Raw genomic sequence first — 55,165 nt, 5'->3', positions numbered from 1 at the left:
GTCCGGCTCCAGGTCAACCTGTGGCCGCCGCTGGCCTTCGCCGGCATCAGGATCACCTCCATCAGCGCCGACTTCCTGCGGATCACGGTCCGGCTGCGGGAGCACTGGTGGAACCGCAACGTGGCGGGTGTGCATTTCGGCGGCTCGCTGTTCGCCATGACGGACCCGTTCTGGATGATGCTGGTGATGCGCCATCTCGGTGACCGGCACGTCGTCTGGGACCGCGCGGCCGAAATCGAGTTCCTCAAGCCCGGGCGCGGGGACGTCAGCGCCACCTTTGCCATCACCGAGGAGCAACTGGAGGTCCTCCGCACCGCGGCCGCCGACGGCAGCAAGGTGCTCGAATGGTTTGAGGTGGACGTCACCGACGCGGACGGCGACGTCGTGGCACGGGTCCGCAAACAGGTGTACGTGCGCCGTAAGCGGCACGCGGCTGCCCTGGTTCCCCGCAGCAGCTAGTCCTGCGGCACGGGCACGCCCGCCGGCCAGGGCGCCAGCCCGGGCAGCGAAGCGGGGCCATCCTCCGAGCGGGCTGTCACGGTCCCCAGCGGCGCCCGGCCCGCCATCCAGGTCGCCAAGGAGGTGAGCGTCCCGGCCAGATGGACGGTGCGGGCACCGCTTCCCAGGTGCAGCACAGGGCCCCCGTCGGGCTCGAGCACGAAGGTCTCGGCCTCCGGCACCCTGGGTTCGAGGAAGCCCAGCAGGTGCCGGCAAAACTCGGGCGTCCACTGGGCGGGGGTGTTCCCGGCCTTCAGGTCGGAAGTGTGGATGACCAGCTCCCGCCACAGGGCGAAGACGCCGTCGCGCACCACACCGGAACGGAAGCTGATGCCGCGCTCCCAGTCCTCAGGGGCCAGGCCGGCGAGCGTGTCGACCGCGGTCGTCAGCGCCGTGCCGAGACGCTCCCGCTGTTCGGCGGCGGGCCGTGCAGCGCCCTCCTCGATGCGGCGCGTGCGGCCCTCGTAGCCTCCGTCGTACAGTTCGACGGAGGCGCCCCGGCGCGCATGCTCGAACTGGCGCGTCATCGCTTCGCTGATCCCCCACACGTGGGCGATCACGTGCCCGCGAGTCCAGTCCGGCAGCCCGGACGGGGCCCGGAGCTCATCGTCGCTGAGGGCAGCGACCACCCGCAGACATTCGGAGGCCGCGGCCGCGACCTGGGCGGTGAGGTGGGCGTCGGCGGCCCGGGCGCTGTTGTTCGCTGCAGTCATGAGCACAGCCTACTGTCCGCGGTCATTCCTCGCGGCCTGGACGTCCCTTGCGCCAGCGGCCGCCATCGGCGACATACCGGAGCCGGAGGTGCCTCCGGTCGTGGCTGCCCTGCCAGAACTCAACTTCCGCCGGCCGGAGGGCGTACAGCTGCCACTCGGGGTTCGGGCTCCCGTCTGCCCCGGGCCGGTCCTGCCAGTCACGCTCCGATGCTTCGGCGGAGAGCGGCGTGACCGCTCCGGCCACCCTCACCTGGCGGCCAAGGTCGGCCCAGAAGAAGTTCATCGCGGCACGCGGCTGCTGGTCGAGTTCGGAGGCCTTGCGCGAGGTCCGGCTGGTGGCGAAGTGCCAGCCGTCGGCGTCGAGGTCCTTGAGGATCAGCATCCGCGAGGACACGCGGCCTGCGGCGTCCGTGGTCGCCAGGCTCATCGCGTGCGGCTGCCGCAGCCCGGCGGCGATTGCCTCGTCCAGCCAGCGCAGGAACAGCGGGCCCGGTTCCTCCGGCGCCTGGTCCGGCTCGAACGACGGCAGGTTCTCGGGGAAGTCCGGCAGCGCGCGGAGCTGCTCGCGGAGGGTCTGTGCCATGCCGCCAGCATAGCGACCGCCCGGCATGCCCACTGCCGGAAAGCCAACAGCAGGGAAAGCCAACAGCCGGGAAAGCCAACAGCCGGGAAAACCGACGGCGCCCGTCCCGGATGGGGGCGGACGCCGTCGGTTGCCTGCAGGCCCGGGGGCTAGGACGCCCCGGCGGATTCCTGTCCGGCGTAGGCCGCGACCGAAGCCAGTTCGCGCTCCAGCGCCTCGAGCTGCCGCTCCACGGCGGCGGGCGCCGTGCCGCCCTGTGCGTTGCGGCTGTTGAGGGAGCCTTCCACTGTGAGGACCTCCCGCACCGCGGGAGTCAGGTGCCCGGAGATGGCGGCGTATTCCTCGTCCGTCAGGTCCCACAGCTCGACGCCGCGCGCCTCCGCGGTGCGGACGGCGGCGCCGGAGAGCTCGTGGGCCTCGCGGAACGGCACGCCTTGGCGCACCAGCCATTCGGCGATGTCGGTGGCCAGGGCGAAGCCCTGCGGCGCGAGGGATTCGAGCCGCTCGGTGTTGAAGGTCAGCGTGGCGATCATGCCGGACACCGCCGGCAGGAGCACCTCGAGCGTGTCCGTCGCGTCGAACACCGGCTCCTTGTCCTCCTGCAGGTCCCGGTTGTACGCCAGCGGCAGGCCCTTAAGTGTGGCCAGCAGTCCGGTCAGGTCGCCGATCAGCCGGCCGGCCTTGCCGCGGGCCAGCTCGGCCACATCCGGGTTCTTCTTCTGCGGCATGATGGATGAGCCGGTGGAGAATGCGTCGTCGAGCGTCACGAAGGAGAACTCCTTGGTGGCCCAGAGGATGACTTCCTCGCTGATCCGGGACAGGTCGACGCCGATCATGGCCGCGACCCACGCGAACTCGGCAAAGACATCGCGGGAGGCGGTGCCGTCGATTGAGTTGTGCACCGCGGAGGCGAAGCCCAGGTCCGCGGCCACTGCTTCCGGGTCCAGGCCGAGCGAGGATCCGGCGAGGGCCCCGGACCCGTAGGGCGAGACCGCCGCGCGCTTATCCCAGTCGGCCAGCCGCTGCACGTCGCGCAGCAGCGCCCAGGCGTGGGCGAGCAGGTGGTGGCTGAGCAGCACCGGCTGGGCGTGCTGCAGGTGGGTCCGGCCCGGCATGGCCACCCCGGCGTGCGCCTTCGCCTGCTCCACGAGTGCCCGCACCGTCTCGAGCACGCCGCGCGAGATGATGCGCGCGTGGTCGCGCAGGTACATGCGGCCCAGCGTGGCAATCTGGTCGTTGCGGGACCGGCCGGCCCGCAGCTTGCCGCCCAGCTGCACGCCGGCACGCTCAATCAGGCCGCGCTCGAGGGAGCCGTGCACGTCCTCGTCCGATTCGGCCGCCGTGTAGGCGCCGGAGCGGACGTCCGCCTCAAGCCGGTTGAGGGCGTCGAGCATGCCGGCCAGCTCGGCGTCATCGAGCAGCCCGGCCTTGTGCAGCACGCGGGCGTGCGCCTTGGACCCGGCAATGTCGTACAGCGCCAGCCGCCAGTCGAACTGGGTGGACTTGCTCAGCGCGGCCAGCGCGTCCGCGGGGCCGCCGGCGAACCGGCCGCCCCACAGCGCGCCTTCGTTCGTGCCGCTGGTCATTGTCCGGCGCGCTGGTCGCGGCCGGAGGCGACCTTGGAGGAGAGGCCGTAGATTTCAATGAAGCCCTTGGCCATGGACTGGTCGAACGTGTCGCCGGTGTCGTAGGTGGCGAGGTTGAAGTCGTACAGCGCGGTTCCGGAGCGGCGTCCCGTGACGGTGGCGCGGCCGCCGTGCAGTTCCATCCGGATCTCGCCGGAGACGTACTTCTGGGTGTCATCGAGGAACACGTCGAGGGAGCGCTTGAGCGGGGAGAACCACTGGCCGTCGTAGACCAGCTCGGTCCAGCGCTGGCCGACGGTCTTCTTGAACCGGGCCTGCTCGCGCTCGACGGTGACGTTTTCGAGTTCCTTGTGCGCGGCGATCAGCGCCATGGCGCCGGGGGCCTCGTAGATCTCGCGGCTCTTGATGCCCACCAGACGGTCCTCGACGATGTCGATCCGGCCCACACCCTGGGCACCGGCGCGGCGGTTCATTTCCTGGATGGCCTGCAGCGGGGTGACGGCGACGCCGTCGATGGCCACCGGCACGCCCTCCTTGAACGTGATGACGACCTCGTCCGCGGCCGGCGGGAACTCCGGGGAGGCGGTGTAGTCGTAGATGTCCTTGGTCGGGCCGTTCCAGATGTCCTCGAGGAAGCCTGTCTCCACCGCACGGCCCCAGACGTTCTGGTCGATCGAGAACGGGTTCTTCTTCGTGGTCTCGATCGGCAGGTTCTTCTCCTCGGCGAAGGCGATGGCCTTGTCGCGGGTGAGCGCCAGGTCGCGGACCGGGGCGATGCACTTCAGGTCCGGGCCCAGGGTCTGGATGCCGACCTCGAAGCGGACCTGGTCGTTGCCCTTGCCGGTGCAGCCGTGCGCGACGGTGGTGGCGCCGAACTGGCGGGCGGCGGCGACCAGGTGCTTGACGATCACGGGCCGGGAGAGCGCGGAAACCAGCGGGTAGGCGTCCATGTAGAGCGAGTTCGCCTTCAGCGCGGGCATGCAGTATTCGGCGGCGAATTCGTCGCGGGCATCGGCCACGTAGGCCTCGACGGCCCCGCAGTCCAGGGCGCGCTGGCGCACGGTCTCCAGCGATTCGCCGCCCTGCCCGACGTCGACGGCGACGGCGATGACTTCGGCGCCCGTGGCTTCGCCGATCCAGCCGATGGCTACGGAAGTGTCAAGGCCACCGGAGTAGGCCAAAACGATGCGGTCAGTCACGAAAAGCTCCTTGGATTGAGGTGGGGTGGTTTGTAGTCAGAATATCGGGTGCGCGGTGCCGGCCGGTCAGCCGGACCCTTCGTCGGCCATGCGCAGGAACCGGGCGGCGACGTCGGCTCCCCCGGCCGGGTCGCGGGTGACCAGCAGCACGGTGTCGTCCCCGGCGATGGTGCCCAGGATCGAGGGCATCACCGAGTGGTCGATGGCCAGGGCCAGGAAGTTCGCGGCGCCGGGCGGGGTTCGCAGCACCACGATGTTGCCGGAGGCTTCGGCCGTGACGAGCAGTTCCCCGCACAGCTTCACCAGCCGGCTGTCCAGCAGCTCCTGGCTCATGCCGCTCTGCGGCGCCTTCCCGCCGCCTTCGGCCGGCACCGCGTACACGAGGCCTCCGTCGGCGCCCCGGACGCGCACGGCGCGCAGCTCGACCAGGTCCCGGGAGAGGGTCGCCTGGCCGACCTGGACGCCCTCATCGGCCAGCAGCGCGGCGAGCTCGGCCTGCGAGCGGACGGCACGGCCGGTGAGGATAGTGGTGATCCTCGCCTGCCGGGCGGTCTTCGTGGCGGGGCTGAGCGGCCGCATTCAGTCCAGGCCCTGGACCGTGGCGAGCGAGGAACGGTGCATCAGCCAGGCCATCAGCGCCTTCTGGGCGTGCAGCCGGTTCTCGGCCTCGTCCCAGACCACGGACTGCGGCCCGTCGATGACGCCGGCACTGATTTCGTAGCCGCGGTAGGCGGGCAGGCAGTGCAGCACGATGGCATCGTCCGCGGCGCGGGCCAGGGCGGCCTCGTCGACGCTGTACGGGCGGAAGATCTCCGTGCGCGCAGCCTTCTCGTCTTCCTGCCCCATCGACACCCAGGTGTCCGTGGCGACGACGTCTGCCCCGTCCAGGGCGGCAGCCGGGTCGGTGGTCACGAGCACGGACCCTCCGGTTTCCGCGGCGCGCACCTCGGCGGCGGCGACCACGTCCGGAGAGGGCAGGTAGCCCTCCGGACCGGTGATCCGCACGTGCATCCCGGCCGTGACCCCGGCCAGCAGGTAGGAGTTGGCCATGTTGTTCGCCGCGTCGCCCAGGTAGACCATGGTCAGGCCCTGGAGCGTGCCCTTGTGCTCGCGCACCGTCAGCAGGTCCGCGAGCAGCTGGCAGGGGTGGTAGTCGTCGGAGAGGGCGTTGATCACCGGCACCCGGGAGTGCGCGGCCATCTCTTCGAGGCCGGACTGGGCGTAGGTCCGCCAGACGATGGTGTCGACCATGCGCTCGAGGACCTTGGCGGTGTCGGCCACCGACTCCTTGTGGCCCAGCTGCGACTCGCCGGAGCCGATGATCAGCGGCACCCCGCCGAGGTCGGCGACGCCGGCGGCGAAGGAGACCCTGGTACGGGTGGAGGTCTTGTCGAAGATCACCGCGACCGTCTTGCGTCCGGTGTCCGAACCGGCGTACGGGCTGTAGCCGTAGCGGTCCTTTTTCATGGCCGCGGCGAGGTCCAGGACCTCGGCCTGCTCGGCCGGGCTGAGGTCGGTGTCGACGAGGAAATGGCGGGTCATTCGATGGCTCCAATCGCGGTGGCGAGGATGTTCGGCAGCGCCTGGACGAATTGGTCCGCCTGGGCGCTGGTGAGGATCAGCGGCGGGGCGAGCCGGATGGTGCGCGGCCCCGGCGCATTGATGATGAACCCGGCGTCAAGGGCAGCGTTGACCGCCGCGGGCGCCATGTCGGCGTCGAGGTCGAAGCCGATCAGCAGGCCTTCGCCGCGCACCTCGGTCACGTGGTCCACGGCGGCGAGGGCGGTGCGCAGCTGTTCGCCGACGCGGCGTGCGTTCTCCATCACGCCCTGGGACTCGATCGCATGCAGTGTGGCCAGCGCCGCCGCGGTGGCCACCGGGTTGCCGCCGAAGGTCGTGCCGTGCTGGCCGGCAGTGAGCAGGTGCGAGGTCTGCTCGCCGTAGGTGATCAGCGCGCCGATCGGGAAGCCGCCGCCCAGACCCTTGGCCAGGGTCACCGCGTCGGGGACGATGCCGGCGTCGGCGGAGGCCAGCCACTTGCCTGTGCGGCCGATGCCGGTCTGGACTTCGTCCAGGATCAGCAGCGCACCGGCGGCCGTCGTCGCCTCCCGGGCCGCCCGCAGATAGCCCTCGGGCAGCGGCCGGACGCCCGCCTCGCCCTGGATCGGTTCCAGGAAGACGGCTGCGACTGTGTCGTCGACCGCGGCGCGGAGGGCCTCGACGTCGCCGAACGGGATGTGCACGACGCCGCCGGGCAGCGGTTCGAACGGCGTCCGGTAGGCCTCCTTGGCCGTCAGGGCGAGCGCGCCCATGGTCCGGCCGTGGAAGGCGCCCTCAAGCGCAATGATCCTGGTGCGGCCCGGTCCGGAGTTGCGCCGCGCCAGCTTGAACGCGGCCTCGTTCGCCTCGGTGCCCGAGTTCGCGAAGAACACCTTGGATCCCGCCGGAGCGCCCGCCAGCTGCAGGAGCTTCTCGGCGAGGGCGATCTGGGTGGGGCTGGTGAAGAAGTTGGAGACGTGGCCGAGCGTCGCCAGCTGGCTGGAGATGACCGAGGTGACAAACGGGTGGGCGTGGCCCAGCGCGTTCACGGCGATCCCGCCGAGCAGGTCCAGGTACTCCTTCCCGTCCGCGTCCCAGACGAGGCACCCGGCCCCGCGCACCAGCACGCGCTGGGGAGTGCCGAACACTCCCATCAGCGACGAAGAGTACCGCTGCAGCCACTGCGCGCCGCTGGCCTCCCCCACATGGGCCAGCTCCGCCGCCGTGGCCGCGCCAGGCGTCTCTGCCGGAGCAGGCTTTGGCTGCCCGGGGTCGGTGGGCATCTTCGCCGGAGCAGCAGCCGGTTGCCCGGGGTCGGCGGGCATCTTGGGGCAGGCAACCGGCTGCTGCGTAGGCAGCGTGCTATCCGCGTTCCCGGTCATACGTCATCCTCCTCGTCAGGCACCACCTGGGTGCCGATCCCGGCATCGGTGAAAATTTCCAGCAGCATGGAGTGTGCGCTGCGCCCGTCCACGATCGCCGCGCGCGCCACGCCCTCGTCGACGGCCTTCAGGCAGGCGGCCATCTTCGGGATCATCCCCGACTGCAGTCCCGGCAGCAGCTCGCGCAGCTCCCCCGCTTTGATCGAGGAGATCAGCGAGGACTTGTCCGGCCAGCTGCGGTACAGGCCCTCGACGTCGGTCAGGATCACCAGGCGGGAGGCGTTCAGCGCCACCGCCACGGCCGCCGCGGCGGTGTCAGCGTTGACGTTGAGCACCGAGGACGCGTCCCCGAGCTCCGGCGCCACCGTCGAGATCACCGGGATCCGGCCGGCGTCCAGGATGTCGAGGATGGCCGACGGATTCACACCCACCACTTCGCCCACCTGGCCCAGGTCCACTTCCTCGCCGTCGACGACGGTCCCCGTGCGCTGGGCCTGCAGCAGTGCGCCGTCCTCGCCGGACAGGCCCACCGCGTAGGGGCCGTGCGAGTTGATCAGGCCGACCAGCTCCCGGCCGACCTGCCCGGTGAGCACCATCCGGACCACATCCATGGCCTCCGGCGTCGTCACCCGCAGGCCGCCCTTGAACTCGGATTCGATGCCGAGCCGGTCCAGCATGGCGTTGATCTGCGGGCCGCCTCCGTGGACCACGACCGGCCGGATGCCGACGTGGTGCAGGAACACCATGTCCTCGGCGAAGGCCCGGCGGAGCTCGTCGCTGACCATCGCGTTGCCGCCGTACTTGACCACCATGACGCTGCCGGAGAAGCGCTGGATCCACGGCAGCGCCTCGATCAGGGTGACCGCCTTGTCCTGCGCGGTTTCCACGGAGTCGCTCATCGTCCTCTTCCCTAGCTCGAGTAGGCGCTGTTCTCGTGCACGTACTCGTGCGTGAGGTCGTTGGTCCAGATCGTCGCGGACGCGCCGCCGGCCTGCAGATCGATCTCCACGGTGACCTCGCGGCCGCTCAGGTCCACCAGGTCGCGGGGGTCGCCGATACCGCCGTTGCGGCAGATCTGCACCCCGTTGATCGACACATTCAGCTGGTCCGGCTCGAACACGGCGTCCGTGGTGCCGACGGCGGAGAGCACGCGGCCCCAGTTGGGGTCGTTGCCGAAAATGGCGGTCTTGAAGAGGTTGGACCGCGCCACCGCCCGGCTGGCGACCTCGGCGTCGCGCTCGCTCGCGGCATTGACGGTCGTGATGGCGATGTCGTGGCTGGCACCCTCGGCGTCGCGGATCAGCTGGCGGGCGAGGTCGGCGCAGACCTGCTGCAGGCCGACGGTGAACTCCACGTGGTCAGGGGTGACGCCGGAGGCGCCGGAAGCCAGCAGCACCACCGTGTCATTGGTGGACATGCAGCCGTCCGAATCCGTCCGGTCGAACGTCACGCGGGTGGCGTCGCGCAGCGCGACCTGCAGGCCCTCGGGGGCCATTTCGGCGTCGGTGGTGATGACGACGAGCATCGTGGCCAGGCCAGGGGCGAGCATGCCGGCACCCTTGGCCATGCCGCCGATGGTGTACCCGGCGCCGTCGTCGGCGCCGGTGCCCCGGTACACGGCCTGCTTGGCCACCGTGTCGGTGGTCATGATCGCCTCCGCCGCGCCGGACCCGCCGTCGGCGTCGAGGGCTGCCGCGGCTGCGTCCACGCCGGGCAACAGCTTGTCCATCGGCAGCTGCTCGCCGATCAGGCCCGTGGAGCAGACGACGACGTCGCCGGCCGAGACGCCCAGCACCGCCGCCACTCTTTCCGCGGTGGCATGCGTGTTCTGGAAGCCCTGCGCCCCGGTGCAGGCATTCGCACCGCCGGAATTGAGCACGACAGCGTCGACGCGTCCGTCTGTGACGACCTGGCGGGACCAGTGCACGGGAGCGGCGGCCACCCGGTTGGAGGTGAAGACGGCCGCGGCGCTCTTGGAGGGCCCGTCGTTGACGACGAGGGCCAGGTCCGGCTTGCCGGACGCCTTCAGTCCGGCGGTGACGCCTGCTGCGCGGAATCCCTGGGGTGCGGTGATGCTCACGGTGCCACTCCTTGCTGGTTCAGGCCGGCCGTCTCGTCGAAGCCCAGCGCGATGTTCATGGACTGCACGGCGCCGCCGGCGGTCCCCTTGGTCAGGTTGTCGATAGCGCAGCTGACAATCACCCGGCCCACATGCGAGTCGTAGGCCAACTGCAGCGCCACATGGTTGGACCCCTGCACGGATTTGGTCGAGGGCCACTGACCCTCCGGCAGCAGGTGAATGAACGGCTCGTCCTCGTAGGCATCCGCCCAAGCCTGCCGAAGCTCCTGGACGTCGAGCCCCTTGGCGACCTGCGGCGCCACCTTGGCGGTCGCCGTCGTGAGAATGCCGCGGCTCATCGGGGCCAGGGTCGGGGTGAAGGACACCGACACGGGCTCACCTGCCGCGTTGGAGAGGCCCTGTTCGATTTCCGGGGTGTGCCGGTGCCCGCCGCCGACGCCGTAGGGACTCATCGAGCCCATGACCTCGGAGCCGATGAGGTTCACCTTCGCGGCTTTCCCCGCGCCGGAGGTACCCGACGCCGAGACGATCACGACGTCGTCCGCCAGCAGCAGCCCGCGGGCGAACCCGGGGGCGAGGGCGAGCAGCGCGCTGGTCGGGTAGCAGCCCGGGACGGCGATCCGCCTGGCGCCGCGGAGCTTCTCCCGCTGGCCCGGCAGTTCGGGCAGCCCGTAGGGCCAGGTGCCGGCGTGCGCGGAGCCGTAGAACTTCTCCCAGGCCTGCGCGTCTTCGAGCCGGTGGTCCGCACCCGCGTCGATGACCAGGGTGCCTTCCGGCAGCTCGGCGGCGATCGCCGCGGAGGCTCCGTGCGGCAGGGCCAGGAAGACGACGTCGTGCCCGGCCAGGTTCTGCACGGAGGTTTCTTCGAGCAGCCGATCGGAGAGGGAGTGCAAATGCGGCTGCAACTCCCCTAGTCTGGAACCGGCATTGCTGTGCGCCGTAATGGCGCCGATCGTGACCTGCGGATGGTTGGCGAGCAGCCGCAGGACTTCGCCGCCTGCATAGCCGCTCGCGCCGGACACGGCAACGGAAATCGTCATGGCCCCACTATACAGCAAAACTATTCATTTCGCCCGATAATTATGCAGAAACCTCCGGCCCGGTTCCCCGTCCGCCGGTGCGCTTGCCGGTGACGGCCGACCCGGCGTGCCACGGCAGCGCCAGGGAGTCGGCGGTGCTCAGCAGCATCAGCACCGCCAGCGTCAGGAACGCCCCGCGGAACGGCCCTGCGGCTGCGTGGACACCGGTCCCGAAAAGGCGCAGCGACAGCGCGCCGACCGCAATTCCGGTGCCGGCGGCCAGCTGCACCAGCGTGGCCGAAAGCACGTTCGCGGAGGGCATCCGGGCGCCGTCGACATCGGCGTACTGCACCGAGGCATAGGCGGAGAAGCCGATCGACCGGAACGCTCCGCTGGCTGCGAGCAGCACGAAAACAAGCGGCTCGGGAGTGGCCGCAGTGAGGAAAGCACACGCGGCGAAGGTTCCGGCCGAGGCCAGGGAGGCCAACACCAGCACGGGTTTGAAGCCCCAGCGCACGATGATCGGAGTGGTGGCCGGCTTGATGGCGATGTTGCCCAGAAACAGCGCCGCGACCATCGCCCCGGCGTGCAGGGGGTTCCAGCCGAAGCCCGTCTGGAACAGCAGCGGCAGCAGGAACGGCACCGCGCTGATGGTGAGCCGGTACACGAAGCCGCCGGTCGACGTCGCCCGGAAGGTGCGCGCGCCGAACACGTCCAGGTCGAACAGCGGCTCGGCGGTCCGGCGCATGCTCCGGACCGCGGCTGCCAGCGCGGCCGCGCCGCCGACCAGCAGCAGGGCGCTCAGCCCGGGGGCCGACGGACCGGCCGCCAGCTCCAGGCCGATCACGATCGCACCGACGCCCGTCATGGTCAGCAGCAGCCCCCGCCAGTCGAGCCGCCGGGCACCGTCCCCGCCCCCGGCCGGAACCAGCCGCAGGGACGCCGCGAAAGCGACGGCGCCAAGCGGAAGGTTGATGAGGAAGATCCAGTGCCAGGACAGGTAGGTGGTGAACACTCCGCCCACCACCGGGGCGAGGACGGGAGCCAGCAGTCCCGGCCAGACCAGGAAGGCGGTGGCGCGCAGCAGATCCTGCTTGGGGGTGCCGCGCAGCACCGCCAGCGTGCCGACCGGAACCATCATGGCGCCGCCGGCCCCCTGCAGCACCCGGGCCGCCGTCAGCAGCGGCAGGGACGGGCTGAGCGCGCAGAGCAGGGAAGCTGTGGTGAAGACGGCCACGGCCAGGCTGAAGATCCGGCGGGCACCGAAGCGCTGCGCCAGCCATCCGCTCACCGGGATCCCGACGGCGACGGTGACCACGTAGGCGGTCATCGTGATGCCGACGTCCGCGGCAGCGCTGCCGAAGTCGGCGGCGATGCTGGGGATCGCCGTCACCAGCACCGTTCCGTCCAGGAACTCCATGAAGAAGGCAGCCGCCACCAGCAGGGCCAGCCGTGGATCGAAACGGGCGGCTGCCGGGGCGCTGCTCATGCGCGCGGAAGGGAGGTGGTCATCGCCCCATTGTGACCTGCGGGCCGCCCGCGCCGAAACGGCGTCCCGCGGTCCGTACAGGAAGCACGCTTACGATGGAGGGCGAGTGCAACGAAACGACAGGAGGCCACATCATGACCAAAGCCATTGTCGCCCGCGAGGCGGGCGGTCCCGAAGTCCTGGAACTTGCCGAGGTTGACCAGCCCGTTGCCGGTCCCGGCGAACTGCTGATCAAGGTCGCCGCCGCGGGCGTGAACTTCATCGAAACCTACCAGCGCACCGGCATCTACAACGTTCCGTTCCCCTTCACCCCGGGCGGGGAAGCTGCCGGCACTGTCGTGGCCGTGGGCGACGGCGTGGAGGATTTCGCGGTGGGTGACCGGGTGGCCACCGCCCAGGGCTCGCGCACGTACGCCGAGTGCGCCGTGATCGAAGCGGACAAGGCCCTTCCGGTGCCGGACGGGGTCAGCGACGAGGTCGCTGCCGCGCTTCCGTTGCAGGGCATGACCGCCCACTATCTGATCAACTCCACGTTCCGGGTCGAGCCGGGACAGACCGTGCTCACGCATGCGGGCGCCGGCGGTGTCGGCCTGCTGCTCACCCAGTTGCTCAAGGCCAAGGGCGTGCGCGTGATCACCACGGTGTCCACCGACGAGAAGGAAGCCTTGGCCAAGGGCGCCGGGGCCGACGTCGTGCTGCGGTACGAAGGCTTCGCGGACAAGGTGCGCGAGCTCACTGGCGGTGAGGGCGTGGACGTGGTGTACGACGGCGTCGGCCGGGACACCTTCGACGGCTCGCTCGCGAGCCTGCGGGTGCGCGGCATGCTGGTGCTCTTCGGCGCCGCCTCGGGTCCGGTGCCCGCGTTCGACATCCAGCGGCTGAACTCCGGCGGCTCGCTCTTCCTGACCCGGCCGACCATGGTGCACTACCTGCGCAACCCGCAGGAGCGGCGCTGGCGTGCGCAGGAGATCTTCGACGCCGCGGCCTCCGGCGCCCTCGACGTCCGGATCGGTGCGAGGTATCCGCTGGCGGACGCCGCCCAGGCGCACCGTGACCTGGAGGGCCGCAAGACGACCGGCAAGGTGCTGCTGGTCCCCTGAGCCGCTGATCCCCTCAGCCGTAAGGCGCATCCCCGGGTGCGCGAAAGGCCGCTAACGGCGGCTTTGCGTGAGCAAAGCCCGCCGTTAGCGGCCTTTCGGCTGTCCGGATCAGCACTGGCCGGATCAGCGCTGGACGGCGCCGTGCCGTTCCGCGGCCAGGGCGACGGCGGCGGCGCGCGACGCCGATGCCTCGTCCGCCGTCAGGGTCCGGTCAGCGGCACGGAAGCGCAGGCCGAAGGCCAGCGACTTCTTGCCGGGCTCGATGCCCGTGCCGCGGTAGTCGTCGAACAGGGCCACGTCCTCGAGCAGCTCGCCGGCTCCCTCCCGCAGCGTTTCGAGCACCTCGCCGGCCGGGACCGCGGCGTCGACCACGAGCGCGACGTCCTGGGTGGCGACCGGGAACGTGGAGATCGGGCGCCCGACGATCACGTCCGGCGCTGCAGCGAAAAGCACGTCGAGGTCCAGTTCCAGCGCGGCGGTCCGGGCCGGCGCGTCCAGCGAGGCGAGCAGCTTCGGGTGCAGTTCACCGGCGACGCCGACAGCTTCGCCGCTGCGCAGCGACAACTGCGCCGTGCGGCCGGGGTGGAACGCCTGGTGCGCGCCGGCCGTGACCACCAGGTCAACGCCGAGGACCCCGGCGACGAGCTTGGCGGCGTCGAGGGCGTCGGCCCAGTCCAGCGGCCGCGCTGCGTGTCCGGGCGCAGCAGGGGCGTCCGCGCCGGTGAAGACCGCTGCGAGGTGCTGCGGCTGCTCCGGGATGCCTGCAATGAGCGAATCCAGCACCTCGTCCGAGGGGCGCTCGGCTGCGGCCGGCAGCACCGGCGAACCGAGGGTCTCGCCGGGCAGGAACACCAGGCCGCCCTCGTAGAGCTGCAGGTCACGGAAGCCGCGGCCCACATTGCGCTTGAGGACCTCCAGCAGGCCCGGCAGCACCGAAGTGCGCAGGAACGCGTGTTCGTCGCTGAGCGGGTTGACCAATTTGACCGCGCTGCGCTCCGCTCCGGCCTCGGCAGTGCCGAAGACGTCGTTGGAGCTCTTGCTCACGAAGGGGTAGGAGAGCACCTCCGTCAGGCCGGCGTCGGCGAGTGCCTGCATCACGCGGCGGCGCTGCTGCTGGACCCGGGTGAGCCCGCGGCCGGGAGGGGCCACGGGCAGGGTCGCCGGGATCTTGTCGTAGCCGACCAGCCGGGCGATTTCCTCGGTGAGGTCGTCCTTGATCCGCAGGTCCGGGCGCCAGCTGGGCACCGCCACCCGGAAGCCGCCGTCGGCGCGGGTGACCGTCGCTCCGAGGTCGGTGAGGCTGCCGAGGATCTGCTCCTCGGTGAACTCCATGCCGATCCTCGCCGCCGTGTAGTCGGCCGGCAGGAAGATCTCCGTCTCGTCCGGCAGGGTGTGCACGTCGGTGACGGCGCCGTCTGCGGTGCCTCCGGCGAGGGCAACCAGCAGGTCCACCGCGCGCTGGGCCGCGATCGGAGCCACCGCGATGTCCACGCCGCGCTCGTAGCGCTTGGAGGCCTCGGAGAAGAGCTTGTGCCGCCGGGAGGACCGGGCGATGCTCACGGGTTCGAAATGCGCGGACTCGATCAGCACGTTCACCGTGCTGCCGGAGACTTCCGTGCTGGCTCCGCCCATCACGCCGGCGACGCCGATGGCGCCGGAGGCGTCCGTGATGAGCAGGTCCTCGTCGGAGAGCTTGCGCTCGGATGCGTCGAGGGTCCTGATGGTCTCCCCCGGGTGCGCGCGGCGCACCACGATGTCCCCGGTCAGCTTGTCCAGGTCGTAGAAGTGCAGCGGCTGGCCCAGTTCGAGCATCACGTAGTTCGAGATGTCGACGACCAACGAGATCGACCGCATCCCGGCCAGCCGCAGGCGCGAGGCCATCCACGGCGGGGTGGGCGCGGACGGGTTGACCCCGCGCACGGCCCGGGCGACGAACCTGTCGCAGCCCGTCCGGCCGTGGATCGGAGCCTTGTCGTCGATCCGCACCGGGTAACCGGCATCCTTCAGGGCCGGCACCGTGACCGTGGCAGCCGGATCCGTGAAGGCGGTTCCGGTGGCGTGGGCATACTCGCGGGCAACACCGCGGATGGAGAAGCAGTAGCTGCGGTCCGGGGTGACGTTGATCTCGGCCGCCTGGTCGTCAAGGCCCAGCAGCGGCAGCGCATCCTGGCCGATCTCCGGGTCGAGGCCGATGGTACTGAGCACCAGGATGCCGTCATGGTCCTCGCCGATGCCCAGCTCGCGCACGGAGGCGATCATGCCGTCGGAGACGTGGCCGTAGGTCTTGCGCGGGGCGATCCGGAAGTCCCCGGGCAGCACCGCCCCGGGCAGGGTCACCACGACCTTGTCTCCGGGCTCGAAGTTGTGGGCGCCGCAGACGATGCCGTGGATGTAGCTGCCGCCGTCGGCGGCCGTTTCGCCCTCGGGCGCGACCTGGACCTGGCACCAGTTGATGGTCTTGCCGTTGGACTGGGGTTCGGGCTCCTTGGAGAGGACCTTGCCGACGACGACGGGTCCGGAGATCGCGTCACCGGGCCGGTGGACGGCTTCTTCTTCGAGGCCGACCTTGACCAGTTCGGCCATCACGTCCTCGGCGGTCGCCTCCGCCGGCACCTGGGCGTACTCGCGCAGCCATGAAAGAGGGATACGCACCTTAGATCTCCATCCCGAAGTGTTCGCTGAACCTGATGTCGCCCTCGATCATGTCGTGCATGTCGAGGACCTCGTTGCGGAACATGAGCGTGCGCTCGATGCCCATGCCGAAGGCGAAGCCGGAGTACACGTCCGGGTCGATGCCCGCGGCGCGGAGCACGTTCGGGTGCACCATGCCGCAGCCGCCCCACTCGATCCAGCGCGGGCCGCCCTTGGCACCGGGGTGCCAGATGTCCAGTTCGGCCGAGGGTTCGGTGAACGGGAAGAAGTTCGGGCGCAGCCGGATGCTGGCTTCCTCGCCGAACATGGTGCGGGCGAAATGCTCCAGCGTTCCGCGCAGGTCCGCCATGCTCAGGCCCTTGTCGATGGCCAGGCCTTCGAACTGGTGGAACACCGGGGTGTGCGTGGCATCGAGCTCATCGGTGCGGAAGACCTTGCCCGGGCACAGGACGTAGATGGGCACGTCGCGCTCGAGCATCGAGCGGACCTGCACCGGGGAAGTGTGGGTGCGCAGCAGCAGGTGCGCTTCGGCGGGTTCCAGGAAGAAAGTGTCCTGCATTTCGCGCGCCGGGTGGTCCGGCGGGAAGTTCAGGGCATCGAAGTTGAACCACTCGGATTCCACCTCGGGCCCGTCGGCGATCTCCCAGCCCATGCCGACGAAGACGTCCGCCACGCGCTCCTGCAGCACGGACAGCGGGTGGCGGGCGCCCGCGCGCCGGCGGCGGGGCGCGGCGGTCACGTCAACGGCCTCCTCGACGAGGATCCGCGCGTCGCGCTCGGCTTCGAGCTCCTCGGTGCGGCGGGCCAGCGCCTGGTTGACCTTGCCGCGGGAGGCGCCCATCAGCTTCCCGGCGGCCGCCTTGCGGTCCCCGGGCAGTTTGCCGATGGCCCGGTTGGCCAGGCTCAGGGGCGACTTCTCGCCCGTGTGGGCGAGGCGCGCTGCCTTCAGTTCGTCAAGGTTCGACGCCGCCGCGATCGCCGCGATGGCGTCCTCGACGGCGGCATTGATGGCGGTCTCGTCCAGGGGGTCCTGGAGCGCGACGCCGGAAGTGGGTTCAGACATCAGCTTCTTACCTAGGAGTCGGTGAAGTTTCCTCAGCCAGTCTAATTGACCGGACCCCGCGGCCCGGGCGGCTACGATCGCGGGATGAGTGCCTTCAGCGCGGCCCGGCAGATCCTGAACGCCGTCAATCTGAGCACCCCGCTGGGACTGGGCCTGGCGCGGGCAACCTGCCGCAGCATCCGGCGTGGACCCGACGGGCTGTTCTTCGCCGAGGGATACCGCGCGCCGCTGCCGCACGCGGCAGCGTTCACCGTGGGCAACGTTATCCTCATCCGGCGGGACGCGGCATTCGTGGCGGACAACCCGGCCTTACTCGCCCACGAGGCACGGCACAGCAGCCAGTACGCCGCCTGCCTGGGCCTGCCGTTCCTTCCCGCCTATGCCGTGTGCGCGGTGTGGTCGCTGTGGCGCACCGGCGATCCCGGGTTGCGCAACTTCTTCGAGCGCGACGCCGGGCTGGCGGCCGGCGGTTACCGCGAGAACGCGGTCAGGCGGCGCGGGCCCCGCCGCCGGAGGACAGCGGGACGCCGGGCCGGCGACCTGAAACCTACGCGCCCGGGACGGTAATTTCGCGTTTGAGGATCTTGCCCGTCGGCCCCTTGGGCAGTGCGTCCACGATCAGCACGCTGCGCGGGTATTTGTAGGCGGCGATGCGGTCCTTGACGAACTGCTGGATCTCCCCGGCGAGCGCGTCCTTGTCCCCGCCCGCCGCTTCGGGTTTGAGCGCGACGACGGCGACGATCTCCTCGCCGTTGAGCTCGTCCGGCCGCCCGACCACCGCGGCCTCGGCCACGGCGGGGTGCTCGTAAAGGACCTCTTCGACCTCGCGCGGGTACACGTTGTAGCCGCCGCGCAGGATCATGTCCTTCTTCCGGTCCACGATGAAGAACACCTTGTCGTCGTCCATCCGCGCCAGGTCACCGGTGCGGAACCAGCCGTCCGGGATTGCCGCCGCCGTCGCTTCCGGGTTGTTCCAGTACCCCTTCATCACGTAGCCGCCCCGCACCGCCAGTTCCCCGACGTTGCCCGGCTCGACTTCCTGGCCCGTTTCGTCGACCACTTTCAGTTCCGCGCCGCGGACAGCTGTGCCGATCGAGCCGGGCTTGCGGATGCCGTCCCGCTGGTTGAAGCAGACCACCGGGGAGGTTTCGGAAAGGCCGTACCCTTCCAGCATCGTCGCGTCGAAGGTCGACTCGAATTCGCGCAGCACCTCCAGCGGCAGGGCTGCCCCTCCCGAGGCCGCCAGCCGGAGGGACGAGGTGTCGTACTTATGCCGGTCCGGCACGCGGAGCAGCGCGATGTACATCGTCGGCACGCCGAGGAAGATGCCCACCCGGTCCCGCTCGATGATCTCCAGCGCCCGCACCGGATCGAACCTCGGGAGCAGGGTGACGGTGGCCCCTGCCAGGATGGCGGCATTCAGCGCGCAGGTCTGGCCGAAAATGTGGAAGAACGGCAGACCGCCGAAGAGCACCTCGCCGACTCCGAAGTCGAACAGGTCCCGGCTCACGGTTGCGTTCGCGAGCAGGTTCTCATGCGTCAGTTCGGCTCCCTTGGGCCTGCCGGTGGTGCCCGAGGTGTAGAGGATCACGGCCGTGTCGTTGGGCTCCGCGGCAGCGACCTCGAACAGCGGGTCCGCACCGGCCAGCAGCTCCTGGAAACCGCCGTCGATCCTGATGACCTCGGCGCCGGCCTCCGCGGCCCCGGCTTCCACCTCCCCGGCCACCCCTTCCCAGGCGAAGACCAGGCGCGCTCCGGCGTTCGAGAGGTGGTAGGCCACTTCCCGGGCCTTGAGCAACGGGTTCAGCGGGACGACGACCCCTCCGGCCCGGAGGATGCCGTAATAGACCGCGGGCATCTGCGGGAGGTTAGGGCTGACCAGGGCAACCCGGTCCCTGGCCCGGACGCCGCGGCCGCGCAGGAGACCGGCGACCCGGGCGCTCAGGTCGTTCAGGGCGGCGTAGCTGACTTCGACGTCGTCGAGCTTGATGGCCACCGCCTCCGGGTGCGCGGCGGCCGATTCCGCGAGAATCGATGCCAGGTTCGTCATGAAGCACTCCTCGATGTCCGTGCGGGCCCCGTCGCCCGCTACTGGCATTGTTACCCGCCGGTAGCGCCGGCACAAGCCGCCGGACCAGCCGGCCGCCGGAGAAGTCTCAGTGCGTTGCGCCGGCGGGGATCTTCAGGTCCTCCGTGGTGGCCAGCGCGGTGCGGACGACGCCGGCAAGCGCTGCCGCCATGGTCCCGACTGGCAGCGAAGGGCGGGTGTCCGACGGCGGGAGCTGTTCCGGAGCGAACGGCACGTGCACGAATCCGCCGCGCATGGGCCAGGAAACGGACTCCGCCAGCCGCATCAGCCCGTAGAAGACGTGGTTGCACACGTAGGTGCCTGCCGTCTGCGAGACCTCCGCCGGAATGCCCTGCGCCCTCAGGGCCTGCAGCGCAGCCTTGACAGGCAGGGTCGAGAAGCATGCCGCCGGGCCGGCCGGCTCGACCGGCTCGTCCACCGGCTGGGCGCCGGCGTTGTCCGGGATCCGGGCGTCGTCGCAGTTGATCGCCACCCGCTCCAGCGACACGGCCGCGCGGCCCCCGGCCTGGCCGGCACTGACCACCAGTGCGGGCCGGTGCTCCGCCACCGCCGCCGCGAGGACCTCGAGTGAGCGGCCAAAGGCGCACGGCAGCTGGACGGCGACGGCGTCGAGGCCTTCCGCGCGCAGGATCCGGGCCGCCTCTTCGGCGGCCAGCCAGGACGGATTGACGGCTTCGCCGCCGAAGGGCTCGAAGCCGGTGAGAAGGATCATCGCTCCAGCCTAGCCCCGGGCGCGCCCCCGTTGCCGGACATTAGAAGATATGTTCGAATGGGGGCATGAGGTGGGAAAGCCAGGAGACCAATCGGCAGCAAAGCGCTGATCCAGGCGGCAGCCCGCCCTCGGCTCCGGCGCTGCTGCCGCTGGCGGGCCTGGTCCGGTCCGTTTCCACGCCGGAATTTGCCGGGATCACTTTCCATGAGGTGGCGGCGAAGTCGGTCCTGAACAAGGTGCCCCCGACATCGGGAATGCCGTTCAGCTGGACGATCAACCCGTACCGCGGCTGCAGCCACGCCTGCGTCTACTGTTTCGCCCGCAAGACCCACACCTATCTGGACCTGGACGCGGGAATGGATTTCGACAGCCAGCTCATCGTGAAGGTCAATGCCCCGCAGGTGCTGCTGCGGGAGGTGTCGAAGCCGTCGTGGGGCCGGCACCACGTGGCACTGGGCACAAACACCGACCCGTACCAGCGCGCCGAGGGCCGCTACGAACTGATGCCCGGAATCATCGAGGCGCTGGCCGGCTCGGGCACCCCTTTCTCAATCCTGACCAAGGGCACCCTGCTGGCCCGGGACATCCCGCTGCTGAAATCCGCCGGCGAGCAGGTGGAGGTGGGGATGGGCATCTCGCTTGCGCTCACGGACGCCGCGTTGGCGAAAGCGATCGAGCCGGGAACCCCGAGCCCCCGCGCGAGGCTGCAGCTCATTTCCCGGCTGCGCGAGGCGGGCCTTCCCTGCGGGGTGATGGCGATGCCGGTCCTGCCGTGGCTGACCGACAGCGACGAGGCGCTCGACTCCCTGTTCGGCGCCTTGGCGGCCGCCGGAGCGACAGGAGTCAGCGCCGGTGCCCTGCACCTGCGGCCCGGGACCCGCGAGTGGTTCCTGCAATGGCTCGCCCGGGAGCGCCCGGCGCTGGTGGGCAGATACCGGCGCCTGTATTCCTCCGGCGCCTACGCCTCGAAGGAATACCGGCAGTGGCTTGCCGGCCGGGTCCGGTATTTCAAGGCGCGGCACGGGTTCGCCGGGTCAGCCGGCTTCAGCCACTCGGCCCTCGGGGACGGAATTCCCGACGGCACGCCGGCCGCACGGTCGAGCGCCGGCGTCCGGGACGGGGCGGTCCGCGAGCGGGCTGCTGCCCGTCCCGCCGGCCGCGCCGTCCCGGAGCCGACGCTCTTCTAGCGAACCGGGCTCAGTAGCGGATGTACGCGGTGCGGCTCCACTCCCACCGGCTCCAGTAGGACCAGTGGTGGTTGTACTCCACCTGGTACCGGGCCCGCTGGTAGACGGCCTCGTACCGCGAGTGGGTGTTCTCGAGGTAGCGGTAGGAGTGGATCTCAACGGTTCCGCCGTACCGGCCGAAGCGGTACTGATGTGTCTGGTGTCCCAGGTACCAGCCGCGGTTGCGGTTCAGCTGCCAGAACTCCTGATCCACCCAGATGGTGCGGTAGGGCTGGCAGCTCACGCGCACGGGATAATCGATCACCCGGCGGTGGTGGTAACCGTAGTAGGCAAAGCGGGGCGTGAGCGGGGTCACTTCGCACCCGGCGTACCAGTACTGCGGGATGGCCCGGGTCGGGGCGGACTGTGCGGGCTGCACCGCGGCCGGCGTGCTCACCGGAGCGGCGAGGGCGGGGGTCGCGGCGGTCGCGGAGAGCCCGAGGACGGCGACGAGGGTGGCGGTACGCAGGGCCGCCTTCAGCGCGCCGGGAAAACGCTGGGTATCGGACATAGGATGCTCCTTGAACTGGATGCGGGAAACAGCCCCAGTATCGCCAGCAACCCGTTACATGCGCGTTACCGCAGGGAGCGCAGAAGTGCCTCCACAATCGGCAGGTCGGCGGGAATCCAGTCCAAGCCGAGCAGCTCCTCCGGCGCGAGCACGGACACCCAGCGCAGCTCGTCGTGGTCCTCAAGGGGCGCGGGCTCGCCGTGGGCGATCTCGCTGAACCACACGCGCATGGCGGCCCGCTCGTTCAACGGCCAGCCGGCCGGGGACGGGCCGGTCAGCTCGCCGCCCAGGCGCACCCCTACGCCGAGTTCCTCGTGCAGTTCCCGGTGCAGTGCCTCTTCGGGTCCCTCACCCGCTTCCACCTTGCCCCCGGGGAACTCCCAAAGCCCCGCCAGCGCCTCCGGCGCGCTGCGACGGGCGGCCAGCAGCCTCAGCGGGCTGGAAAGGGAGTCCACGATCGCCGCGCCGACGACCTGCTTGAGTTCAGCTGCATCTGCCACGCCCCCAGTGTAGGGGCATAACGGGGGCCCGCGGACGGTTGCGACTCTACGATGGAACAGGACAGCGACGTTCTTCCGCCCGCCCGCACCCTAGCGAAAGAACCGTCCATGAGCAGCACCGTTTCCACCGCCATCTCTCCGGCCGGCACCGGGCGCCGGCCCGTCCGGACCGGGCTCGCCATCGCCGCCCTGGCGCTGGGCGGCTTCGGCATCGGCACCACCGAGTTCGCCATGATGGGCCTGCTCCCGAATGTCGCCGCCGGCGTCAAGGTCGGCATTCCCGAGGCCGGTCACCTGATCTCCGCGTACGCGCTCGGCGTCGTCGTCGGCGCGCCGGTGCTGACGGCGGTCACGGCCCGGCTGGCGCGCAAGCACTTGGTCCTGGGCCTGATGGTGCTCTTCACGCTCGGCAACCTCTCGTCATTCTTCGCCCCCGACTATGGTTCGCTGATGGTGACGCGGTTCATCTCCGGGCTGCCGCACGGGGCGTACTTCGGTGTGGCCGCCGTCGTCGCCGCCTCACTCGTCGCGCCCACCAAACGTGCCCGCTCGGTGGGCATGGTGATGCTTGGGCTCTCGATTGCGAACGTGGCCGGCGTGCCGCTGGCCACCTTTGTCGGCCAGCAGTTCGGCTGGCGCCTGCTCTTCCTCCTGGTCGGTGCTGTCGGGCTGGCTACAGTGGCCGCGATCGCGCGCTTCGTGCCTGCCCAGCCTGCCCCGGCGGACGCCAGCATCAGGGGCGAACTCGTCGCCCTGCGCCGCCCCCAGGTGTGGCTGACGCTTCTCGTCGCTGTCGTGGGCTTCGGCGGGTTCTTCGCCGTCTACACCTATATCGCCCCGACCATGACCGATGTTGCCGGGGTGCCGGCGCAGTGGCTGCCGGTGGTGGTGGCGCTGTACGGGGTGGGCATGATCCTGGGCAACATCATCGGCGGCCGGGCAGCGGACCGGTCGGTGCTGGGCAGCATTTACGCAGGCATGGCAGTGGTCGCCGTCGTGCTGGTGGTCTTCAGCATTGCCGTGCACGCCGTCTGGACCGCCCTGCTGCTGGTCCTGGTGGTGGGCACCTCGGGGTCGATGCTGATCCCGGGCCTGCAGACCCGTCTGATGGATGTCTCCCCGGGCGCCCAGTCGCTCGCCGCTTCCCTGAACCACGCGGGCCTGAACATTGCCAACGCCCTGGGCGCCTTCCTGGGCGGCCTGGTCATTTCCTGGGGCTGGGGCTACACCGCTCCGGCACTGGTCGGCGCCGTGCTTGCGGTGGCCGGTCTGGCCATCGCACTGCTCAGCGGGCGTTTGGAGCGTCGGGCCCGCTGACGGCGTCGGCGGCCGCCCGTGCCGCCGAGTAAATGTCGGGCTCCAGGTACATGACCTTGGCGATCGGCACGGCCTCGCGCACCCGCCGTTCCGCCGCGTCGATGGTGCCGGCGATGTCGGCTCCCGAGGCGTCATGGTCCACGGCGACCTTCGCTGCCACCAGCAGTTCCTCGGGGCCGAGGTGCATGGTCTTGAGGTGAATGATCCGGTGCACTCCCCCGCCCACCAGGGCGGCCTCGATGTTGCGCACATCCGCCGCCGTCGCGGACTCCCCCAGCAGCAGGGATTTGGTTTCGATGGCGAGGACGGCGGCGACCCCCACCAGCAGCAGGCCGATCAGGGCCGTGCCGGCGGCGTCCCACAGGCCGTTGCCCGTGGCGATGGTCAGCCCGACGCCGAAGAGGGCCAGGACCAGGCCAATCAGGGCGGCGAAGTCTTCGAGCAGGACGACCGGCAGCTCCGGCGCCTTGGCGCTGCGGATGAACGCCACCCAGCTACGGGACCCGCGCGTGCGGTTGGATTCCTTGATCGCTGTACGGAACGAGAAGCCTTCCAAGGCGATCGAGCCGACGAGCACCGCCACCGGCACCCAGGCCCACTGCGCGTCGATGCCGTGCGGGTCAAGGGACTTCTCATATGCCTCGAAGAGCGCGAAAAGTCCCCCGACGCTGAACAGCACGATCGAGACGATGAAGGCGTAGATGTACCTCTCGCGGCCGTAGCCGAACGGGTGCTGCGGACTGGCCTGGCGGGAGGCGCGCCGGCCGCCGAGCAGCAGCAGCGCCTGGTTGCCGGAGTCCGCCACCGAGTGGATGGACTCGGCCAGCATCGAAGACGAGGCCGTCAGCAGGAAGGCAAGGAACTTTAACGCCGCAATCGAGAGGTTGGCCGCCAGCGCCGCCAGAATCGCCTTGCTTCCTCCACCAGCCGACACAAGCCACCCACTTCCGCACAGGGGTCCGAAACCCGGAACACGCGGCGCGCGCCCCAGGTCAACGGTACCGTTCGGGCGAATCGGCGCGCACCACGCCGATCCTAAGCCTGCTGACAATTGCGTTCAGCCAGTGCTACCGTTGTGCCGTTAGCTCTACTGAAGGAGGAGTCATGGGAATTATTGCTTGGATAATCCTAGGTCTGATCGTTGGAGCCATCGTCAAGGCAATCATGCCCGGTCGGGTCGGGGGCGGCTGGGTCACCAGCCTCGTGCTCGGCGTGGTCGGCGCGCTCGTTGGTGGCTTCATCTCCGCTCTGATTTTCGGTGGCAGCGCGATCCAGGGGTTCTTCCACCTCGGAACCTGGATCTTCGCAATCATCGGCGGTCTGGTAGTGGCGTTCATTTACGGCGCCGTTACCGGCCGGAACAAGCGGGTTTGATAGCTCGGAAGTAAGTGCTGCATCAGTGGCCCGGTACCGCGAGGTACCGGGCCACTGGACTTTAAGCGCCGGGTTGGCCCGCTGCGCCCGGTCGGTGTGCCCGGTCCGGGCTTCGGTGCTGCTGGGCGCGGGCACTGGCGTAGAGGCAGACCGTTGCGGCGGTGCCGACGTTCAGGCTTTCGGCCGCACCGTACACCGGCACGGCAACCCGGTGGTCCGACAGCGCCAGTTCCGTCTCCGAGAGACCCTGGGCCTCGTTACCGAACAGCCAGGCGGTCGGGGCTTCGAGATTGAAGGCGGACGGCGTATCGCTGCCGGTCAGGCGCCTGGCTGCACTTTCATCCTGCAGCAGGTCCAGATCAAGGCTGCCGTAGCCGTCCGCGGCCAGCACACCGATTCCCGCGCCGCGGAAGGCAGCGACCAGGTCTTCCGTCTCCGCCCCGAGCACGACCGGCAGGTGGAAAAGGGACCCTGCGGTGGACCGAACAGCTTTCGGGTTGTAGATGTCCACGCTGGAAGAGGTGAAGACCACGGCGTCGGCACCCGCCGCGTCCGCTGCCCGCAGGACGGTGCCCGCGTTGCCCGGATCCCGGACCTGGCACAGCACCGCTACCAGCTTGGGAGACCTTGCGAGCACGGCGCCGAGGTCCTGGTCCAGGAAATCGCACACCGCCACGATGCCCTGCGTCTGGACCGTATCGCTGAGCGCCGCGAGCACCTCGTCGGTCGCCAGGCGCAGTTCGGTGTCCCGGCACAAATCGGCTAGTTCGGGCAGCCGGTCAAGCACGGCCGGACTCGCATAGACCTCCCGGACGAGGCCCGCTCCCCCGGCGGTGATCCGTTCGCGGTGCGCGGCGAGGGCCTCGCGGACAGCCTGCGGCCCTTCGGCCAGGAACTGCCGGCGCCTTAAACGGGCCGGGCGCCCGGCAAGCCTGGCGATGTTCCGAACCCGGTCGGCCCGGGGGTTGGACATCGGCAGCGCTTGCGGGCGCCCGGTCTCAGTCAACGCAGCTGTCAGCCGGCGTGCGGCCGTCAGGCCTGTGCCGGCGCGGAGGTGTCCTCCGGCAGCGCGTTCTTGGCCAGCTTGACCAGTCCGGCGAAAGCGGCAGCGTCGGAGACGGCGAGCTCGGCCAGCATGCGGCGGTCAACCTCGATGGCAGCGGCCTTCAGGCCCTGGATCAGGCGGTTGTAGGTCAGGCCATTGGCGCGGGACGCAGCGTTGATGCGCTGGATCCAAAGGCGGCGGAAGTCGCCCTTCTTCTTGCGGCGGTCATTGTAGCTGTAGACCAGCGAGTGCGTGACCTGCTCTTTGGCCTTGCGGTACAGCCGCGAACGCTGGCCGCGGTAGCCGGATGCGCGCTCGAGAATTACCCGGCGCTTCTTGTGGGCGTTTACTGCCCGCTTCACACGTGCCACGTGCGTACTCCTTCGATCAATCTCCCAGACCTAGCAAGCCTGAGATGGCTTTTTGGAACGGCCCGAGGGCCGATGGTCTGGAACTAGAGGCCGAGCATCTTCTTGATGCCCTTGGCGTCAGCCTTGGACACGATCTGATCGCTGGCGAGGCGGCGCGTCAACGTGGAGGACTTGTGCTCCAGGTAGTGACGGCGGTTGGCCTGCTGGCGCTTCAGCTTGCCGCTGCCGGTGAGCTTGAAGCGCTTCTTTGCTCCACTGTGTGTCTTCTGCTTCGGCATGGCTGCCGTTCTCCTTACGTTTTCCTCGGGCCAAAGCCCGCGGCTCTTCCAGGAACCGGTGCCGGTTCCTGATGGATCTGTGTTGCCTAGTCGGCGGAGGGCTTGCGCCCCGCCGGCTTCGCAGCCGGCTTGGTGCCGGGCTTCGGCGCCGCTGCGCGTGCCGCGGGCTTGGGCACGGGTGCGGGCCTCGGCACAGGCTTGGGCATCGGCGCAGGCGACGACGCGGCGGGCTTCGGCGCGGGCGACGACGCGGCGGGCTTCGGCGCAGCCGGAGCCTTGGGAGCCGGAGCCTTCGGTGCAGCGGGAGCCTTGGGCGCCGCCGGAGCCTTCGCTTCCGGGGCCTTGGCTTCCGGGGCCTTGGCTTCCGGGGCCTTGGCTTCCGGGGCCTTGGCGGCAGGTGCTGCCGCAGCCTTGGGAGCCGCAGCCGCCTTGGCCTCAGGAGCCGGAGCGGTCTTCGGCGCGGGAGCGGCCGGAGCCTCCTCCTTGGCCGGAGCCGCCTCGGGCTGCACGGCGGCAGCCTCGGGCGCCTTCGCTTCGGACGTCTCGGCGGCTGCCGGAACCTCCGCAGCCTCCGGTGCCTCCTCGCGGGACGCCTGGCCGAAACCTTCCGGCAGCAGGTCCGCCAGCGACTGCGTCATCGGCGCTTCCCCGGAGACATTCACGTGGGTCTTCGCCTCGTTGGCGGCCTTCGCCTCCGCGCGCTGGGTCGCGCGCCGGGCCTCGGCCTTCGCTTCGGCCTTGTTCTTCAGCGGACCGATGACCATGACCATGTTGCGTCCGTCGATGCGCGGGGAGGATTCGACCACCCCGACCTCGGCGACGTCGTCGGCGAAGCGCTGCAGCAGGCGGATACCCATTTCGGGGCGCTGCTGCTCACGTCCACGGAACTGGATCATGGCCTTGACCTTGTCCCCGGCGCCGAGGAACCGCAGGGCGTGCCCGCGCTTGGTCTCGTAGTCGTGGGTGTCGATCTTGAGGCGGAAGCGGATTTCCTTCAGAACAGTGTTCGTCTGGTTCTTCCGGGCCTCGCGGGCCTTGACAGCAGCTTCGTACTTGTACTTGCCAAAATCCATGAGCTTGGCCACAGGCGGTTTAGCCTGCGGGGCAACCTCAACAAGATCAAGGTCGGATTCGGCGGCAAGACGGAGGGCGTCCTCAATGCGGACGATACCAACCTGCTCTCCAGCCGGTCCTACCAACCGCACCTCCGGGACGCGGATCCGATCGTTGATTCGTGGCTCGCTAATGTGTAGCTCCTGTTTGCTTGAAGTCCTGGTCACCGCCGGCAAATGAAGAAGGCCCCCAGTTGCTGGCGCAAATGGAAGCCTCAGGAGTCGGTGCACAACGCAAACCTCGGGAACATGGTTCCTTCGGACCGACCGGTACCCGGCAACTCCTGCGCGGCGTCCGCGAGGGTCGAAGGGTGGGAGAGGTCTCCACTTGCTAACTGGACATCTTTATCCCGCTACACTTCCCGAAGGTTCACGGTGAGTTCACCCTCGGGCCGCCCATGCGGACTAACGACATCCAGTCGGTCTGTGACAAGCTTACCAGTATGAGCACCCCAGACAGTAATCCTTCGCCCGACGCCGCCCGCTACAGCTTCGAACCCGAAGCCGGGGGCGGCCACGACGCCGAGGCGGAAGCGGCACAGGAGATGCGGGACATCGCCGAGGTGCCCGCCGTCGAGGTCATCACCACCGCGGCAGTGCACCTGATGAGCGCCGCCGCCGTGAAATGCGGGCTGGCCGCCGGGCCCGATGCCGAGGAGCTCAAGGACCTGGACGAGGCCCGCAAGCTGATCACGGCCCTGGCCGGTTTCGTGACAGCGGCCGCCCCGGAAATCGGCAGCCAGCACGCCGGACCGTTGCGCGACGGCCTGCGTTCCCTTCAGCTCGCGTTCCGCGAGGCATCCTCGATCCCGGACGCGCCCGGAAAGGGTCCCGGCGAGAAGTTCACCGGCCCGGTCAACTAGCCCGCATCAACGAAACCGCACCCGGGCAGGCCCTAGCGGGCCAGCCCGGAGACCCTGCGGCGCCGCGCGCCGCGGACCGTCCACCCCGCCGTGCACAGCAGCACGGCGAGCACGCCAACCAGGGCAAAGCCCGCCCAGGGGCCGACCACGTCGATGGCCACGCCGGCCAGCGGGGATCCCAGCGCGCTGCCGGCCGTCAGGGCTGACCCGTACCACCCCATGGCTTCGCCGCGGCGCTCCTCCGCGACGAGGGATGCCACGCTTTCGGTCGCCGCGGAGAGCGTCGGCGCGCAGAGCAGTCCCGGCGGGACCGACAGGAGCGCGAGCCACCAGGTGTCGTGGGCGAACCCCATCGGAACGGTGAGCGCCCCCATGGCTGCCAGCAACAGCAGCGGCGAGACGGGCCGGTGCAGGGCCCCGTAGACAAGGCCGCCGACGACCGACGCCGCGCACCAGAACAGGAACACCAGGCCCAGTTCCTTGACGTGGTCACCCTCGCGCAGCAGCGCAACGATGCCGACGTCCGTACCGGAGAGCACCAGGCCGGACCCGGCCGCGGCGCCGAGGACGGCGATGATGGCCGGCGTGATCCAGTGGAAATTCGAGCGCGCGCGGCCGAACAGGCGCGCCACCGCGTTCGCGCCCGCGTAGGAGCTGCTGGCCTTCGCCTCGGCCGGGGAAATCTCCTCCATGCACTCGACGTCGTCGGCTCCCTCGTGCACGAACGAGCCGCGGTGGCCGGTGCGCGTGGGCGGGTTGAACCACATGAGGAACACTCCCGCCAGGGAGGAGGACACCCCGATCAGGACCAGGCCCACGGTGCTCGGCAGCGCGGTCGCCAGCACCACGCCGGCTGCCGGGCCCACCATGAACGTGATCTCGGTGCCCACCGAGTCCAGTGCGTAGGCGGTCCGGCGCTGCTCCGCGGAGACCATGACGCCCAGGGACTGGCGGACCACCGAGAAGATCGGCAGCGCGAACAGGCCGCCGAGCACGGCCACGGGCACGAGCAGCTCATATGGCAGGAAGGGTGCGGTGCACCAGATGACGGCCTCGGCAATCACCGAAGGCACCAGGGCCGCGCGCAGTCCGGAACTGTCCACTCGCCGCCCACGCCACGGCGCCCCCACGGCGATACCGACCGTGATTGCCGCCGCCACCGCGCCGGCGGCACCATAGCCGCGTTGCAGCGTGCCGACGACATGCAGGGTGAGCAGCACCCCTGCCGCGGAATGCGGGAAGCGGGCCAGCATCGCCACCAGCAAAAGCCGGCGCACTTGGGGAACACCCAAGAGCTCTTTGTACCGAGCGAAATTCACGAGGAACTACCTTCAACCGGCTGAACCGCCGGCCTCCGGGTCCCGGGCGGCGTGCGGTCAGCTATCCCTGGGCGCGCTGGACACTGAGGTCGAGTGAGTCAACACGCTCCGCGAACACTTCGTTCCGGGCCCAGTGCTGCTGTGCCCGGTCCACGAGCCGCTGCAGCGCCGCGGCGTCGAGACCATCCCTGACCTGCAGCACAATCCGCAGTTCGGGACCCGGTCCCCCGCCGTCGACCCTTCGTCCGCAGGCATCGACGCTGCCGGTGCCGGTTGCCCGGTGCACCGTGACGCTCTCGATCTCGGACGCGTCCAATCTAACACCCGCGGCGGCCTCCGCCACGGCGGGATCTTCGTAGCTGGGGACCCAGGGCTGCTGCCGGGCCAGGGCCCAGAGCGCGGGCCGGCGAACGACGAACGTGAAGTCGGCCCCGGGGTCCAGGACCATCAGCTGGGCGTCCTCGGCGACGGCGGAGAGGGCGGCCCGCGGGGCGAAAACCGCCACCGGCCGCGCCTGCGGGTGCCATGCCTCCAGAGCCGCTGCGGAGCTGAACGCGGGCAGCGCCCTCCGGCCGTCCGGAGCTTTCAGCGTCACCAGCGCCATATCGGCCTGTTTGTCCGCCTGCAGTCCCCCGGCGCCTTCGGATTCCTCCGCGAGGGCGGCCACAACCGGCACGAAGACCCGGGCGGTGGCCAGCGCTGCGACCACTCCTGCTTCGGTCCCGGACCCGGACCGGAGAGCGGCTACGGCCGCCGCGTAACCGGGGTCGGCCGAACCGTCGTCGTCGTCGAACTGGTGCGTCGGTGCGGCGGCGCTTGTCAGATCCCGGCCCGCCCACGGCTGTCCTGCGGAGTCGGCCGGGCCGCCCGCACCGGCCAGGGCCGCGGCGATGTGCCCGGGCAGTTCGCGTCGCTGCGCGTCAGCCATGCGTCAGTGCGTGCGCCGGCCGGCGACGTCGAGCGCCTCGGGCAGGGTGAAGGCTCCGGCGTAGAGGGCCTTGCCGACGATCGCACCCTCCAGCCCAAGCGGCACCAGCTCCCGCAGGTCCTTCAGGTCCTGGAGGCTGGAAATGCCGCCCGAAGCCACGACCGGCTTGCCGGTGCGTTCGAGGACCTCACGGAGCAGCTCGACGTTCGGGCCCTTCAGCGTGCCGTCCTTGGTCACGTCCGTGACCACGTAACGCGCGCAGCCGGCGTCCTCGAGACGGGCCAGCACCTCCCAGAGGTCCCCGCCCTCCTTCGTCCATCCGCGGGCAGCGAGGGTCGTGCCGCGCACGTCCAGTCCCACTGCAACCTGGTCGCCGAACCGCTCGATGGCCCGGCGGGTCCAGTCCGGGTTCTCCAGGGCGGCCGTGCCGAGGTTGACGCGCGCGGCGCCGAGTTCGAGGGCGCGTTCGAGGGACTCATCGTCCCGGATGCCGCCGGAGAGTTCCACCTTGATGCTCAGCCGCTCGACGACGCCGCGCAGCAGCTCCAGGTTCGACCCGCGGCCGAAGGCGGCGTCCAGGTCCACCAGGTGCACCCATTCGGCGCCGTCGTTCTGCCATGCCAGTGCGGCGTCGAGCGGTGCCCCGTAGCTGGTCTCGCTGCCGGCCTCGCCCTGGACCAGGCGTACCGCCTGGCCGTCGGCGACGTCGACCGCGGGCAGCAGTTCAAGGATGGCGTTGTCGGTTGTCATCGAAGGGTGTCTCCTCGGATTGGTGCGGAAATCTGGGTCAGCTGGCCGGCATGGTCAGCAGGAACGCCGCCAGGACTGCCATGGCAGCCAAAACCCAGAACGCGATCCAGGTCCAGGCCGGTTTGCCCTGCTTGCGGAAGGACAGCGCGCCGCCGGCCAGCAGGCCGGCTACGCCGAAGAGTGCCACGGACCACATTCAGGCAGCCGCCGTTCCGGGGGCCTTGCGCAGCGAGTTGACCCAGTTGCGCAGCAGCCTCGCCCCGGCATCCCCGGACTTCTCCGGGTGGAACTGGGTGGCGCAGAGGGGGCCGTTCTCGACGGCGGCGATGAAGGGAGCGCCGTGCTCGGACCACGTCACCATCGGCGGTTTGATGCCGGCGTGCGTCACGTCGAACTCCCATTTTTGCACCCCGTAGGAGTGGACGAAGTAGAACCGTTCCTGCTCGACGCCCTCGAACAGCATGCTGCCCTCGGGCGCGGAGACCGTATTCCAGCCCATGTGCGGTACGACGTCGGCGGGCAGCAGTTCGACCTTGCCCGGCCATTCCCCCATGCCGGGCTCGGTTGTGCCGTGCTCGACGCCCTCCTCGAACAGGATCTGCAGGCCCACGCAGATGGCCAGCACGGGACGGCCGCCGGCCACCCGGCGTCCAATCATCCGGATCGCGTCCACGTCCCGGAGTTCCTTCATCACGGTCGCGAAGGCGCCGACGCCGGGCACGACGAGGCCGTCGGCGTTGAGCACGTCCTCGGCCTTGGCGCTGAGGGTCACCCGGGCTCCGGCGCGTTCGAGCGCGCGCACCGCGGAACGCACATTGCCGGAACCGTAATCCAGCACGGTGACCGCCGGCCTGTCCTCGCCGGCTGCACCTGCGGCGGGCCGGTCGGCCCCGGTGGACGCCGCCGCTTCGCCGCTCACAGGGAACCCTTGGTCGAGGGGATGCCCTCGACCCGCGGATCCGGCTCGACGGCGGCCCGGAGGGCGCGCGCGAACGCCTTGAACTGCGCTTCGACAATGTGGTGCGGGTCGCGGCCGCCCAGTACCCGCATGTGCAGGCAGATCTGCGCGTGCAGCGTGATGGCTTCGAACACGTGCCGGGTCAGGGATCCGGTGAAGTGGCCGCCGATCAGGTGGTATTCCTGGCCCGCCGGTTCCCCGCCGTGCACCAGATACGGCCGGCCCGAGACGTCGACGACGGCGTGTGCCAGCGCTTCGTCCAGCGGCACCGTAGCCTCGCCGAAGCGGCGGATGCCGGCCTTGTTGCCGAGCGCCGTGCGCAGCACTTCGCCGAACGTGATCGCCACGTCCTCGACAGTGTGGTGCACGTCGATGTGGGTGTCGCCGGTGGCCTTGACGGTCAGGTCGATCAGGGAGTGCTTGGACAGGGCGGTGAGCATGTGGTCGTAGAACGGCACGGAGGTGTCGATGTCGGAGACACCGGTGCCGTCCAGGTTCAGTTCCACGAGCACCGAGGACTCGCTGGTCGCGCGCTCGAAACGGGCCGAACGCTGCGCGGGATTGCTCATGAGCTGCTGATCCTTAGCTAGGGAAGGAAGAATGCTTCGCATTAAGTCTAGAAGACGGTGGCGCCGGCCTAAGCCAGCAGTTCGCCCAGCCGGTCCAGGAAGGCTGTTGTCTCAGCCTCGGTACCGGCAGTGACCCGCAGATGGCCGGGGATTCCGACGTCGCGCACCAGCACGCCGGCTTCGAGCAGGCCTTCCCAGATGCGGTGTGAATCCTGGAGGCCGCCGAAGAAGACGAAGTTGGAATCGGACGGCGACGGCGTCAGGCCGAGGGCGCGCAGGCCCTCGACGATCCGGTCCCGCTGTACCTTGATGTCCTCGACGTTGGCCAGCAACTGGGAGGAGTGCCGCAGGGCGGCCAGAGCGGTCGCCTGGGTGATGGCCGAGAGGTGGTAGGGCAACCGGACCAGACGGAGCGCGTCGGCGACCTCGGGCGCGGCTGCGAGATAGCCGACCCGCGCCCCGGCCAGGGCGAAGGCCTTGCTCATGGTGCGCGAGACCAGCAGTCGCTCGCGCCCGGGGAGCAGGCTCAGGGCGCTGGGGGTGCCCGCGTGGGCGAATTCGGCGTATGCCTCGTCCACGATGACAATGGCCTGCTGCGCTTCGCCGGCCTCGTACACAGCTTCGATCACGTCGAGGCCGAGGGCGGTTCCGGTCGGGTTGTTCGGCGAGCAGAGGAAGACAATGTTCGGGGCCTGTTCGCGCACCTGCGCCGCGGCGGATTCGGCGGTGAGGTCGTAGTCGTCGGCGCGGACGCCCTTGAGGTACGCGGTCCCCGTGCCGCTCGCCAGCAGCGGGTACATCGAGTAGGTGGGAGGGAAGCCCATTGCGGTGCGTCCCGGGCCACCGAAAGCCTGGAGGATCTGCTGGAGGACCTCGTTCGATCCATTGGCCGCCCAGAGGTTCTCGGCGCGCAGACCGTGGCCCAGATAGTCGGCCAGCGCCTGGCGCAGCTCGGTGAATTCGCGGTCCGGGTAGCGGTTGATCCCGGTCACAGCCTCATCCACTGCTTTGACGATCGCCTCGCGGACCTCGTCCGGGACGTCGTGGGTGTTCTCGTTGACGTTGAGCAGGATCGGCACGTCCAGCTGCGGTGCGCCGTAGGGATGCTGACCGCGCAGATCGTCGCGAAGGGGAAGTCTGCTGAGGCGGTCGAGCTGTTCGTTCACTAATTCAGTTTAAGCGAGCGCGGCCGGAGCACCGAATTGTGACCGCCTCAGGCGCTACAGGCTGCGGCCGCGTGGAGCCGGAGCTCAGGCCGCCGACGGAACAAAGAGCACCTGGCCGGGCCGGACCACGGAAGTGTCGAGGTGGTTCAGCTCCACGATGTCCGCGACGACGTCGCGCGGGTCACGCTGCGGGTCGACCGCACCGGCGATCGCCCACAGGGTCTGGCCGGATCCGACGGTGACCTTCACCGAGCTCGTCACGGCCAAGCTGTCCCGGGTGGAGGATGCCTTGGCAGGGGAAGTGAAGAAGCCCAGAACGGTCAACAGCACGGCGGCGAGGAGCAGCAGCGGCAGACCGATGAGCACGATCCGGCCGCGGCGGGTCAGCCGGAGGCGTCCGTGCGGCGCCGGGCGTCGGCTGCCGGCCGGCGTGGCCTCGCGCGTCCGGGAGATCGGTGAAGCGGAATTGAATGTGGAGGAGGTCATGTCCCCGCCCTTCCTGCGTCGGTTTTCGTAAGACTGGACGTCCGGTTCGAAGATGCGGACGGCTCATCATGCCGGGCGGTGATCTTCGATTCGAACGTATGTTCGATTCTCACTTCGTACAGTTTTAGCATCTATCAACGAATAATGTCGAGACGCGCTAGAACAAATGTTTGATATTGACTTCCTGCTCGCCTACCTTGGACACAAGGTCGGCTGCAGGAAACAGCTCATCAGCTGCCACCGACAAAACGGGATCGACCCAATGATTCAGCAGCGATGAGCGGCGAGAGGATCCGAAGCATGGCACTCCAGGGAGCACCTGCCCGTCCGGGCGGACGGAGCACGAAGAGCCTCACCGTGCGCCAGAAGAAGATCCTGGAAACCATTCAGCGTTCGGTCAACACCAACGGGTATCCGCCCTCGATGAGGGAGATCGGCGACACGGTCGGCCTGGCTAGTCTTTCCAGCGTCACGCATCAGCTCTCCCAGCTGGAGAAGCTGGGCTACCTCCGCCGCGATCCAAAGCGTCCGCGGGCCATGGAGGTACTCATCCCGTTGACTCTTGACGAAGCCGGCGGCGGCATCACCGGCGTCGACGAACCGGAAAAGCTGCGCAGCGCCACCGGCCTGGCGGTCGCGGAACTTGCCAGCGCCACCGACACGGCCATGGTCCCGCTCGTCGGCCGCATCGCCGCCGGCGGTCCGATCCTCGCGGACCAGATGGTCGAGGACGTGCTGCCCCTGCCGCGCCAGCTTGTCGGGCACGGCGAACTCTTCATGCTGAAGGTGGCCGGCGATTCGATGATCGACGCGGCCATCTGCGACGGCGACTGGGTGGTGGTCCGGCGCCAGAACGACGCCGTGAACGGTGACATCGTGGCGGCGCTGCTCGACGACGAAGCGACCGTGAAGACCTTCCGGCAGCGGGACGGCCACACCTGGCTGCTGCCGCAGAACACCCGATACGAGCCGATCCTCGGAGACAAGGCAACCATCATGGGCAAGGTCGTCTCCGTGCTGCGCTCGATCTAGCTTTATGACCTCCATTTGACGCAGTGAAGCCCCGGGCGCGCCCGGGGCTTCACTGCGTCAGCCGGGCGCCGTCAGCCCTTGGCGAGCCGCTGCAGGGCCGCGAGCACTGTCGCCCGGTCCGTCGTGGGCCAGAACGGCGGAAGCGCCGCACGCAGGAATGAACCGTAGCGTTCGGTCGCCAGCCGCGGGTCCAGCACGGCCACCACTCCCCTGTCGCCGGTGGACCGGATCAGCCGGCCCGCTCCCTGCGCCAGCCGCACGGCGGCATGGGTGGCGGAGACACTCATGAACCCGTTTCCTCCGGCCTGCGCCACCGCGCGCGAGCGTGCAGTCATCAGCGGGTCATCGGGGCGCGGGAAAGGGATCCTGTCAATCACCACGAGCCGGCAGGAGTTGCCCGGAACATCCACGCCCTGCCATAGGGACATAGTGCCGAAGAGGCAGGTGTCCGGTTCGTCGCCGAACTGCTTGACCAGGGCCGCCATCGACGACTCGCCCTGGCAAAGAATTTCCACCCCCAGCTTGGACCGGAGCGCGTCAGCCGCATCCTCGGCGGCGCGGCGCGAGGAGAACAGGCACAGGGCACCGCCGTTGGCGGCCGTGATCAGCGCCTCCAGTTCAGCCAGAGCCTCCGGTGAGGTGCCGCGGGACGGCTTGGGCAGCTGGGAGGCCACGTAGAGCATCCCCTGGCGCGGGTAGTCGAACGGCGAGCCGACGTCGACGCCGGTCCAGGCCGGAGCCCCGTCGCCCAGCAGTCCCAGCGCCCCGGCGGCAGGCTCGAAGGCCGCGCCGATGGCAAGGGTGGCGGAGGTCAGCACCACGGTGTGGTCCGCGAAAAGCCCCTGCCGAAGCTTTCCCGCGACGCTCAGCGGCGCAATATTCAGCAGTGCCGGCGCGGAATCATCCGGCGCCGAGTAGCCCTGCTGCGGGTCAAAGGTCGAGGCGCGCGAGATCCACACGACTTCGCCCTGCTGCTTCGCTTCGAGCAGACGGTCGCACAGTTCCAGGATGAGTGAAAGCCTGGACCGCGCGATCTGCCGTCCGCCGTCGCCGGCGTTGGAAGCGTCGCCCTTCGAGTCCGAGAGCGCTGCCCGGCAGGCATCCCGGAGGTTGTCCAGGCAGGTGAGCTGCTCCTCGTTGGGGCCCGAGGGCAGCAGCCCGTTCGGGACTCCCGCCAGGGCGGCCTCGAGGTTGGCGGCGGCGGTCGTCAGCGCGTCGACACTGATGGCGGTGTGCCGCCGGGCCGCGGCGGCAGCTGCCTGCACCATCGCGACCGACAACTGCCCCGAAACGGCGCCGGTCACCCGGTCCTGAAGTTCGTGGGCCTCGTCAACCACGACGACGTCGTACTCCGGCAGCACAGCGAGCCCCTCGAAGGCGCTGATCGCAAGCATGGCGTGATTGGTGACGACGATGTCAGCCTCGGCGCCCTTGCGCCGGGCCAGTTCGCTGAAGCACTCCTCGGCCACCGGGCAGCGCTGCGGGCCCAGGCACTCCATCGCGCTCACGGACACCTGCCGCCAGGCACGATCGCTCACCCCGGGCATGAGCTCGTCCCGGTCCCCTGTCTCGGTTTCCTCGGCCCATTCGCGCAGCCGGACGACCTCGCGACCCAGGGCGCTGCTTGGACCGGCGGTCTGGCCGGGCAGGTGCGGCACACTGGTGTCCTCGCCGAGGCTGAACAGCTGCCCGTCCTGCGGTTCTTCCCCGGGAAAGCCGCCGCCGACCTTGTGCCGGCAGACGTAGTTGCTGCGGCCTTTCACCAGCGCCACTTTGACCTCGCGGTCCAGCTCCGGGGTTACTGCTTCGAGCAGGCGCGGCAGGTCCCTGCCGACGATCTGCGCCTGCAGGGCCAGCGTCGCAGTGGACACCAGGGACGGCTTGTCCGATTCGACCGCGTGGGCGATCAGCGGGGTCAGGTAGGCGAGTGACTTTCCGGTGCCGGTGCCGGCCTGCACCAGAAGGTGCCGGCCGGTCTCGATGCTTTCGGACACCTGCCGTGCCATCTCGTGCTGGCCGGTGCGCATCTGTCCGCCCATAGCGGACACCGCGGTGTCCAGCAGGCGGAGGGCCAGGCCCTCCGCCTCAGGCACGGACTGCGAACGGTTCGAGCTCGGCAGCGAGCCCCTCGCGCACCTTGACGGTGGCCCGGGTGCCGGATTCCTCATGGTCCAGGGAGAGGATCTCGGCGTCGGCATCGTGCAGCTTGCTGAGCAGGTCGCCGCGCTGGTACGGAATCAGCAGCTCGAGCTTGACGTCCGGGCGCGGGATCGCCTCGCTGATGGCGGCTAGCAGCTCCGGGATGCCGGCACCGGTGCGGGCAGAGACCACGACGTTGCGGGGTTCGCGTTGGCGCAGCCGTTCCACCACGAAGGGGTCGGCGACGTCGGCCTTGTTCAGCACGATGATCTCGGGGATCTTGCGGGCATCGACCTCGGCGAGCACCTGGCGCACCGCGGCGATCTGGCCCTCCGGGTCGGGGTGCGAGACGTCGACCACATGCAGGATCAGGTCCGCATCCGCCACCTCTTCCAGGGTGGAGCGGAACGCCTCCACCAGCTGCGTGGGCAGCGAGCGCACGAACCCGACGGTGTCGGCCAGGGTGTAGCCGAGGCCGTCGGCGGTCTCGGCTTTGCGCACGGTCGGGTCCAGCGTGGCGAACAGGGCGTTCTCCACCAGGACGCCGGCGTCGGTCAGCCGGTTGAGCAGGGACGACTTGCCGGCGTTGGTGTAGCCGGCGATCGCGACCGAGGGGACCTCGTTGCGGCGCCGGTTGCCGCGCTTTGTCTCGCGCGCCGGCTTCATCGCGGCGATCTCCCGCCGCAGCTTCGCCATCCGGGTGCGGATGCGGCGCCGGTCCAGCTCGATCTTGGTCTCACCGGGGCCGCGGGAGCCAATGCCGCCGCCGGCCGCGCCCACCCGGCCGCCGGCCTGGCGTGACATCGACTCGCCCCAGCCGCGCAGTCGCGGCAGCAGGTACTCGAGCTGCGCCAGTTCCACCTGCGCCTTGCCTTCGCGGGACTTGGCGTGCTGGGCGAAGATATCCAGGATCAGGGCGGTCCGGTCGATGACCTTGACCTTGACGATGTCCTCCAGGCCGCGGCGCTGGGAGGGAGCGAGCTCGCCGTCGACGATGACGGTGTCCGCACCGGTCGCCATGACGATGTCCTTGAGCTCGGCGGCCTTGCCCGAGCCGAGGAACGTTCCGGGGTCCGGCTTGAGCCGCCGCTGCACGATGCCGTCCAGCACCTCCGACCCGGCCGTTTCCGCCAGCGCCGCGAGTTCGCGCAGCGAGTTCTCGGCGTCGGCGAGGGTGCCCTCGGTCCACAGCCCGGCCAGCACCACGCGCTCCAGGCGCAGCTGGCGGTACTCGACTTCGGTGACGTCTTCGAGTTCGGTGGAAAGCCCGGCGACACGGCGCAGCGCACGCCGCTCGGCGAGGTCCTGCTGTTCGCCGTCGAAAGTGCTGTGTTCCTGGTCCAGCTCTGAGAGCGCCTGCGCCCTGCCGCTGACACCGCGGTCGGACACGGCGCGGGCGCCGGTGGCTGCCTGGGCGGTGTCCTTGGCGAGAATCCTGTCGATGACGGCCTGGATTTCCTCCGGCGTCATGTCGTGCTCAGGCGTGTGGTTGTCGGTCATGTTCTCCTTACGAATGTCCTGTTCAATTTTAGGCCCCGGACGCGCGGCGCATGGTACCGGAGAGTGCGCTCTTGGCGTAACTGCTCGCGCAGGCACTACTCTGGCGGATTATGGCCTCCGATCACTACTTCTCGTCGCAGCCTTCGGTGGCGGCCGATTTCCGTCCCTTGGAGGTGGCCCTCGCGGGCGCGCCGCGCCGGCTGACGACGTCGTCGGGCATCTTCAGCCCGGACCGCATCGACAAGGGCACCGCCGTGCTGCTGGCGGACGTGCCGCCCCCGCCGGCGTCGGGGAACCTGCTGGACATCGGCTGCGGCTGGGGTCCGGTCGCGCTGACCCTGGCGCTGCTCTCCCCTGAGGCGGACGTGTACGCCGTCGACGTCAACGAGCGCTGCGTCGAGCTGACCCGCCGGAACGCAGCCGCGCTGGGCCTGGGCAGGCTCACCGCCGGCACACCGGGGCAGATCGATCCGTCGGTGCGCTTCGACTGCATTTGGTCCAACCCTCCGATTCGTGTGGGCAAGGAGGAGTTGCACGCCCTGCTGCGGCTCTGGCTGAACCGGCTCGCCCCCGGCGGGGACGCCTGGCTGGTGGTCCAGAAGAACCTGGGCGCGGACTCGCTGCAGCGCTGGATCGCGGGCGAATTCGGCGAGGGCTTCAGCGTCTCGCGGGCGAGCACCTCAGGAGGCTTCCGCCTGCTGCGCGTGCACCGGGGCGCCTGAGGGTCAGGCAAGCACGCCGTCGGCGACGATGCGGGCGGGCCCGCTGAGTTCGACGTGCTCACGGCCGTCGACCCCGGGAAAGAACCGCACGCCCACGGTGCCGCCGGGGACGTGCACGCTCCAGCTGTCGGGTGCGCCCTCGCCGGCCCAGTACCGGATCGCGACGGCGGCCGCGCATGCGCCGGTGCCGCAGGACTGGGTCTCCCCCACACCGCGCTCGTGCACGCGCATGCTGATGTTGCCCGTGCCGTCCTGCACGAGCGGCTCCGCCGGCACCACGAACTCGACGTTGGTGCCGTGGGCGGGCGCCGGATCCACGGCAGGGGCGTGGTGAAGGTCCGTGCCCGCCAGCTCCGCGTCGTGAGCCAGCGCCACCACGGTGTGCGGGTTGCCCATGCTCACCGACAGTGCCGGCCGCGCGACCTCCAGGCCGCCCGCCTCGACCAGCGAATCGGTGCCCTTGGCTGCGGCGTGCTCCGGGAAGATGAACTCCCACGGCCCCATGTCGACGGCGTAGCCGTTCCCGGTGCGCACCACAACCTTGACGCCGGCCCGGGTGCCGATGGTCAGGGCCTGGCCCTCCTCCAGCGAGGCGAGGCGCTCCCGGAGCAGGAAAGCGACGAAGACACGCACACCGTTGCCGCACATTTCGGACACTGAGCCGTCGGCGTTGCGGTAGTCCATGAACCACTCCGCCTCCGGGTGGGTCAGCAGCAGGTGCCGCCCTTCCGGCAGTTCTTGCGAGCGGACGGCGCGGATCAGCCCGTCCGCGCCGATGCCCAGGTGCCGGTCGCAGAGCAGGGCGGTCGCTTCCGGCGTGATCTCGTGCACCCCCGCCGGGTCAGCGACGAGGACGAAGTCGTTGCCGGTGCCGTGGCCTTTGCTGAAGCGCAGGCCGGCCAGGTCGGAGAGGAAGTCTTCGGTCACTTCATCAGCCTACCGGCTGCGGCGGCCCGGACAGCGGCCAAGGCCTTGGGCAACAGCTCCGGATCCTGCCAGTCCAGCCAGTGGATGCGCCGGTCGGCGCGAAACCAGGTCAGCTGGCGGCGGGCGAACTGGCGCGTGGCCACGATGGTCTGCTGGACGGCCGTTTCGACGTCGGCCTTGCCGTCCAGCACCTCGAGGAACTGCCGGTAGCCGAGGGCCCGGGAGGCTGTTTTGCCGCGCCGCAGGCCCAGCGGTTCGAGCCTGGCCACCTCGTCGAGGAGTCCGGCCTGTTCCATCCGGCGAACGCGCAGCGCTAGCCGCTCATGCAAGTCGGCGCGGTCCACGGCCAGGCCCAGTTGCAGGGCGGGCTGAAGATACTCCCGCTCGGGCATGAAGGAGCTGAACGGCCGGCCGGTCAGCTCGTACACCTCCAGCGCCCGGATGATCCGCCGGTCATCACCCAGGCGTGCGGCCGAGACCGGGTCCACCGCTTCGAGCCGGCGCAGCAGCGGCGCGCGCCCCTGGCTGGCCAGTTCGTCCTCCAGCCGGGCGCGGACCCGGGGATCGGTGCCGGGGAATTCCAGCACGTCCAGCGCCGCCCGCACGTACAAGCCGGAACCGCCGGCAAGAATCGGCACGTTGCCGCGGCTGCGGATCTCCTCGATTGTCTTGCGGGCGCTGGCCTGGAAGCCGGCGACACTGGCTTCCTCGGTGACGTCGAGGATGTCCAGCAGATGGTGCGGGACGCCCTCGCGTTCGGCGACGCTCAGCTTCGCGGTGCCGATGTCCATCCCGCGGTAGAACTGCATGGAGTCGGTGTTGATGACCTCCCCGCCGAGGCGGTGGGCCAACTGGACCGCCAGGTCGGACTTGCCGGAACCGGTCGGTCCGACGACGGCGAGGACCGGCGGCTCCTCAGCCACGGACCGGCAGCGACGGCATGCCCAGCGACACGGCCGAGCCGGCTGCCGGGCCGCCGGGAACGGGCACGGCGCAGGACGCCGCCTGGGCGCGGTCCCAGGCGTCACCGGCCCGGGAGCGGCGCACCGAGTAGTGCTCGGCGGCCGCCGATGCGGGGTCCGCGATGAGGTGGAACCCCGCGGCCTCCGTCACCGTCACCGTGACGAAGTCACCCGGGCGGGGGGCGGCAGCGCCGTCGGGCACCGAGAAGTGCACCAGCCGCTGGTCCTCGGATCGGCCGGACAGGCGGTGCGTCTCCTCGGCCTTGCGCCCGGACTGCGCGGTGACCAGCACCTCGACGCGGCGGCCGACCTGCTTCGCGTTCTCTTCAGCAGCGATCCTGTCCTGCAGCGCGACGAGGCGTTCGAACCGCTCCTGCACCACGGCCTTGGGCAGCTGATCCGGCAGGTCCGCTGCCGGCGTGCCGGGCCGCTTGGAGTACTGGAAGGTGAAGGCGGTGGCGAAGCGGGACCGCTCGACCACGTCGAGCGTGGCCTGGAAGTCCTCCTCGGTTTCGCCGGGGAAGCCGACGATGATGTCGGTGGAGATGGCCGCGTGCGGGATCCGTTCGCGGACCCGGTCCAGGATGCCGAGGAACTTGCTGGAACGGTAGGAGCGGCGCATGTCCTTGAGCACCTTGTCCGACCCCGACTGCAGCGGCATGTGCAGCTGCGGCATCACGTTGGGCGTTTCGGCCATCGCCTCGATGACGTCGTCGGTGAACGCGGCGGGGTGCGGGCTGGTGAAGCGCACGCGTTCCAGTCCTTCGATCTGCCCGCAGGCGCGCAGCAGTTTCGCGAAAGCGCCGCGGTCACCGAATTCGACGCCGTAGGAGTTCACGTTCTGGCCCAGCAGCGTGACCTCGACCGCGCCGTCGTCGACCAGCGCCTGGATCTCAGCGAGGATTTCGCCCGGCCGGCGGTCCCGCTCCTTGCCGCGGAGCGAGGGCACGATGCAGAACGTGCAGGTGTTGTTGCAGCCCACGGAGATGGACACCCAGCCGGAGTACACCGAATCCCGCTTGGTCGGAAGGGTGGACGGGAAGACGTCCAGCGATTCGAGGATCTCCAGCTGCGCCTCGTTGTTGTGCCGCGCGCGGTCCAGCAGGGCCGGAAGGGCACCGACGTTGTGCGTGCCGAAGACCACGTCGACCCACGGGGCCTTGCGCAGGATGGTCTCGCGGTCCTTCTGCGCGAGGCAGCCGCCGACGGCGATCTGCATCCCGGGGCGGCCTTCCTTGACGGGTGCCAACTGGCCGAGGTTGCCGTAAAGCTTGTTGTCCGCGTTCTCGCGCACCGCACAGGTGTTGAAGACAACGATGTCCGCCTGCTCCTCGCCGGCCGGGGTGTAGCCGGCTTCCTCGAGCAGGCCCGCGAGCCGCTCGGAATCGTGCACATTCATCTGGCAGCCGAAGGTGCGCACCTGGTACGTGCGCGGCTGCGGGACGGTGGCGGGCGCGGCGGGGGCAGGAATGGTCAAACTCACCCGTTAAGGGTACTGCCCTTCGGGTGGGCGGCCACCCATGGCGGCCCACGGGCGGGGAAGCCGCCAGGATCGGCCTTTCGAGGCGGTCAGTACCAGTTGTTGGAGGTTTCGTGGTCCCAGGCCCCGCAGGGGGAACCGTAACGGCCCTCGATGTAGCCCAGCCCCCAATCGATCTGCGTGCGGTAGTTCGTCAGCCAGTCCGAGCCGGTGGAGGAATACTTGTCCGGCGGCAGGGCCTGGGCCACACCGTAGGCCCCGCTGGACGGGTTGGTCGCGTTCGTCATCCAGCTCGATTCCTGGTTCCACAGCTTGAGCAGGCAGGACATCTGGTCCCCGCCCCAGCCGTGCGCGCTCAACCGGGCGGACGCGTAGGCCTGGGCTCCGCCCGGGTCGTTCACCGCGCCGTCCGGGATGTTGGGCAACAGCACGTTCACCGGCACGAATCCCGATGGCGGCGCGGCCGGGGCCGGGGCAGCCGGGCCTGCGTTGCTCGCTGCGGCTGCGGCAGCTGCCGCGGCGGCAGCCGCTGCGGCGGCTGCCGCAGCCGCAGCCCGCCGGCGTGCTTCCTGCTGCGCCTCGTAGGCAGCGCGGGCCTGGACACCGGCACGGTACTTCTGCTCAACGGAAGCGCTGGTGTTCTTGAGGCTGGCCAGCTGGGCGACAAGGGTGTGGCTGTATTTGGTCTCTTCGGCCACTTTCTGCTGCGCAGCGCGCTGGGCGTCCTGCGCGGCGGCCAGCTTTGACTGCGCCTCACCGGCAAGCCGCTGGTTTTCCGCCTGGACGGCCGCCTGCTGCTCATCCAGCGCTGCCGCCACGGCCTCGGCGGCACGGGACCGGTTGTACAGATCAGTGGTGCGCTGGGTAACGATCCGCAGCACGTCGAGCTTTTGCAGGCCGTCATCGCTCTGCAGGGTGTCCACCGCCACGAGCAGCCCCAGGTTGGCGCCCCCCGTCCGATAGGCCTGCGCAGCCAGTGTCCCGGTCTGCCGCCTCAGGTCCGCCACTTTGGCGTTTGCCGTTGCGGTCTCAGCCTTCAAGGCGTTCAGCTTTGCCGTTGAGGCGTCGAGGTTGTTGCGGGCCACGGCGTAGGCCAGTCCGGCTTTGACCGCGACCGCCCCCAGCGACGAAGCCTGCTGTTCCAAGCCGTCGAGCAGGGCGTTGATCTTCTGCACCTCTGCGCTCTTGGTCGCGGCGTTGCCCTTCGCGGCCTGGACGTCTGCCCAGCTGGGGTAGCCGGACGGCGGCCCGTCGTCGGCGCTGGCTACGGGCACGGCAACCACCGCCAGCAGTGTGGCGGTGGTCAGGGCCGCGCAAGCCTTCGCCGCGGGCACCTTCAACGTGAACTTGAACCTGAACATACCTTGGACAGCCTACTGGGAAACGTCAGCCGAACCCAGCACACGCAGTGGCGTGGCGCTGCGCGGCACGGCGTCTCCCGTCCGCCCTCCCGACCCGGGCTAGTCCCGCGCCCGGCCGTCCAGGACCTCGTTCACCGCCCGGAACGCCAACGAGGGCGCATAGCCCTTGCGGGCGAGCATGGCGGCCAGCCGGCGCGTGTACTTCTCGCGCTCGCCCGGATCGGACAGGTCAGCCACCGCCCGCAGTTTGCGCTCCACGAGGCCGATGGCGGCTTCCCACTCCTCATCGTCCGAGCGCTCGGCGAGGGCCTGGTCGGCGGTCTCCCCGCTGATCCCCTTCTCGGCCAGCTCGCGTTTGAGAGCGCCGCGGGCGAGCGACCGCGTCCGGGCCCTGCTGCGCACCCACATGCGGGCGAACTCGGCATCGTCGACCAGCTGGACCTCTTCAAACCTGTCCAGCACGGCCTCGGCGACCTCCTCCGGGACGCGGCGCTCCGCCAGCTTGCGGGCAAGCTGCGCACGGCTCTTTGGCGAATTCGTCAGCTGGCGCAGCACAATCGACCGGGCGACCGACTCAGGGTCGGCCTCCCGGTCCAGCTCCGGCGGCGCTTCCGGTGCGGCCCTGCGCCTAGAAGCCGTCAACAGCCTTCAGCTTCGGCGACTCCTCGGCTGCCGGCTTGACCCCGACGCCGAGCTTTTCCTTGATCAGGCGTTCGAGTTCGTCCGCCAGCTCAGGGTTGTCGCGCAGGAAGCGGCGCGAGTTCTCCATCCCCTGGCCGAGCTGGTCCCCGTCATAGGTGAACCAGGAGCCCGACTTCTTGATCAGCCCGTGCTCCACGCCCATGTCGATGATGCCGCCCTCGCGGGAGATGCCCTGGCCGTAAATGATGTCGAACTCCGCGACCTTGAAGGGGGGCGCCATCTTGTTCTTGACGATCTTCGCCTTGGTCCGGTTGCCGACCGAGTCAGCCCCTTCCTTCAGCGTCTGGATTCGGCGCACGTCGATGCGGACCGAGGCGTAGAACTTCAGCGCCTTACCACCCGTGGTGGTTTCAGGGCTGCCGAAGAAGACACCGATCTTCTCGCGCAGCTGGTTGATAAAGATCGCGGTGGTCTTCGTCTGGTTCAGGCGGCCTGTGATCTTGCGCAGCGCCTGGCTCATCAGGCGCGCCTGCAGACCGACGTGGCTGTCACCCATTTCGCCTTCGATTTCCGCGCGCGGAACCAGGGCGGCGACCGAGTCGATCACGACGATGTCCAGGGAGCCGGACCCTACGAGCATGTCCATGATTTCCAGCGCCTGCTCACCGGTGTCCGGCTGCGACACCAGCAGGGAGTCAACGTCCACGCCGAGCTTGGCGGCGTATTCCGGGTCCAGGGCGTGCTCGGCGTCGATGAACGCCGCGATGCCGCCGTTGCGCTGGGCGTTCGCCACCGCGTGCAGGGCGACGGTGGTCTTACCCGAGGACTCCGGGCCGTAGATTTCCACGACGCGGCCGCGCGGCAGGCCGCCGATGCCCAGGGCGACGTCCAGCGCGATCGAACCGGTCGGAATGGTCTCCACCGGTGCCCGGGTCTCATCCCCCAGGCGCATGATCGAACCCTTGCCGAACTGCTTGTCGATCTGGGCAAGCGCAGCTTCAAGTGCCTTTTGGCGATCTGCCGGAGCGGCCATGTTTCACCTCGAAAAGTAGTGGGATCTGTTGTGGCCGGTTGGCCTGCCATCCATTAACCCTGACGCTACCGGGAGCCTCCGACAAAGCGGAAAGCCCGGTGCCTGGTGTGGATAAGTCGGGCCACAGGACGCGTGGTTAAGCTCTGTTTAGGAGCATAGTCCTACCCGAACAGATATTCGAACACCGGGCCCGGCGTGTCCCCCGCCGCGCGTCCGGACGGCCGCAGGCTACTTCTGCGGCGGCTTCCTGTCGCGCCCCAGCCGCCGCTCGGGCGGCACATCCTGCAGGTCGCACACCGCCAGCCATACCGTGCGTGGCTCGACGCCCGCCGCAAGCGCCTCCGCCGCGGTCCGTCCGCCAACCGGCGTCAGCGCCAGGCTGGACGCCAGCACCCGCGAGTAACCGGAACCGAACTCGTCGTCCATCAGCCGCCAAAATTCACTAATCCGCACCCTGAGAGTTTCTCACGGCCCGCGACTTTAGAATGGAGGCTATGACCGCCCCTGACCCGGACGCCGCGCCCGCGCAACCGCCACGTGCCCAGCCGTCCGCCGAAGCCGCCGTCGAAGCGGTGGAGCAGCAGATCAGCATGCTGTGGCGGCGGACCCGCGCCATCTCGCACCAGATGTCCCGCAACGTGCACCCCGAGATGGAACCGGCTGCCTACGGCCTGATGGCCATCCTCGCCCGGGAGGGGTCGATGCGCCTGACCGACCTCGCCGCCGCCGTCGGCGTCGGAAAGCCGTCGGTGAGCCGCCAGATCGCCTTCCTGGAAACGCTCGGGCTGGTCCACAAGGAAGCGGACCCCTTGGACGGGCGCTCCCAGGCGATCAAGCTCACGGCCAAGGGCAGCGAGAAAATGCGGGAGGTGCAGTCCGCGCGCCGCGCGGTCTTCCAGCAGCGGCTGGGCACCTGGTCCGTCGAGGACGTGCAGGATCTCGCGCGCCTGATGGCGAAGCTGAACGCGGAGTATGACAAGGACGGCCTCCGCGACGCCTGAGCCCGCGCCCGCCTGAGGCCGCGGCGCCCCCGTCGGTGGCCGGACAGCAGTGTGGCCCGCCGCCTTCAGGCGACAGGCCACATGCATGCTGTTCAGGGCCGGGCAACCGGCAGGAGCCTAGATGGCGTTGGACACCAGGTCCTTGCTCAATTCACCGGCAAGTTCATCACCCAGGTCGCGGCCGTAGCGCTGCGAGAACTCCTGCGGTACCGTGTCCGGCACCGAGACGCCCTCGGCGACTGCCAGCCGGTCGCTGACTTCGCGCAGCATGGACGAGAGCGGCACATCGAGCGCCGAGCAGATCGAGGACAGCAGCTCCGAGGATGCTTCCTTCTGTCCGCGCTCGACCTCGCTCAGGTAGCCAAGGGAGACACGCGCATTGTGTGAGACTTCGCGGAGGGTACGGCCTTGACGCTGACGAACATCGCGGAGTACGTCCCCAATTTCATGGCGTAGGACGACCATTTTGCGCTCCTTCTGCTCGTGCTTCGTATCGTCTGCCAAACCCACATCCCGCCAGCGCACTACGCCGTTTACGGATACGGGTTGCTTCACCATCTGTATCGCCTTTGCTCCCTCATTACAGGTGCGGAGCCGCTGCGTGCCGGCCCGCTCGTTGATTCATCCTAGGCCGCCAATGTTCCAATCGGCGACACTTGTTCTAACTATCACGTTACAAATTTTGTTCCCGTGAAGTTACCGCGCGGTACCGAGCGCCTCATGGAGCCGCTCCAGGGCCGCGGTGCACGCCTGGGCCCGGACGGCGGCCCGATCGCCGGTGAACAGGTAGCCAAAGGAGCGTTCCCCTTCCGGACCCGACACTCCCACGAAGACCGTTCCGACCGGTTTTCCGTCATGCGGTTCCGGGCCGGCGACGCCGGTTGTGGAGACCCCGAAGGTTGCTCCGGTGGCGCGGCGGGCACCGGCCGCCATGGCTTCAGCCACCCCTGCGTCCACCGAGCCGGCCGTGGCCAGCAGCTCCTCGTCCACACCCAGGACGGCGGCCTTGACCGAGTTCTGGTAGGCGACGACGCCGCCCTGCAGCGCCGCCGAGGCCCCGGGCACCTGGACGAGCGTGGCGCAGACCAGTCCCCCGGTGAGCGATTCAGCGGACGCCACCGTGGCCCCGGCAGCGACAGCTGCGGCGATGACCTGCTCCGGCAGCCCCGGCTGCGGCTCATCCGGCGCCATGGATCTCCCCCTGTGCCCCGTGCTGCGCGGCCCGGCGGAGCCGGACGGCCTGAACAATGTAGTCGACCCCTGTCACCAGCGTGACCGCCAGCGCCACGAGCATCACCGCAAACGCCACGCCGGTCGCCCACGGCCCGAGCCCGGCCAGCGGCAGCAGGTACAGGAAGATGGCGGCGGTCTGCAGGATCGTCTTGAGTTTGCCGCCGCGCGAGGCCGGGATCACGCCGTAGCGGATCACCACGAACCGCAGCAGGGTGATGCCCAGTTCGCGGACCAGCATCAGGATGGTCACCCACCAGGGCAGTTCGCCCAGCGCGGACAGCAGTACCAGCGCTGAGCCGATCAGCAGCTTGTCGGCGATCGGGTCGGCGATCTTGCCGAAATCCGTCACCAGCCCGCGCTTGCGCGCAATGTCTCCGTCGAGTTTGTCAGTGTAGATCGCGACAGCGAACGCGAGCACTGCGGCCCAGCGGAACAGCCCGTGGGTCTCGTTGTCGGCCAGCAGGAACCAGACGAAGAAGGGCACGAGGACGATGCGCAACATCGTCAGGATGTTGGGCAGGTTCCAGGTCGGGACCGATGTCGGCTGGCTCACGTAGTCAAGGCTACTGTGTCCGCAGCGCACGGAACGACACGGGCCTCAGCGGCCGGTGAGGCTCCAGGCATCTTCGCCGCCCTCCTCGTCCCCGCCGTCGGCCCCGTCGTAGTACTCGACGGCCTGGGTCCGGTCATCGAGGTCCTTCTGCACGAGGTCCACCGGTGCAGCAGGCGCGGCCGCCGCCGGAGCAGCCGGCGGCTCGTCCCCGCGGATCGCCGCCAGCGTGGCCGCGAGGTCGTCCGGCTTGACCAGCACGTCGCGTGCCTTGGAGCCCTCCGACGGGCCCACCACTCCTCGGGATTCCAGCAGGTCCATCAGTCGTCCGGCCTTGGCGAAACCCACACGCAGCTTGCGCTGCAGCATTGAGGTGGACCCGAACTGCGTGGTCACGACTAGCTCGGTGGCCTGCAGGAGGACGTCCAAATCGTCCCCGATGTCGTCGTCGATCTGCTTCTTCGGCGCTTCGACGGCGACGTCCTCGCGGTAGACCGCCTGCAGCTGGCCCTTGACGTGTTCGACCACCTGGTGGATCTCGGACTCGTTCACCCATGCACCCTGGACGCGCATGGCCTTGGAGGCGCCCATCGGCAGGAAGAGCGCGTCGCCCTGGCCGATCAGCTTCTCCGCGCCGGGCTGGTCCAGCACCACGCGCGAGTCGGTGACCGACGAGGTGGCGAACGCCATGCGGGACGGCACGTTGGCCTTGATCAGGCCGGTGACGACGTCGACGGAGGGCCGCTGGGTGGCGAGGACGAGGTGGATGCCTGCCGCGCGCGCCAGCTGGGTGATGCGGACGATGGAGTCCTCGACGTCGCGCGGGGCCACCATCATCAGGTCCGCGAGCTCATCGACGATCACCAGCAGGTACGGGTAGGGCTTGATGATCCGCTTCGAATCCGGCGGCGGCTGCACCTTGCCGTTGCGCACCGCCTTGTTGAAATCGTCGATGTGCTTGAACCCGTAGTTGGACAGGTCGTCGTAGCGGGCGTCCATCTCGCGGACCACCCACTGCAGCGCCTCGGCCGCCTTTTTCGGGTTCGTGATGATCGGCGTGATCAGGTGCGGCACGCCCTCGTAGGCGGTCAGCTCGACCCGCTTGGGGTCCACCATCACCATGCGCACCTCGTCGGGAGTGGCCCGCATCAGGATGGAGGTGATCATCGAGTTCACGAACGAGGACTTACCGGCGCCGGTGGCACCGGCCACCAGCATGTGCGGCATCTTGGCCAGGTTGGCCACCACGAAGCCGCCCTCAACGTCCTTGCCGACGCCCATCACCATCGGGTGGTCGGTGCGCCGCGCGTTCTGGGAGCGCAGCACGTCGCCGAGCGAGACGATTTCGCGGTCGGTGTTCGGGATCTCGATGCCGATGGCGGATTTGCCCGGGATCGGCGAGAGGATGCGCACATCGGCGCTGGCCACCGCGTACGCGATGTTCTTCGAAAGCTGGGTGACCCGTTCCACCTTGGTGCCCGCGCCCAGTTCGATTTCGTAGCGGGTGACCGTCGGGCCGCGGGAGAACCCGGTGACCTGCGCGTCCACGTTGAACTGGGTCAGGGTCTCGGTCAGGGCGGCGACGACGGCGTCGTTGGCCTCCGAGCGCTCCTTCGGCGGGGTGCCGGGGGTGAGCACGTCGGAGGCCGGCAGCGTGTAGGTGACATCGCCGGCGAGGGAGAGCTGTTCGGTGCGCTGCGGGATCGGCGTCAACGGTGCCTGCGGCGCGACAGGGGTGGACTTGACCACCGGAGCCGGCGCGGCGGGCGGCACCGTCGAAATGGCCTCGGTGACCGCCCCGGTGTTGGCCAGGTTCTGGTTGGCCTTGATCTTCTCGGCGGCGATCTCGGCCTGCGTAGGGCGTCGGACGCCCGGCGGCACAGCTGGCGCCGCGGGCTCGTCGTCGTCGATGACCGGACTTTCGTAGGCCTCCTCGCCGGTGCCGCCGTCGTCGTCGAACGCCGCGCGCTGTTCCTCGTCCTTCTTGCCGAAGCGGCCCCGCCGCTTCTTCTTCGCGTCCTTCGGGTCGCGGTCGTAGAGGTAGCTCTGGTCGTGGCCGTCCTCGCGGCGCGCCTCTTCGAGGTCGACGCCCATCAGGTGCTCATACAGGGCGCGCAGCCGCCGCGGGATGGCGCCGAAGGGCGTCGCCGTGACGATCAGCACGCTGGTGAAGCCGACTGCAGCCCAGAGTGCCAGTGCCAGCCAGGGGCTGACTGCGGCCAGCGGTGCCGCGGCCAGGAAGCCGAGCATGCCGCCGGCGGCGCGCAGCCCTGCGAACCCCTCGGACACTGTCGGCTGTCCGCCCGCGATGTGTGCGATGCCGGAGCCGGCGAGGGTCATGATCAGGAAGCCGATGCCGATGCGGTTGTTGCCGCGCACGTCCTCGGGAACCCGGAACAGCCGGAAAGAGCAGATGAAAAGCATCAGCGGCAGCAGCAGGCTCATCCAGCCGAACGTGCCGTTGACCACGCTGTGGACGGTGTCCGGCAGCCACCCGGAGAACCCCCACCAGGCGAAGGTAGCGATGAACGCGCCAAGGACCAGGTTGAACAGGGCTGCGCCGTCGCGCCGGGCCGCAGGGTCGATGCCGCTGACATCGCTGCCGATCCGGCGCACTCCGGCCCCGACGACGTGGCCGAGTCCGAGCCAGAGACTGCGGATCACGCGCACGGGCCAGACCGGCTGCGGGTCCGGGATCGGCTGCTGCTTGGTGCGTGCGGCCGAGGAACCCGACCGGGTTGATGACGACCGGCCTGCGCCGGAACGTGGCGACTGGCTGCGGGCCGAAGAACTGGTGGTTTTGCCTCGAGGCGAGGGGGAAGTACGGGTCGCCATGGTTCCAAGCTACCCGTGTTTCTGCTCCGCGGCCCGGATTTGCGCCCCCGGGCCTCGGTGTCGGGGCGTCAGCGGGGCGGCAGCGGGCGGAAAAATGTCCTCATCGCGCGCCACCGGCCCTGGCCTCTGCCGGGCGGTGAAGTGACCGCCGCTACGCCTCGAGCACCACCGGGATGATCATTGGCCGGCGGCGCAGCTTGCGGTTGACCCAGGTGCCCACCACGCGCCGTACCACCTGCTGCAGCTGGTAGTTGGTGTGCTCGGTGGTGGCCGTGACGGCCTCCTCAAGCGCTGCGTTGATCTTGGGAATGATCTCGTTGAAGACCGCGTCATCCTCGGCGACCCCGCGCGCATGGATCTCCGGGCCGGTGACAATTTTGCCGGTGGTGCGGTTGACCACGGTGATGATGGAGATGAACCCCTCATCGCCGAGGATGCGGCGGTCCTTGAGGTCCGCGTCGGTGATCTCGCCGATGCTGGATCCGTCGACGTAGACGTAGCCGCATTCGACCTGGCCCACGATGCTGGCCTTGTGGTCGACCATGTCCACCACGCTGCCGTCGTCGGTGAGGAGCACATTGCGCTCGGGCACACCGCTGGACACCGCGATCCGGCCGTTGGCGATCAGGTGCCGGGTTTCGCCGTGCACCGGCATGACGTTGGTGGGCTTGAGGATGTTGTAGCAGTAGAGCAGTTCCCCGGCGGCGGCGTGGCCGGAGACGTGGACCTTGGCGGTGCCCTTGTGGATCACCTCGGCGCCGAGCTTGAGCAGGCCGTTGATGACCCGGAACACGGCGTTCTCATTGCCCGGGATGAGCGAGGACGCCAGAATCACGGTGTCGCCCGTGCCCACCTGCACGCGGTGGTCCCCGTTCGCCATCCGCGACAGTGCCGCCATCGGCTCGCCCTGCGACCCGGTGGACATCAGCACCACCTGGTCGTCGGGCAGGTTGTCCACATTTTTCAGGTCCACCAGCACGTTTTCCGGCACCTGCAGGTAGCCCAGCTGCGCGGCGATGCCCATGTTCCGCACCATGGACCGGCCCACGAAGGCGACGCGCCGGCCGTGGGCGGCGGCGGCGTCGAGAACCTGCTGGACGCGGTGCACGTGCGAGGAGAAGGAGGCGACGATGATGCGTTTCTCTGCCTGGCCGAACAGCCGGTCCAGGGTGGGGCCGATTTCCTTTTCGGCGGTCGTGAAGCCGGGGACGTCCGCGTTGGTGGAGTCGACCATGAACAGGTCCACTCCCTCCTCGCCCAGCCGGGCGAACGCGCGCAGGTCGGTGATGCGCCCGTCCAGCGGCAGCTGGTCCATCTTGAAGTCGCCGGTGTGCAGCACATTGCCGCCGGCCGTTCGGATGAAGACCGCCAGCGCGTCCGGAATGGAGTGGTTCACGGCCACGAATTCGCACTCGAACGGGCCGAACTTCTCGACCTGGCCCTCGGCCACGGTCAGCGAGTAGGGCTTGATGCGGTGTTCCTGCAGCTTCGCCTCGACCAGGGCCAGGGTCAGCTGGGAGCCGACGAGCGGGATGTCGTGGCGGTGGCGCAGCAGGTAGGGAACGGCGCCGATGTGGTCCTCGTGCCCGTGCGTGAGCACCACCGCGACGACGTCGTCGAGCCTGCCCTCGATGTAGGAGAAGTCCGGCAGGATCAGGTCTACGCCGGGCTGGGTTTCCTCCGGGAAGAGGACGCCGCAGTCGACGATGAGGAGCTTGCCGTCAATCTCAAAGACCGCCATGTTGCGGCCGATCTCGCCCAGGCCGCCGAGGGGAACGATCCGCAGTGTCCCGTCCGCCAGGGGCGGCGGGGTCTTCAGCCCTGGCACAGTGGTCTGGCTCATGGATCAGTATTCCATTCCGGCTTCCGCCAGGTCCGCGCGGATCTGGGCGGCTTCAGCCTCGGTCGGCACCACGAGGGGCAGCCGGACGGCGCAATTGGGCAGCACGCCCTGCCACTGGAGGATCTGCTTGGCGGCCACCGCTCCCGGGACGCGGGTCATCGTGGCACGGACCACCGGTTCGAGCTCGAAATTGATCGCCTGGGCCTGCTTCAGGTTCCCGGCCTGGATCGCGTCGATGAGGGCGCGGTAGCGCGCGGTCACCACGTGGGTCGTGACGCCGACGAGGCCGACGGCGCCGATCGCCATCCACGGCAGGGTGAGGCCGTCATCACCCGAGTAGAACTGCAGGTCGCTGTTGGCCATCACCCGGGTGCCGGCAGCGAAGTCGCCCTTGGCGTCCTTCACAGCGACGATGTTCGGGTGGTCCGCAAGCCGGAGCATCGTCTCAACGGCGATCGGAATCCCTGACCGGCCCGGGATGTCGTAGAGCATCACGGGGACGTCGGTGGCGGAGGCCACGGCTTCGAAGTGCGCCTGGACGCCGGCCTGGCTTGGCTTGTTGTAGTAAGGGGTGACCAGCAGCAGCCCGTCGACGCCGACCTCGGCCGCCCGGCGTGAGAGCTGGATGGAGTGCTCGGTGTCGTTCGTACCGGTGCCGGCGACGATTTTGGCGCGGCCGCCGACAGCGTCCTTGACGGCCTGGAACATCGCAACGTTCTCTTCGTCCTTGAGGGTTGAGGTCTCCCCCGTGGTCCCGGTGACCACCAGACCGTCGCAGCCCTCGTCGACGAGTTTGACGGCAAGTTTGGCCGCCTGGTCGTAGTCCACTTTCCCGTCATCGGTGAACGGCGTCACCATTGCGGTCAGCAGGGAACCAAAGAGAATGTCAGAGTCGGCCATAGAGGAAACGTTACCCGCTCCGGGTTGATTTGGGAGAACCTTTGCGGGCTGCGGCCGGGACCGTTACGGGGCACCGGCGACGGGCGGCGAACAGCCCGATCGCCCGCTCCTGCAGGGAATCCGCCCAGGCAGCCTGGCTGCGCGCCGCAGCGAGATACTCGAGCAGTTCGTCCTCCGTGAGCACGTCAATATCGATGTCGGCCAGCCGGCGGACGAGCTCAGGGCCAGGGGGCTGCTGGGCAAGGGTTGGACCCTCCCGCCGCCATTCCACGTCTTCCATGCAGCAAGATTATTCGAACATATGTTCGACCCGCAAGCCCTTGCCCGCCCTCTCCAGGAACGGAAGCACGGCCTCGAGCACCTCGTCGGCGGGAACCAGCGTGGACCCGTGGTTCCGGCCGGCCAGCGCGCGGAATTCGGCGCCGGGTATCAGGTCCGCGGCAAGGCGGGAGTCGCGCGCCCTGGGATGGTCCTCCGTGCCCGCCAGCAGCAGCACCGGCAGCGCGAAGCGTTCCAGCCGGTCCTCGG

Annotated in this window: 57 protein-coding genes (2 of these 57 only partly in view); 10 read left to right on the top strand and 47 right to left on the bottom strand. The window is 69.4% G+C overall.

Going from position 1 to position 55,165, the window contains the following annotated elements; translation table 11 throughout:
• Positions 1-459: the 3' portion of a DUF4442 domain-containing protein gene (locus KIH31_RS09175; protein ID WP_307857592.1), read on the top strand. It extends 27 nt beyond the left edge of the window; the window shows 459 of its 486 coding nt (coding positions 28-486); its start codon lies off the left edge, out of view; the stop codon is at positions 457-459.
• Here the strand turns inward: KIH31_RS09175 and KIH31_RS09170 are convergent.
• The 11 genes from KIH31_RS09170 to KIH31_RS09120 all read right to left on the bottom strand — a co-directional run bounded on the left by KIH31_RS09170 (position 456) and on the right by KIH31_RS09120 (position 12,088).
• Positions 456-1,211 carry a maleylpyruvate isomerase family mycothiol-dependent enzyme gene (locus KIH31_RS09170; protein ID WP_214426762.1) on the bottom strand — a complete coding sequence of 252 codons (756 nt, stop codon included), beginning with the start codon at positions 1,209-1,211 and terminating at the stop codon, positions 456-458. The two genes, KIH31_RS09175 and KIH31_RS09170, sit on opposite strands and share 4 nt — an antisense overlap.
• A 22-nt stretch (positions 1,212-1,233) precedes the next feature.
• On the bottom strand, positions 1,234-1,794 hold the full coding sequence (locus KIH31_RS09165) for a pyridoxal 5'-phosphate synthase (RefSeq protein WP_214426761.1): 561 nt from the start codon (positions 1,792-1,794) through the stop codon (positions 1,234-1,236).
• 149 nt (positions 1,795-1,943) lie between these two features.
• The gene (gene argH, locus KIH31_RS09160; RefSeq protein ID WP_214426760.1) at positions 1,944-3,380 is read right to left on the bottom strand and encodes an argininosuccinate lyase; all 1,437 of its coding nucleotides are present in this window, start codon (positions 3,378-3,380) and stop codon (positions 1,944-1,946) included.
• Positions 3,377-4,579: an argininosuccinate synthase gene (locus tag KIH31_RS09155; protein WP_214426759.1), complete on the bottom strand. Its 1,203-nt coding sequence runs from the start codon at positions 4,577-4,579 to the stop codon at positions 3,377-3,379. Before KIH31_RS09155 ends, argH begins: the two co-directional genes overlap by 4 nt.
• A 66-nt stretch (positions 4,580-4,645) precedes the next feature.
• Entirely contained in the window at positions 4,646-5,158 is a 513-nt protein-coding gene (locus KIH31_RS09150; RefSeq protein ID WP_214426758.1) for an arginine repressor, read from the bottom strand.
• Entirely contained in the window at positions 5,159-6,121 is a 963-nt protein-coding gene (gene argF, locus KIH31_RS09145; RefSeq protein WP_214426757.1) for an ornithine carbamoyltransferase, read from the bottom strand.
• Positions 6,118-7,401, bottom strand: a complete 1,284-nt coding sequence (locus tag KIH31_RS09140; protein ID WP_214426836.1) for an acetylornithine transaminase — start codon at positions 7,399-7,401, stop codon at positions 6,118-6,120. The genes argF and KIH31_RS09140 overlap by 4 nt, the downstream gene beginning before the upstream one ends.
• Before the next feature lie 95 nt (positions 7,402-7,496).
• Positions 7,497-8,399 carry an acetylglutamate kinase gene (argB, locus tag KIH31_RS09135; protein WP_214426756.1) on the bottom strand — a complete coding sequence of 301 codons (903 nt, stop codon included), beginning with the start codon at positions 8,397-8,399 and terminating at the stop codon, positions 7,497-7,499.
• Between the two features lie 11 nt (positions 8,400-8,410).
• Complete coding sequence (argJ, locus tag KIH31_RS09130; RefSeq protein ID WP_214426755.1) at positions 8,411-9,580, bottom strand: bifunctional glutamate N-acetyltransferase/amino-acid acetyltransferase ArgJ; 1,170 nt, start codon at positions 9,578-9,580, stop codon at positions 8,411-8,413.
• Positions 9,577-10,620, bottom strand: coding sequence for an N-acetyl-gamma-glutamyl-phosphate reductase (argC, locus tag KIH31_RS09125; protein ID WP_214426754.1), 1,044 nt, complete (start codon positions 10,618-10,620; stop codon positions 9,577-9,579). The genes argJ and argC overlap by 4 nt, the downstream gene beginning before the upstream one ends.
• Positions 10,621-10,660: 40 nt before the next feature.
• A complete protein-coding gene (locus KIH31_RS09120; RefSeq protein ID WP_214426753.1) occupies positions 10,661-12,088 on the bottom strand; it encodes an MFS transporter in 1,428 nt (475 codons plus the stop codon).
• A gap of 134 nt (positions 12,089-12,222) precedes the next feature.
• Here KIH31_RS09120 and KIH31_RS09115 point away from each other — a divergent pair, with 134 nt between their 5' ends.
• Entirely contained in the window at positions 12,223-13,188 is a 966-nt protein-coding gene (locus KIH31_RS09115) for a quinone oxidoreductase (protein WP_214426752.1), read from the top strand.
• A gap of 123 nt (positions 13,189-13,311) precedes the next feature.
• Here the strand turns inward: KIH31_RS09115 and pheT are convergent, their stop codons facing one another.
• A complete protein-coding gene (pheT, locus tag KIH31_RS09110) occupies positions 13,312-15,840 on the bottom strand; it encodes a phenylalanine--tRNA ligase subunit beta (RefSeq protein ID WP_214426751.1) in 2,529 nt (842 codons plus the stop codon).
• 1 nt (position 15,841) lies between these two features.
• Entirely contained in the window at positions 15,842-16,903 is a 1,062-nt protein-coding gene (gene pheS, locus KIH31_RS09105) for a phenylalanine--tRNA ligase subunit alpha (protein ID WP_214426750.1), read from the bottom strand.
• 84 nt (positions 16,904-16,987) lie between these two features.
• On the opposite strand from pheS, the gene KIH31_RS09100 reads away from it, so the two are divergent.
• A complete protein-coding gene (locus KIH31_RS09100; protein WP_214426749.1) occupies positions 16,988-17,470 on the top strand; it encodes a DUF4157 domain-containing protein in 483 nt (160 codons plus the stop codon).
• Here KIH31_RS09100 and KIH31_RS09095 read toward each other — a convergent pair.
• Both KIH31_RS09095 and pcp read right to left on the bottom strand, forming a co-directional pair.
• Positions 17,451-18,953 (bottom strand): long-chain fatty acid--CoA ligase, encoded by a 1,503-nt coding sequence (locus tag KIH31_RS09095; protein ID WP_214426748.1) that lies wholly within the window; start codon positions 18,951-18,953, stop codon positions 17,451-17,453. The two genes, KIH31_RS09100 and KIH31_RS09095, sit on opposite strands and share 20 nt — an antisense overlap.
• A gap of 106 nt (positions 18,954-19,059) precedes the next feature.
• Positions 19,060-19,704 (bottom strand): pyroglutamyl-peptidase I, encoded by a 645-nt coding sequence (pcp, locus tag KIH31_RS09090; protein ID WP_214426747.1) that lies wholly within the window; start codon positions 19,702-19,704, stop codon positions 19,060-19,062.
• A 65-nt stretch (positions 19,705-19,769) separates the two neighbouring features.
• On the opposite strand from pcp, the gene KIH31_RS09085 reads away from it, so the two are divergent.
• Positions 19,770-20,891, top strand: a complete 1,122-nt coding sequence (locus tag KIH31_RS09085) for an Rv2578c family radical SAM protein (protein WP_214426746.1) — start codon at positions 19,770-19,772, stop codon at positions 20,889-20,891.
• A gap of 10 nt (positions 20,892-20,901) precedes the next feature.
• Here the strand turns inward: KIH31_RS09085 and KIH31_RS09080 are convergent, their stop codons facing one another.
• Both KIH31_RS09080 and KIH31_RS09075 read right to left on the bottom strand, forming a co-directional pair.
• Complete coding sequence (locus KIH31_RS09080) at positions 20,902-21,441, bottom strand: hypothetical protein (RefSeq protein WP_214426745.1); 540 nt, start codon at positions 21,439-21,441, stop codon at positions 20,902-20,904.
• A 65-nt stretch (positions 21,442-21,506) separates the two neighbouring features.
• The gene (locus tag KIH31_RS09075) at positions 21,507-21,941 is read right to left on the bottom strand and encodes a (deoxy)nucleoside triphosphate pyrophosphohydrolase (RefSeq protein WP_214426744.1); all 435 of its coding nucleotides are present in this window, start codon (positions 21,939-21,941) and stop codon (positions 21,507-21,509) included.
• Between the two features lie 108 nt (positions 21,942-22,049).
• Between KIH31_RS09075 and KIH31_RS09070 the strand changes: the two genes are divergently transcribed.
• The gene (locus KIH31_RS09070; protein WP_214426743.1) at positions 22,050-23,258 is read left to right on the top strand and encodes an MFS transporter; all 1,209 of its coding nucleotides are present in this window, start codon (positions 22,050-22,052) and stop codon (positions 23,256-23,258) included.
• On the opposite strand, the gene KIH31_RS09065 is transcribed toward KIH31_RS09070, so the two are convergent.
• Positions 23,227-24,192, bottom strand: coding sequence for a cation diffusion facilitator family transporter (locus tag KIH31_RS09065; protein WP_214426742.1), 966 nt, complete (start codon positions 24,190-24,192; stop codon positions 23,227-23,229). The two genes, KIH31_RS09070 and KIH31_RS09065, sit on opposite strands and share 32 nt — an antisense overlap.
• 170 nt (positions 24,193-24,362) lie before the next feature.
• On the opposite strand from KIH31_RS09065, the gene KIH31_RS09060 reads away from it, so the two are divergent.
• Positions 24,363-24,632: a GlsB/YeaQ/YmgE family stress response membrane protein gene (locus tag KIH31_RS09060; protein ID WP_214426741.1), complete on the top strand. Its 270-nt coding sequence runs from the start codon at positions 24,363-24,365 to the stop codon at positions 24,630-24,632.
• A 61-nt stretch (positions 24,633-24,693) separates the two neighbouring features.
• On the opposite strand, the gene KIH31_RS09055 is transcribed toward KIH31_RS09060, so the two are convergent.
• The 4 genes from KIH31_RS09055 to infC all read right to left on the bottom strand — a co-directional run bounded on the left by KIH31_RS09055 (position 24,694) and on the right by infC (position 27,531).
• Entirely contained in the window at positions 24,694-25,638 is a 945-nt protein-coding gene (locus KIH31_RS09055) for an RNA methyltransferase (protein WP_214426740.1), read from the bottom strand.
• Between the two features lie 26 nt (positions 25,639-25,664).
• On the bottom strand, positions 25,665-26,048 hold the full coding sequence (gene rplT / locus KIH31_RS09050) for a 50S ribosomal protein L20 (RefSeq protein WP_214426739.1): 384 nt from the start codon (positions 26,046-26,048) through the stop codon (positions 25,665-25,667).
• An 83-nt stretch (positions 26,049-26,131) separates the two neighbouring features.
• Positions 26,132-26,326 carry a 50S ribosomal protein L35 gene (rpmI, locus tag KIH31_RS09045; protein WP_214426738.1) on the bottom strand — a complete coding sequence of 65 codons (195 nt, stop codon included), beginning with the start codon at positions 26,324-26,326 and terminating at the stop codon, positions 26,132-26,134.
• A gap of 86 nt (positions 26,327-26,412) precedes the next feature.
• Positions 26,413-27,531, bottom strand: coding sequence for a translation initiation factor IF-3 (infC, locus tag KIH31_RS09040; protein WP_374224863.1), 1,119 nt, complete (start codon positions 27,529-27,531; stop codon positions 26,413-26,415).
• Between the two features lie 350 nt (positions 27,532-27,881).
• Here infC and KIH31_RS09035 point away from each other — a divergent pair, with 350 nt between their 5' ends.
• Positions 27,882-28,301 carry a DUF1844 domain-containing protein gene (locus KIH31_RS09035; protein WP_214426737.1) on the top strand — a complete coding sequence of 140 codons (420 nt, stop codon included), beginning with the start codon at positions 27,882-27,884 and terminating at the stop codon, positions 28,299-28,301.
• A gap of 32 nt (positions 28,302-28,333) precedes the next feature.
• On the opposite strand, the gene KIH31_RS09030 is transcribed toward KIH31_RS09035, so the two are convergent.
• From KIH31_RS09030 to KIH31_RS08995, 8 genes are all read right to left on the bottom strand, one after another.
• On the bottom strand, positions 28,334-29,620 hold the full coding sequence (locus KIH31_RS09030; protein WP_214426736.1) for an MFS transporter: 1,287 nt from the start codon (positions 29,618-29,620) through the stop codon (positions 28,334-28,336).
• 61 nt (positions 29,621-29,681) lie between these two features.
• Positions 29,682-30,548: an SseB family protein gene (locus KIH31_RS09025; RefSeq protein WP_214426735.1), complete on the bottom strand. Its 867-nt coding sequence runs from the start codon at positions 30,546-30,548 to the stop codon at positions 29,682-29,684.
• Between the two features lie 3 nt (positions 30,549-30,551).
• Complete coding sequence (gene priA, locus KIH31_RS09020) at positions 30,552-31,298, bottom strand: bifunctional 1-(5-phosphoribosyl)-5-((5-phosphoribosylamino)methylideneamino)imidazole-4-carboxamide isomerase/phosphoribosylanthranilate isomerase PriA (protein WP_214426734.1); 747 nt, start codon at positions 31,296-31,298, stop codon at positions 30,552-30,554.
• Between the two features lie 37 nt (positions 31,299-31,335).
• Entirely contained in the window at positions 31,336-31,485 is a 150-nt protein-coding gene (locus tag KIH31_RS09015; RefSeq protein WP_214426839.1) for a hypothetical protein, read from the bottom strand.
• Positions 31,486-31,494: 9 nt separating this feature from the next.
• On the bottom strand, positions 31,495-32,136 hold the full coding sequence (gene hisH / locus KIH31_RS09010) for an imidazole glycerol phosphate synthase subunit HisH (RefSeq protein WP_307857598.1): 642 nt from the start codon (positions 32,134-32,136) through the stop codon (positions 31,495-31,497).
• Positions 32,137-32,213: 77 nt separating this feature from the next.
• A complete protein-coding gene (gene hisB, locus KIH31_RS09005; protein ID WP_214426732.1) occupies positions 32,214-32,825 on the bottom strand; it encodes an imidazoleglycerol-phosphate dehydratase HisB in 612 nt (203 codons plus the stop codon).
• A gap of 68 nt (positions 32,826-32,893) precedes the next feature.
• On the bottom strand, positions 32,894-33,991 hold the full coding sequence (locus KIH31_RS09000) for a histidinol-phosphate transaminase (protein WP_214426731.1): 1,098 nt from the start codon (positions 33,989-33,991) through the stop codon (positions 32,894-32,896).
• An 84-nt stretch (positions 33,992-34,075) separates the two neighbouring features.
• Positions 34,076-34,477 (bottom strand): LysM peptidoglycan-binding domain-containing protein, encoded by a 402-nt coding sequence (locus KIH31_RS08995; RefSeq protein ID WP_214426730.1) that lies wholly within the window; start codon positions 34,475-34,477, stop codon positions 34,076-34,078.
• 300 nt (positions 34,478-34,777) lie between these two features.
• On the opposite strand from KIH31_RS08995, the gene lexA reads away from it, so the two are divergent.
• Entirely contained in the window at positions 34,778-35,509 is a 732-nt protein-coding gene (lexA, locus tag KIH31_RS08990) for a transcriptional repressor LexA (protein ID WP_214426729.1), read from the top strand.
• Between the two features lie 71 nt (positions 35,510-35,580).
• On the opposite strand, the gene KIH31_RS08985 is transcribed toward lexA, so the two are convergent.
• Positions 35,581-37,548 (bottom strand): ATP-dependent DNA helicase, encoded by a 1,968-nt coding sequence (locus KIH31_RS08985; RefSeq protein ID WP_250545774.1) that lies wholly within the window; start codon positions 37,546-37,548, stop codon positions 35,581-35,583.
• Between the two features lie 46 nt (positions 37,549-37,594).
• Positions 37,595-39,148, bottom strand: a complete 1,554-nt coding sequence (gene hflX / locus KIH31_RS08980; protein ID WP_214426727.1) for a GTPase HflX — start codon at positions 39,146-39,148, stop codon at positions 37,595-37,597.
• A gap of 110 nt (positions 39,149-39,258) precedes the next feature.
• Here hflX and KIH31_RS08975 point away from each other — a divergent pair, with 110 nt between their 5' ends.
• On the top strand, positions 39,259-39,870 hold the full coding sequence (locus KIH31_RS08975; protein ID WP_214426726.1) for a class I SAM-dependent methyltransferase: 612 nt from the start codon (positions 39,259-39,261) through the stop codon (positions 39,868-39,870).
• A gap of 3 nt (positions 39,871-39,873) precedes the next feature.
• Here the strand turns inward: KIH31_RS08975 and dapF are convergent, their stop codons facing one another.
• The 7 genes from dapF to KIH31_RS08940 all read right to left on the bottom strand — a co-directional run bounded on the left by dapF (position 39,874) and on the right by KIH31_RS08940 (position 46,728).
• Complete coding sequence (dapF, locus tag KIH31_RS08970; RefSeq protein WP_307857590.1) at positions 39,874-40,797, bottom strand: diaminopimelate epimerase; 924 nt, start codon at positions 40,795-40,797, stop codon at positions 39,874-39,876.
• The gene (miaA, locus tag KIH31_RS08965) at positions 40,794-41,720 is read right to left on the bottom strand and encodes a tRNA (adenosine(37)-N6)-dimethylallyltransferase MiaA (RefSeq protein ID WP_214426725.1); all 927 of its coding nucleotides are present in this window, start codon (positions 41,718-41,720) and stop codon (positions 40,794-40,796) included. The genes dapF and miaA overlap by 4 nt, the downstream gene beginning before the upstream one ends.
• Positions 41,713-43,242, bottom strand: coding sequence for a tRNA (N6-isopentenyl adenosine(37)-C2)-methylthiotransferase MiaB (gene miaB / locus KIH31_RS08960; RefSeq protein WP_214426724.1), 1,530 nt, complete (start codon positions 43,240-43,242; stop codon positions 41,713-41,715). The genes miaA and miaB overlap by 8 nt, the downstream gene beginning before the upstream one ends.
• A gap of 86 nt (positions 43,243-43,328) precedes the next feature.
• Complete coding sequence (locus KIH31_RS08955) at positions 43,329-44,600, bottom strand: hypothetical protein (RefSeq protein WP_214426723.1); 1,272 nt, start codon at positions 44,598-44,600, stop codon at positions 43,329-43,331.
• Positions 44,601-44,699: 99 nt separating this feature from the next.
• Positions 44,700-45,242 (bottom strand): regulatory protein RecX, encoded by a 543-nt coding sequence (locus KIH31_RS08950; RefSeq protein WP_374224862.1) that lies wholly within the window; start codon positions 45,240-45,242, stop codon positions 44,700-44,702.
• On the bottom strand, positions 45,229-46,275 hold the full coding sequence (gene recA / locus KIH31_RS08945; RefSeq protein ID WP_214426722.1) for a recombinase RecA: 1,047 nt from the start codon (positions 46,273-46,275) through the stop codon (positions 45,229-45,231). The genes KIH31_RS08950 and recA overlap by 14 nt, the downstream gene beginning before the upstream one ends.
• Positions 46,276-46,503: 228 nt before the next feature.
• Entirely contained in the window at positions 46,504-46,728 is a 225-nt protein-coding gene (locus tag KIH31_RS08940) for a DUF3046 domain-containing protein (RefSeq protein WP_214426721.1), read from the bottom strand.
• Positions 46,729-46,769: 41 nt separating this feature from the next.
• Here KIH31_RS08940 and KIH31_RS08935 point away from each other — a divergent pair, with 41 nt between their 5' ends.
• Positions 46,770-47,276, top strand: a complete 507-nt coding sequence (locus tag KIH31_RS08935; protein ID WP_250545669.1) for a MarR family winged helix-turn-helix transcriptional regulator — start codon at positions 46,770-46,772, stop codon at positions 47,274-47,276.
• Between the two features lie 117 nt (positions 47,277-47,393).
• On the opposite strand, the gene KIH31_RS08930 is transcribed toward KIH31_RS08935, so the two are convergent.
• The 8 genes from KIH31_RS08930 to KIH31_RS08895 form a co-directional block, all read right to left on the bottom strand.
• Positions 47,394-47,834 carry a helix-turn-helix domain-containing protein gene (locus tag KIH31_RS08930; protein WP_214426719.1) on the bottom strand — a complete coding sequence of 147 codons (441 nt, stop codon included), beginning with the start codon at positions 47,832-47,834 and terminating at the stop codon, positions 47,394-47,396.
• Positions 47,835-47,972: 138 nt separating this feature from the next.
• Positions 47,973-48,467: a CinA family protein gene (locus KIH31_RS08925; protein WP_214426718.1), complete on the bottom strand. Its 495-nt coding sequence runs from the start codon at positions 48,465-48,467 to the stop codon at positions 47,973-47,975.
• Positions 48,454-49,011, bottom strand: coding sequence for a CDP-diacylglycerol--glycerol-3-phosphate 3-phosphatidyltransferase (pgsA, locus tag KIH31_RS08920; protein ID WP_214426832.1), 558 nt, complete (start codon positions 49,009-49,011; stop codon positions 48,454-48,456). Before pgsA ends, KIH31_RS08925 begins: the two co-directional genes overlap by 14 nt.
• A 96-nt stretch (positions 49,012-49,107) precedes the next feature.
• Positions 49,108-51,894, bottom strand: a complete 2,787-nt coding sequence (locus KIH31_RS08915) for a DNA translocase FtsK (protein ID WP_214426717.1) — start codon at positions 51,892-51,894, stop codon at positions 49,108-49,110.
• A gap of 151 nt (positions 51,895-52,045) precedes the next feature.
• Complete coding sequence (locus KIH31_RS08910) at positions 52,046-53,737, bottom strand: ribonuclease J (protein WP_214426716.1); 1,692 nt, start codon at positions 53,735-53,737, stop codon at positions 52,046-52,048.
• Between the two features lie 3 nt (positions 53,738-53,740).
• On the bottom strand, positions 53,741-54,637 hold the full coding sequence (gene dapA / locus KIH31_RS08905; RefSeq protein ID WP_214426715.1) for a 4-hydroxy-tetrahydrodipicolinate synthase: 897 nt from the start codon (positions 54,635-54,637) through the stop codon (positions 53,741-53,743).
• Positions 54,638-54,647: 10 nt separating this feature from the next.
• Positions 54,648-54,917 carry a hypothetical protein gene (locus tag KIH31_RS08900; RefSeq protein WP_214426714.1) on the bottom strand — a complete coding sequence of 90 codons (270 nt, stop codon included), beginning with the start codon at positions 54,915-54,917 and terminating at the stop codon, positions 54,648-54,650.
• 9 nt (positions 54,918-54,926) lie between these two features.
• A protein-coding gene (locus KIH31_RS08895) for an alpha/beta fold hydrolase (protein ID WP_214426713.1) crosses the window boundary here: on the bottom strand, positions 54,927-55,165 show its 3' end. 583 nt of this gene lie beyond the right edge of the window; the window shows 239 of its 822 coding nt (coding positions 584-822); the start codon falls outside the window, past its right edge; its stop codon occupies positions 54,927-54,929.

This window comes from Paenarthrobacter sp. DKR-5, assembly GCF_018531425.1.
Lineage (GTDB): Bacteria > Actinomycetota > Actinomycetes > Actinomycetales > Micrococcaceae > DKR-5.
Note: the sequence above shows the minus strand (reverse complement) of the source record. Positions and strands in the feature narration are given on the sequence as shown.

Bases quoted from the DNA above. Each gene is read 5' to 3' on its own strand.
- KIH31_RS09170 (WP_214426762.1), bottom strand. From the start codon at position 1,211: ATGACTGCAGCGAACAACAGCGCCCGGGCCGCCGACGCCCACCTCACC.
- KIH31_RS09165 (WP_214426761.1), bottom strand. From the start codon at position 1,794: ATGGCACAGACCCTCCGCGAGCAGCTCCGCGCGCTGCCGGACTTCCCC.
- argH (WP_214426760.1), bottom strand. From the start codon at position 3,380: ATGACCAGCGGCACGAACGAAGGCGCGCTGTGGGGCGGCCGGTTCGCC.
- KIH31_RS09150 (WP_214426758.1), bottom strand. From the start codon at position 5,158: ATGCGGCCGCTCAGCCCCGCCACGAAGACCGCCCGGCAGGCGAGGATC.
- argF (WP_214426757.1), bottom strand. From the start codon at position 6,121: ATGACCCGCCATTTCCTCGTCGACACCGACCTCAGCCCGGCCGAGCAG.
- KIH31_RS09140 (WP_214426836.1), bottom strand. From the start codon at position 7,401: ATGCCCACCGACCCCGGGCAGCCAAAGCCTGCTCCGGCAGAGACGCCT.
- argB (WP_214426756.1), bottom strand. From the start codon at position 8,399: ATGAGCGACTCCGTGGAAACCGCGCAGGACAAGGCGGTCACCCTGATC.
- argC (WP_214426754.1), bottom strand. From the start codon at position 10,620: ATGACGATTTCCGTTGCCGTGTCCGGCGCGAGCGGCTATGCAGGCGGC.
- KIH31_RS09120 (WP_214426753.1), bottom strand. From the start codon at position 12,088: ATGAGCAGCGCCCCGGCAGCCGCCCGTTTCGATCCACGGCTGGCCCTG.
- KIH31_RS09115 (WP_214426752.1), top strand. From the start codon at position 12,223: ATGACCAAAGCCATTGTCGCCCGCGAGGCGGGCGGTCCCGAAGTCCTG.
- pheS (WP_214426750.1), bottom strand. From the start codon at position 16,903: ATGTCTGAACCCACTTCCGGCGTCGCGCTCCAGGACCCCCTGGACGAG.
- KIH31_RS09100 (WP_214426749.1), top strand. From the start codon at position 16,988: ATGAGTGCCTTCAGCGCGGCCCGGCAGATCCTGAACGCCGTCAATCTG.
- KIH31_RS09095 (WP_214426748.1), bottom strand. From the start codon at position 18,953: ATGACGAACCTGGCATCGATTCTCGCGGAATCGGCCGCCGCGCACCCG.
- pcp (WP_214426747.1), bottom strand. From the start codon at position 19,704: ATGATCCTTCTCACCGGCTTCGAGCCCTTCGGCGGCGAAGCCGTCAAT.
- KIH31_RS09085 (WP_214426746.1), top strand. From the start codon at position 19,770: ATGAGGTGGGAAAGCCAGGAGACCAATCGGCAGCAAAGCGCTGATCCA.
- KIH31_RS09080 (WP_214426745.1), bottom strand. From the start codon at position 21,441: ATGTCCGATACCCAGCGTTTTCCCGGCGCGCTGAAGGCGGCCCTGCGT.
- KIH31_RS09070 (WP_214426743.1), top strand. From the start codon at position 22,050: ATGAGCAGCACCGTTTCCACCGCCATCTCTCCGGCCGGCACCGGGCGC.
- KIH31_RS09060 (WP_214426741.1), top strand. From the start codon at position 24,363: ATGGGAATTATTGCTTGGATAATCCTAGGTCTGATCGTTGGAGCCATC.
- rpmI (WP_214426738.1), bottom strand. From the start codon at position 26,326: ATGCCGAAGCAGAAGACACACAGTGGAGCAAAGAAGCGCTTCAAGCTC.
- KIH31_RS09035 (WP_214426737.1), top strand. From the start codon at position 27,882: ATGAGCACCCCAGACAGTAATCCTTCGCCCGACGCCGCCCGCTACAGC.
- KIH31_RS09025 (WP_214426735.1), bottom strand. From the start codon at position 30,548: ATGGCTGACGCGCAGCGACGCGAACTGCCCGGGCACATCGCCGCGGCC.
- priA (WP_214426734.1), bottom strand. From the start codon at position 31,298: ATGACAACCGACAACGCCATCCTTGAACTGCTGCCCGCGGTCGACGTC.
- hisB (WP_214426732.1), bottom strand. From the start codon at position 32,825: ATGAGCAATCCCGCGCAGCGTTCGGCCCGTTTCGAGCGCGCGACCAGC.
- KIH31_RS08995 (WP_214426730.1), bottom strand. From the start codon at position 34,477: ATGACCTCCTCCACATTCAATTCCGCTTCACCGATCTCCCGGACGCGC.
- lexA (WP_214426729.1), top strand. From the start codon at position 34,778: ATGGCACTCCAGGGAGCACCTGCCCGTCCGGGCGGACGGAGCACGAAG.
- KIH31_RS08985 (WP_250545774.1), bottom strand. From the start codon at position 37,548: ATGGGCGGACAGATGCGCACCGGCCAGCACGAGATGGCACGGCAGGTG.
- hflX (WP_214426727.1), bottom strand. From the start codon at position 39,148: ATGACCGACAACCACACGCCTGAGCACGACATGACGCCGGAGGAAATC.
- KIH31_RS08975 (WP_214426726.1), top strand. From the start codon at position 39,259: ATGGCCTCCGATCACTACTTCTCGTCGCAGCCTTCGGTGGCGGCCGAT.
- KIH31_RS08955 (WP_214426723.1), bottom strand. From the start codon at position 44,600: ATGTTCAGGTTCAAGTTCACGTTGAAGGTGCCCGCGGCGAAGGCTTGC.
- recA (WP_214426722.1), bottom strand. From the start codon at position 46,275: ATGGCCGCTCCGGCAGATCGCCAAAAGGCACTTGAAGCTGCGCTTGCC.
- KIH31_RS08935 (WP_250545669.1), top strand. From the start codon at position 46,770: ATGACCGCCCCTGACCCGGACGCCGCGCCCGCGCAACCGCCACGTGCC.
- KIH31_RS08930 (WP_214426719.1), bottom strand. From the start codon at position 47,834: ATGGTGAAGCAACCCGTATCCGTAAACGGCGTAGTGCGCTGGCGGGAT.
- KIH31_RS08925 (WP_214426718.1), bottom strand. From the start codon at position 48,467: ATGGCGCCGGATGAGCCGCAGCCGGGGCTGCCGGAGCAGGTCATCGCC.
- pgsA (WP_214426832.1), bottom strand. From the start codon at position 49,011: ATGTTGCGCATCGTCCTCGTGCCCTTCTTCGTCTGGTTCCTGCTGGCC.
- KIH31_RS08915 (WP_214426717.1), bottom strand. From the start codon at position 51,894: ATGGCGACCCGTACTTCCCCCTCGCCTCGAGGCAAAACCACCAGTTCT.
- KIH31_RS08910 (WP_214426716.1), bottom strand. From the start codon at position 53,737: ATGAGCCAGACCACTGTGCCAGGGCTGAAGACCCCGCCGCCCCTGGCG.
- dapA (WP_214426715.1), bottom strand. From the start codon at position 54,637: ATGGCCGACTCTGACATTCTCTTTGGTTCCCTGCTGACCGCAATGGTG.
- KIH31_RS08900 (WP_214426714.1), bottom strand. From the start codon at position 54,917: ATGGAAGACGTGGAATGGCGGCGGGAGGGTCCAACCCTTGCCCAGCAG.